51 protein-coding genes and 5 pseudogenes (1 of these 56 running past the window's edge) are annotated in these 57,671 nt (G+C 47.6%); 41 read left to right on the forward strand and 15 right to left on the reverse strand.

Annotated elements, in window-relative coordinates; all coding sequences use genetic code 11:
• The 10 genes and pseudogenes from D791_RS07090 to D791_RS07135 form a co-directional block, all read left to right on the forward strand.
• On the forward strand, positions 1-276 hold a 276-nt coding region (locus D791_RS07090), incomplete at its 5' end, for a transposase domain-containing protein (RefSeq protein ID WP_036509659.1).
• Between the two features lie 230 nt (positions 277-506).
• Positions 507-731 (forward strand): annotated as a pseudogene (locus tag D791_RS07095) (transposase domain-containing protein); the annotation flags it as partial.
• An 858-nt stretch (positions 732-1,589) separates the two neighbouring features.
• Complete coding sequence (locus tag D791_RS07105) at positions 1,590-1,862, forward strand: hypothetical protein (RefSeq protein ID WP_036509665.1); 273 nt, start codon at positions 1,590-1,592, stop codon at positions 1,860-1,862.
• A 385-nt stretch (positions 1,863-2,247) separates the two neighbouring features.
• Positions 2,248-3,588: a porin family protein gene (locus D791_RS07110; protein ID WP_036509667.1), complete on the forward strand. Its 1,341-nt coding sequence runs from the start codon at positions 2,248-2,250 to the stop codon at positions 3,586-3,588.
• Positions 3,589-3,608: 20 nt separating this feature from the next.
• The gene (locus D791_RS07115; RefSeq protein ID WP_036509669.1) at positions 3,609-7,001 is read left to right on the forward strand and encodes a transferrin-binding protein-like solute binding protein; all 3,393 of its coding nucleotides are present in this window, start codon (positions 3,609-3,611) and stop codon (positions 6,999-7,001) included.
• A 215-nt stretch (positions 7,002-7,216) separates the two neighbouring features.
• Positions 7,217-7,363, forward strand: coding sequence for a hypothetical protein (locus tag D791_RS19985; protein WP_157682262.1), 147 nt, complete (start codon positions 7,217-7,219; stop codon positions 7,361-7,363).
• A 211-nt stretch (positions 7,364-7,574) separates the two neighbouring features.
• Positions 7,575-8,771: an enoyl-ACP reductase FabV gene (fabV, locus tag D791_RS07120; RefSeq protein WP_036509671.1), complete on the forward strand. Its 1,197-nt coding sequence runs from the start codon at positions 7,575-7,577 to the stop codon at positions 8,769-8,771.
• Positions 8,772-8,783: 12 nt separating this feature from the next.
• Positions 8,784-9,869 carry a ferrochelatase gene (hemH, locus tag D791_RS07125; RefSeq protein WP_036509673.1) on the forward strand — a complete coding sequence of 362 codons (1,086 nt, stop codon included), beginning with the start codon at positions 8,784-8,786 and terminating at the stop codon, positions 9,867-9,869.
• A gap of 94 nt (positions 9,870-9,963) precedes the next feature.
• Positions 9,964-10,149: a hypothetical protein gene (locus D791_RS07130; protein ID WP_036509864.1), complete on the forward strand. Its 186-nt coding sequence runs from the start codon at positions 9,964-9,966 to the stop codon at positions 10,147-10,149.
• Positions 10,130-10,627 carry a SixA phosphatase family protein gene (locus D791_RS07135; RefSeq protein WP_051514320.1) on the forward strand — a complete coding sequence of 166 codons (498 nt, stop codon included), beginning with the start codon at positions 10,130-10,132 and terminating at the stop codon, positions 10,625-10,627. Before D791_RS07130 ends, D791_RS07135 begins: the two co-directional genes overlap by 20 nt.
• Positions 10,628-10,687: 60 nt before the next feature.
• Here the strand turns inward: D791_RS07135 and D791_RS07140 are convergent, their stop codons facing one another.
• Positions 10,688-12,322: an electron transfer flavoprotein-ubiquinone oxidoreductase gene (locus D791_RS07140; protein ID WP_081763777.1), complete on the reverse strand. Its 1,635-nt coding sequence runs from the start codon at positions 12,320-12,322 to the stop codon at positions 10,688-10,690.
• Between the two features lie 252 nt (positions 12,323-12,574).
• Between D791_RS07140 and D791_RS07145 the strand changes: the two genes are divergently transcribed.
• Positions 12,575-13,324, forward strand: a complete 750-nt coding sequence (locus D791_RS07145) for an electron transfer flavoprotein subunit beta/FixA family protein (protein WP_036509677.1) — start codon at positions 12,575-12,577, stop codon at positions 13,322-13,324.
• Positions 13,324-14,252 (forward strand): annotated as a pseudogene (locus D791_RS07150) (electron transfer flavoprotein subunit alpha/FixB family protein). Before D791_RS07145 ends, D791_RS07150 begins: the two are co-directional and overlap by 1 nt.
• A gap of 66 nt (positions 14,253-14,318) precedes the next feature.
• Here D791_RS07150 and D791_RS07155 read toward each other — a convergent pair.
• Complete coding sequence (locus tag D791_RS07155) at positions 14,319-17,057, reverse strand: cation-transporting P-type ATPase (RefSeq protein WP_036509679.1); 2,739 nt, start codon at positions 17,055-17,057, stop codon at positions 14,319-14,321.
• Positions 17,058-17,210: 153 nt separating this feature from the next.
• On the reverse strand, positions 17,211-17,483 hold the full coding sequence (locus D791_RS07160; RefSeq protein ID WP_036509681.1) for a hypothetical protein: 273 nt from the start codon (positions 17,481-17,483) through the stop codon (positions 17,211-17,213).
• 314 nt (positions 17,484-17,797) lie between these two features.
• Between D791_RS07160 and D791_RS07165 the strand changes: the two genes are divergently transcribed.
• The 10 genes from D791_RS07165 to D791_RS07205 all read left to right on the forward strand — a co-directional run bounded on the left by D791_RS07165 (position 17,798) and on the right by D791_RS07205 (position 28,562).
• A complete protein-coding gene (locus D791_RS07165; RefSeq protein WP_036509683.1) occupies positions 17,798-18,775 on the forward strand; it encodes a dipeptidase in 978 nt (325 codons plus the stop codon).
• Between the two features lie 34 nt (positions 18,776-18,809).
• On the forward strand, positions 18,810-19,367 hold the full coding sequence (locus D791_RS07170; RefSeq protein ID WP_420329338.1) for a DUF5943 domain-containing protein: 558 nt from the start codon (positions 18,810-18,812) through the stop codon (positions 19,365-19,367).
• A gap of 16 nt (positions 19,368-19,383) precedes the next feature.
• The gene (gene dgcA / locus D791_RS07175) at positions 19,384-21,453 is read left to right on the forward strand and encodes a dimethylglycine demethylation protein DgcA (protein ID WP_036509687.1); all 2,070 of its coding nucleotides are present in this window, start codon (positions 19,384-19,386) and stop codon (positions 21,451-21,453) included.
• 15 nt (positions 21,454-21,468) lie between these two features.
• Positions 21,469-23,388, forward strand: coding sequence for a (Fe-S)-binding protein (locus D791_RS07180; protein ID WP_036509689.1), 1,920 nt, complete (start codon positions 21,469-21,471; stop codon positions 23,386-23,388).
• Positions 23,385-24,635, forward strand: coding sequence for an electron transfer flavoprotein subunit alpha/FixB family protein (locus D791_RS07185; RefSeq protein ID WP_036509691.1), 1,251 nt, complete (start codon positions 23,385-23,387; stop codon positions 24,633-24,635). Before D791_RS07180 ends, D791_RS07185 begins: the two co-directional genes overlap by 4 nt.
• Entirely contained in the window at positions 24,625-24,816 is a 192-nt protein-coding gene (locus tag D791_RS21720; RefSeq protein WP_337588613.1) for a hypothetical protein, read from the forward strand. Before D791_RS07185 ends, D791_RS21720 begins: the two co-directional genes overlap by 11 nt.
• Positions 24,817-24,824: 8 nt before the next feature.
• On the forward strand, positions 24,825-25,439 hold the full coding sequence (locus D791_RS07190) for an electron transfer flavoprotein subunit beta (RefSeq protein WP_337588614.1): 615 nt from the start codon (positions 24,825-24,827) through the stop codon (positions 25,437-25,439).
• A 300-nt stretch (positions 25,440-25,739) separates the two neighbouring features.
• Entirely contained in the window at positions 25,740-26,765 is a 1,026-nt protein-coding gene (gene dctP, locus D791_RS07195; RefSeq protein WP_237748547.1) for a TRAP transporter substrate-binding protein DctP, read from the forward strand.
• A complete protein-coding gene (locus tag D791_RS07200) occupies positions 26,765-27,292 on the forward strand; it encodes a TRAP transporter small permease subunit (RefSeq protein WP_036509693.1) in 528 nt (175 codons plus the stop codon). Before dctP ends, D791_RS07200 begins: the two co-directional genes overlap by 1 nt.
• Positions 27,293-27,359: 67 nt before the next feature.
• On the forward strand, positions 27,360-28,562 hold the full coding sequence (locus D791_RS07205) for a TRAP transporter large permease (RefSeq protein ID WP_237748548.1): 1,203 nt from the start codon (positions 27,360-27,362) through the stop codon (positions 28,560-28,562).
• Positions 28,563-28,785: 223 nt separating this feature from the next.
• Here the strand turns inward: D791_RS07205 and D791_RS19580 are convergent.
• A pseudogene (locus D791_RS19580) lies at positions 28,786-29,010 on the reverse strand (transporter substrate-binding domain-containing protein); the annotation flags it as partial.
• A gap of 164 nt (positions 29,011-29,174) precedes the next feature.
• Between D791_RS19580 and D791_RS07210 the strand changes: the two are divergent.
• The 5 genes from D791_RS07210 to D791_RS07225 all read left to right on the forward strand — a co-directional run bounded on the left by D791_RS07210 (position 29,175) and on the right by D791_RS07225 (position 31,721).
• On the forward strand, positions 29,175-29,561 hold the full coding sequence (locus tag D791_RS07210; protein WP_036509695.1) for a DUF6463 family protein: 387 nt from the start codon (positions 29,175-29,177) through the stop codon (positions 29,559-29,561).
• Positions 29,561-30,094, forward strand: a complete 534-nt coding sequence (locus tag D791_RS07215) for a TetR/AcrR family transcriptional regulator (protein ID WP_051514321.1) — start codon at positions 29,561-29,563, stop codon at positions 30,092-30,094. The genes D791_RS07210 and D791_RS07215 overlap by 1 nt, the downstream gene beginning before the upstream one ends.
• 34 nt (positions 30,095-30,128) lie before the next feature.
• Positions 30,129-30,422: a class I SAM-dependent methyltransferase gene (locus D791_RS20780; RefSeq protein ID WP_237748549.1), complete on the forward strand. Its 294-nt coding sequence runs from the start codon at positions 30,129-30,131 to the stop codon at positions 30,420-30,422.
• A gap of 104 nt (positions 30,423-30,526) precedes the next feature.
• On the forward strand, positions 30,527-30,721 hold the full coding sequence (locus tag D791_RS20785; protein WP_237748550.1) for a hypothetical protein: 195 nt from the start codon (positions 30,527-30,529) through the stop codon (positions 30,719-30,721).
• Positions 30,722-30,860: 139 nt separating this feature from the next.
• Positions 30,861-31,721: a DMT family transporter gene (locus D791_RS07225; protein WP_051514322.1), complete on the forward strand. Its 861-nt coding sequence runs from the start codon at positions 30,861-30,863 to the stop codon at positions 31,719-31,721.
• Positions 31,722-31,953: 232 nt separating this feature from the next.
• Here D791_RS07225 and D791_RS19900 read toward each other — a convergent pair whose 3' ends face one another.
• The 4 genes from D791_RS19900 to D791_RS07245 all read right to left on the reverse strand — a co-directional run bounded on the left by D791_RS19900 (position 31,954) and on the right by D791_RS07245 (position 34,311).
• A complete protein-coding gene (locus D791_RS19900) occupies positions 31,954-32,430 on the reverse strand; it encodes a hypothetical protein (protein WP_051514323.1) in 477 nt (158 codons plus the stop codon).
• A gap of 52 nt (positions 32,431-32,482) precedes the next feature.
• Entirely contained in the window at positions 32,483-33,025 is a 543-nt protein-coding gene (locus tag D791_RS07235; RefSeq protein ID WP_036509697.1) for a hypothetical protein, read from the reverse strand.
• Between the two features lie 81 nt (positions 33,026-33,106).
• A complete protein-coding gene (locus D791_RS07240) occupies positions 33,107-33,607 on the reverse strand; it encodes a hypothetical protein (protein WP_036509698.1) in 501 nt (166 codons plus the stop codon).
• Positions 33,577-34,311, reverse strand: coding sequence for an MFS transporter (locus D791_RS07245; protein ID WP_036509700.1), 735 nt, complete (start codon positions 34,309-34,311; stop codon positions 33,577-33,579). The genes D791_RS07240 and D791_RS07245 overlap by 31 nt, the downstream gene beginning before the upstream one ends.
• Positions 34,312-34,441: 130 nt before the next feature.
• Between D791_RS07245 and D791_RS07250 the strand changes: the two genes are divergently transcribed.
• On the forward strand, positions 34,442-35,425 hold the full coding sequence (locus D791_RS07250; protein WP_202806829.1) for a LysR family transcriptional regulator: 984 nt from the start codon (positions 34,442-34,444) through the stop codon (positions 35,423-35,425).
• A 75-nt stretch (positions 35,426-35,500) separates the two neighbouring features.
• Here D791_RS07250 and D791_RS07255 read toward each other — a convergent pair whose 3' ends face one another.
• From D791_RS07255 to D791_RS21990, 3 genes and pseudogenes are all read right to left on the reverse strand, one after another.
• Positions 35,501-35,938, reverse strand: coding sequence for an Hsp20/alpha crystallin family protein (locus tag D791_RS07255; protein ID WP_036509702.1), 438 nt, complete (start codon positions 35,936-35,938; stop codon positions 35,501-35,503).
• A gap of 125 nt (positions 35,939-36,063) precedes the next feature.
• Positions 36,064-37,522 (reverse strand): annotated as a pseudogene (locus tag D791_RS07260) (BCCT family transporter).
• Positions 37,447-37,659, reverse strand: coding sequence for a hypothetical protein (locus D791_RS21990; protein ID WP_420329339.1), 213 nt, complete (start codon positions 37,657-37,659; stop codon positions 37,447-37,449). Before D791_RS21990 ends, D791_RS07260 begins: the two are co-directional and overlap by 76 nt.
• A 349-nt stretch (positions 37,660-38,008) precedes the next feature.
• On the opposite strand from D791_RS21990, the gene D791_RS07265 reads away from it, so the two are divergent.
• The 3 genes from D791_RS07265 to D791_RS07275 are packed head-to-tail and all read left to right on the forward strand — an operon-like array spanning position 38,009 to position 42,740.
• Positions 38,009-39,724, forward strand: a complete 1,716-nt coding sequence (locus tag D791_RS07265) for an NAD(P)H-dependent oxidoreductase subunit E (RefSeq protein ID WP_051514335.1) — start codon at positions 38,009-38,011, stop codon at positions 39,722-39,724.
• Positions 39,725-39,728: 4 nt separating this feature from the next.
• Positions 39,729-42,500: a formate dehydrogenase subunit alpha gene (gene fdhF, locus D791_RS07270; protein ID WP_036509704.1), complete on the forward strand. Its 2,772-nt coding sequence runs from the start codon at positions 39,729-39,731 to the stop codon at positions 42,498-42,500.
• Between the two features lie 12 nt (positions 42,501-42,512).
• Positions 42,513-42,740 carry a hypothetical protein gene (locus tag D791_RS07275; protein ID WP_036509706.1) on the forward strand — a complete coding sequence of 76 codons (228 nt, stop codon included), beginning with the start codon at positions 42,513-42,515 and terminating at the stop codon, positions 42,738-42,740.
• A 30-nt stretch (positions 42,741-42,770) separates the two neighbouring features.
• On the opposite strand, the gene D791_RS07280 is transcribed toward D791_RS07275, so the two are convergent.
• Positions 42,771-43,076 carry a DUF1127 domain-containing protein gene (locus tag D791_RS07280; RefSeq protein ID WP_036509708.1) on the reverse strand — a complete coding sequence of 102 codons (306 nt, stop codon included), beginning with the start codon at positions 43,074-43,076 and terminating at the stop codon, positions 42,771-42,773.
• A 326-nt stretch (positions 43,077-43,402) separates the two neighbouring features.
• The gene (locus D791_RS07285; protein ID WP_036509710.1) at positions 43,403-44,662 is read right to left on the reverse strand and encodes an aromatic ring-hydroxylating oxygenase subunit alpha; all 1,260 of its coding nucleotides are present in this window, start codon (positions 44,660-44,662) and stop codon (positions 43,403-43,405) included.
• 281 nt (positions 44,663-44,943) lie between these two features.
• Here D791_RS07285 and D791_RS07290 point away from each other — a divergent pair, with 281 nt between their 5' ends.
• From D791_RS07290 to D791_RS07325, 8 genes and pseudogenes are all read left to right on the forward strand, one after another.
• A complete protein-coding gene (locus D791_RS07290; RefSeq protein WP_036509712.1) occupies positions 44,944-46,050 on the forward strand; it encodes an FAD-binding oxidoreductase in 1,107 nt (368 codons plus the stop codon).
• Between the two features lie 268 nt (positions 46,051-46,318).
• Positions 46,319-47,614, forward strand: coding sequence for a serine hydroxymethyltransferase (gene glyA / locus D791_RS07295; RefSeq protein WP_036509714.1), 1,296 nt, complete (start codon positions 46,319-46,321; stop codon positions 47,612-47,614).
• A 20-nt stretch (positions 47,615-47,634) separates the two neighbouring features.
• The gene (locus tag D791_RS07300) at positions 47,635-48,885 is read left to right on the forward strand and encodes a sarcosine oxidase subunit beta family protein (RefSeq protein WP_036509716.1); all 1,251 of its coding nucleotides are present in this window, start codon (positions 47,635-47,637) and stop codon (positions 48,883-48,885) included.
• Positions 48,886-48,900: 15 nt separating this feature from the next.
• Positions 48,901-49,209, forward strand: a complete 309-nt coding sequence (locus tag D791_RS07305) for a sarcosine oxidase subunit delta (protein WP_036509718.1) — start codon at positions 48,901-48,903, stop codon at positions 49,207-49,209.
• Positions 49,206-52,223, forward strand: a complete 3,018-nt coding sequence (locus D791_RS07310; protein ID WP_036509720.1) for a sarcosine oxidase subunit alpha family protein — start codon at positions 49,206-49,208, stop codon at positions 52,221-52,223. Before D791_RS07305 ends, D791_RS07310 begins: the two co-directional genes overlap by 4 nt.
• The gene (locus D791_RS07315) at positions 52,216-52,836 is read left to right on the forward strand and encodes a sarcosine oxidase subunit gamma (RefSeq protein ID WP_036509722.1); all 621 of its coding nucleotides are present in this window, start codon (positions 52,216-52,218) and stop codon (positions 52,834-52,836) included. The genes D791_RS07310 and D791_RS07315 overlap by 8 nt, the downstream gene beginning before the upstream one ends.
• A gap of 69 nt (positions 52,837-52,905) precedes the next feature.
• Positions 52,906-53,769, forward strand: coding sequence for a formyltetrahydrofolate deformylase (gene purU / locus D791_RS07320; protein WP_036509724.1), 864 nt, complete (start codon positions 52,906-52,908; stop codon positions 53,767-53,769).
• A gap of 28 nt (positions 53,770-53,797) precedes the next feature.
• Positions 53,798-55,176 (forward strand): annotated as a pseudogene (locus D791_RS07325) (L-serine ammonia-lyase).
• Positions 55,177-55,186: 10 nt separating this feature from the next.
• On the opposite strand, the gene D791_RS07330 reads toward D791_RS07325, so the two are convergent.
• Positions 55,187-56,242 carry a CobW family GTP-binding protein gene (locus tag D791_RS07330; RefSeq protein WP_051514324.1) on the reverse strand — a complete coding sequence of 352 codons (1,056 nt, stop codon included), beginning with the start codon at positions 56,240-56,242 and terminating at the stop codon, positions 55,187-55,189.
• A 228-nt stretch (positions 56,243-56,470) separates the two neighbouring features.
• On the opposite strand from D791_RS07330, the gene D791_RS07335 reads away from it, so the two are divergent.
• Together D791_RS07335 and D791_RS07340 are read left to right on the forward strand one after the other, a co-directional pair.
• Positions 56,471-56,692 carry a TetR/AcrR family transcriptional regulator gene (locus D791_RS07335; RefSeq protein ID WP_036509726.1) on the forward strand — a complete coding sequence of 74 codons (222 nt, stop codon included), beginning with the start codon at positions 56,471-56,473 and terminating at the stop codon, positions 56,690-56,692.
• Entirely contained in the window at positions 56,692-57,072 is a 381-nt protein-coding gene (locus D791_RS07340) for a TetR family transcriptional regulator C-terminal domain-containing protein (RefSeq protein WP_036509728.1), read from the forward strand. The genes D791_RS07335 and D791_RS07340 overlap by 1 nt, the downstream gene beginning before the upstream one ends.
• Positions 57,073-57,130: 58 nt before the next feature.
• Here the strand turns inward: D791_RS07340 and D791_RS07345 are convergent, their stop codons facing one another.
• A protein-coding gene (locus D791_RS07345; RefSeq protein ID WP_036509730.1) for a BCCT family transporter crosses the window boundary here: on the reverse strand, positions 57,131-57,671 show its 3' portion. Its footprint extends 608 nt past the window's final position; only the last 541 of its 1,149 coding nucleotides appear in the window; its start codon lies off the right edge, out of view — the gene reads right to left on this strand; the stop codon is at positions 57,131-57,133.

A 57,671-nucleotide genomic window follows, 5' to 3' on the forward strand; every position in this document is an offset into this window, starting at 1 on the left:
CTGGAGCGAACTCTGCGTCCAATCCCGATGGGTCGAAAGGCGTGGCTATTCTGCTGGACTGAACTGGGTGCTGAACATGTGGGTATTATCCAGAGCCTGATCAGTACCTGTAAACTGCATGATATCGATCCTTATACCTATCTGACAGACGTGCTGTTGCGGGTTAATGAGCATCCGGCGAGCCGAGTGTTGGAGTTAACGCCAAGAGTTTGGAAAGAGCAGTTTGCAGATCAGCCGTTGCGGTCGGATCTTTATCGAGAGATGAAGCCCCAGTAAGGTTGATGGTTCCGCTGCATCCCTGCAGCACTCGTCCTATCCTGAAGGAAGACAGAGGCTCTCGCCTTGAGAGTTGCGGCTATCCATTGCCCCTCTGTCTGATATAACTTTATCGCCTAGTGACTTGAGTGTATATAGGAAAAAGTCCTAAATATTGAGCTGGCTGGTGATGTTAGGCATTGCTCGGGACTATTATTGTTATGTCAATGACGTCTTAGAATGATCGCTTACCCTTCACTGTGGGCCGCAAAAAGAACTGGCTATTTGCCAACAGCCAGGCGGGCGCCAAAGCCAGTGCTAACCTGTACAGTTTAATCGAGACAGCCAAGGCCAATGGTCTGAACCCGTATGAGTATTTAAAAGTGGTCTTCAAAGAACTGCCCAACGCGCAGAGTGTGGATGCTATCGAGAAACTGTTGCCTTGGAACGCTAGCTTAAATCCTGAGTTGATGTAACTGGGTGGTTGGATTGGCGCTTACTATTAAGTGATGGGTATTTATCACCTTGCCAACACTCGTAAAGAGTCTGTCGACTGATGCCTGCAAGCCAGCAAATCTCTGCTAACGATTGATTTAATTGCTTGCTGCGTTCACGAATGTATGTTTCAAGTTTTAAATTCATATGAATGGCGCAAATATTTTAGGGTTGTCTTGAAATTCTGACAGATATCATAGTCGTATGTAATAAGATTAAAGTAGATATCTAATTTGTTTATCCAAAGCGCAGCGCATAAGTATGAGTTAAAGGTATGAAAAAGAAACGACTACTGACTATAGTTCTTATGGCTTTTCTTAGCGCAACAGCGGTTAACGCTGATAGTTTTTTTGATAAGCCACTCCCCATTTGCTCGAACATCCAAAGTTATTTAGCGTATGAGATTTCCTTAGCTGTTAAGTCACGCTGCGATAATGTAGGCGTTTCAATGACGATAAAAGATCTTCATCAGACATTCAATTCTATGTTGACTAGTGATGATGTATCACCGGAAGAATGCAATCAGGGGTGTCTTCTGCTTGGAGCCACGAAGGGTATGAGCATGAGTGATTGTGTCAAGAATGTTCACGTTGCACCTTTTGTGCAAGGCATGATGGATAGTGGTGTATATAGCCAGGATAACTGTAATCATATGCGATCACGTCTTAACTAACTCATGCGATAACAGTGTTGTCTTTTAAATGGCTTTTGGTAGTGATTATTTTGTTATCGGCGTGTGCTAGCTACCCGCTTGATGAGTGAAATTGAGTGGTAGAGCTTATAGTCTGAACAGCAGTTGCAAGCGCGGCAGCAACAGGCTTAGCGGGATAAAGCTGCTGATGTGCGCTGGTCAGCAAGAGGCCCCTGAACGGCTGGCAGAATCGGCCAGGCAAACGGCTGAAATGGTAGTAAAGCGTAGTAATGCAGCTTATTGTGAGCGTTTGCAGTGTGTTCTTCAGCCTGCTGAGGCTTGGTTGAATCACAAGTGGCGGGCAATTGAGCCTCAGGCACTCGATCTGGTTTCAGGTATAGAACTGCTTTTAGTGCTCAGGCTGTCGAGCCAAGGCGGGGTTCGTTATAGCAGCAAAGCCTATGTTCGCTTCAATGGTTAGGAGCTGACTCTGTCTAATATTCCGAGTCACAATATGCCACAGGGCGTTGTGCTCACATACTCGGCAATTTTGTAGATTACCGCCGTGGTATTCAGCAGAACTTTCAGGTTGATCAGGTCTTGAGGGGGCATTTGCGATGCGAGCTTGTTTTATCTAGAAGAAACGAGAGTCACGTGCGACTGGCCTGAATTAACATTCTTTGAAACAAGTAAAAGTTCTTACTCTTTTCAATGAAAACGTATTTGTGCTGATTCCACCTTGTATATAGAGCGCCTAATGTAAAAGGATACACCATGAAAAAATCACAACATGAGTTGGGTTTGTTCTAATGGACAATCTCGGATAAGGTGCCATTTGTGTACCCATGTTCAAAAGGGAGTCAAAAATGAAAGTATGGGTTTCTTCGGAAAAAGCCAATGCAAAATATAGGTGGCGGAACGTCAGTTCGATCGCATTTGGAACGTTCTTGCTAGCTTCGATTCAATCCGCTTTGGCCGCTGAAACGACGGCTACGGCACAACGCTTGCTGTCTGAGGGCGATCACCAGGCAGCCATCGAAGCTTTGATGTCGGCCTATCAGTCGGGTCAGATCGACAATCAGTCGCTGTTCCTGTTGGGCATGGCGCACAAGTCGGCACAACGCTACCAAGAGTCGGCCAGGTATTTCTCCGAACTGCTTGAAAAAGACCCCGGCGCAACGCGGGTGAAGCTGGAACTGGCCGAGGTTCATTACCGCATGGGCCAGTTGTCGCGGGCAAAGCAGTTGCTGAATGAAGCGAAGGCGAGCAATCCGCCTGCGAGAGTGGGTGAAAACATTGATGTCTTTCTGGCCTTTATCGAAAGTGGAACCCCCAGGTTATGGTCAGGCTATGCCATGGTCGGATTGCTGCACGATACCAACGTCAATCAAGGCCCTCGTATTGATAACGTGTTGATGTATGATTTACCGTTTACGCTAGACAAGGATGCAAGGGAAAATACAGACTGGGCGAGCGTCTTGAAAGCTGGCGTGAATTTCAATCGTGCCATCAACGACAGTCTGGCGCTCCAAGCGGGCCTGAACCTGCATTACACCGACTACCAGAAACTCAACCGCTTCGATGCGCTCAGTCTGTCGTTCAGCGCCGGCCCAAGCTGGAAGGTAAGTGGCTGGTCGTTTTCGCTGCCCTATGTTTTCAACGTGGTCAAAATCGGCCATGACGACGATTGGTACTCGATCAGCAACGGTCTTGCTCCCCAGTTCGGCTACCAGGTCAGCCCCCAGCTATTCGTTCAAGGCAGCCTCGCCTGGCAAGATAAACGCTACAAGGGCAATAGCCCGCGTAATGGCGATACGCTCACCTTCAGCCCGAGCCTGCGCTATTCAATTGACAACAGCAGTTACGTCAATTTCGGCGGATATGTCGGGAAAGAAGACTCAGGCATCGTAACGAGCCGCAATGATTCACATGGATTGAATATCGGTTATTACAAGGCATTCAATAAGCAATGGAGCCTTTATGCCTCACCCGCCTGGAGTCGTACTGATTACAAAGGGATTGAAGCCGCATACGGTAAAAGCAGAAAAGACGAACGTCTCGATTTCACTACAAACCTGAACTATCTGATTGAGCCGTGGAAAGCGAATTTGACGCTGTCGCACACCTATACCGACAATCGGTCGAGTATTGAGATGTATCGGAATAAGCGGCATCAAGTAATGCTTTCTGTTTCCAAGAATTTCTAACAATCAAAGGGAATTAGACTATGAAATCCGTTCGCAATTTCAAGAAAAAAACAATTGTATTGTCTATTATGCTCGGTATTGCGTTTTGTGGTAACGCATATGGTGGTAGTGGTGTTGAGGCTGGGATCAATGTTGCATTAAACGGCATTAAAGGCTATCAACAGTATGGCGATGAAGAAAAATTAAAATCAGCCATTTCGGGAGTCGCTTCTATCGCAAGTTCGATTGAACTTAGCGCCAACTTTGTCACTGTTTCAGCCGAGAAAATTAAGACATTGACTGAGAGTTTGGCGGGTGGTACCCAGCTTAATCTTTTTGAACATACTCGCCATGGAGCTACGTTAGAGTTGGCTGATAAAGTGGGGCGTTATGCGAATGCCTTGTCTGTTGCGACTAGTGCTGCTAGCGCTAGTGTTGATATTCACGACTTTGCAAAGTCAGAAAAGACTCTTGTTGATTCAATGACTCTATTCAAAAATCTATCTGTCACAGCTACTTCACATGTGCCGCTGTTAGGTACTGGGGTTGTGATTGTGGATATGTCAACGGATGCTTTGGTTGCTCAAATTAATTCTTTATTCGATGCCGGAAGAGAGGCGAGCGTATCGGAAGCGAATTACTATCGAACCTTGCATGAACTTGCTTATGCAAAAATTGATGCCGCAATCATCCAAAGTATTAGCAATGGAATAGATGTTGATAATGATAAGATAGTCGAAATTCAAAAAATGGTTGGCAATGAAATAGCAAATATTCTAGATGGCATTAAACCTAAAAATAGATTTTTCGATGGTGATGTTGCTGTTAATAACTATAATAGGTTGAGGGAGTTGAGTGATAGATTAATAAGAGCTGAGTTCTCCGATGGTTTTTTAAATGGAAGGGTTAAGCGATTCACGGCAACGATCAATGAAATAAGAATCGCCGAGAAAGAATTTGTTGCTGCCATGAACAGTTTGATGTCAGATATTGACTTAATTGCCGAGTTGGATCAACCATTGCAGTCCTTAAGAAATTCCCTGCATGAAAGAGAAAAACTGCACTCAATTGATCATAGTAAATTCAGTGAAAAAGCCATCAGTGACGCCATCAGCAACAAGACGGTTGATGTAACAAGAACCATCGAAACCACCCGAAAACTCGAACTGGATCGCCAGCTGGCCCGTTTCGATGTGGACATCTTCTTCCTTGCTGACAACACAGGCAGCATGGGGGGGTTGGTTGGTAGCGCCAAAACAAATGCACAGGCTATTCTGGATGCCTTGCGCACCGATGCGCGGTTTTCCAAGGTCAACGCGCAGTTTGGGGTCGGCATGTTCTTGGGCGATCCAAGTGAATGGGGCGAAACTGCAACGTCCGCCTACCAGCTGCTACAGCCGATTACCAACAACGATGCCCAGATTACGACGGCAATCAATCAGTGGTATGCATCTGGTGGTGGAGATTGGGAAGAGGCCAATTTCTACGCGATTCATCAGGTCATCACCCAGGGCGCGGCTGTGCCACGCGACGCTACGTTGAAAAGTAATCAAGTAACTGGCTGGCGCCCTGGGGCCGCCAAAGTGATCGTTGTGTTTGGTGATGCCCCCTCGTGGCAGAATAGCGTCAACGAGAAAGAGCTGAAAGACTTGGTCCGTACAACTGGCGCGCGCATTGTGTTTATCGATACCAGCCAGATCAATGTCGGTCAGCAGTCGAACGTATTCGCAGCATCCAGCGGTAGGCAAATGCAGGATGCCGCTCTGGAAATTGCTGATGCATCTGGTGGCTCATACATGCATCTTTCAGATGTCTCCAAGATCAAGGAGGCTGTGCTTGACTCGGTATATGACGCGATTGCAGATAATAATTGGGGCGGTGGCATGCTGGCACGAATTGATGCCGGAACAACCTGGCGCTCTCGTACGCCAAGCAGCGTAACGGCGGAAAGCACCGATGGTGGAAAGACCTTGGTCTTTACCTTGCGTTACCCAAATCAGCCGAATGCAACCTTCTCGGTAGACACTTCGGTTGCTGGCAAGGTTTATGGACATGAGTACTATCAGGGCGCGATCACCGGTGCCACCAACATTTTCAGCAAGAACATGAATACCGATTCGGTGTTTCATATCAATGCGGCACAAGACTTTTTCCGTTTTGTTTTGCGAGGTGAATCTGGGGTTGTCGAAGGCTATTTCGGCGAACGCCTCAGTGCGACAACCAAACTGCCGACCTCTGGCGTTTCTACTTACGATCTGCGGCATCGTGTCATTTCTCCCTATGACAATAATGCTTACGCTGCCGGAGGTATGAAACTTTTCGTAAACTGGACGTCTGGAAAGGTGTATGGCTTTGAAAGTAACGCCTCCCTGGCTGGCGGCACAGGCACCGCGCTGTTTATTGGTGATATTGACAGAAGTGGTCTTGAGATCGATGGGCAGTACGTATTCAAGACCCGTCGCCTGACGACAGCCGAAAACAGCAGCATTCCCCGCTACATCCGCGATGCCATGCGCGAAACCACTTCGCTTCAGTTCTACGGCAGCGCCTATCCCAACGGGCTTGGCGGGACTTTTGGTTCGACGTTTTATAACGAGGCCGGCTCCCCCACGCTGAGTTCGATGTTGATGAGCGGCTACGTCAACGAGAAAACCGTGACAAAACCCTATTCCCCGGCAAACAACGAGGTATGGAGTGGCTATGCCGTTGGTTTGGTGGCCAATCGCAGCACGGGTGCGGTTGCTGTCGCTTACAACACGAATCCCAATGATGTGCAGATGACCTTGCGACCTGTCTCAGCAACTGCCAAGGCAGACATCACGGTGCGCGATGGTGGGACGGCGTACAACTTCGGTAGCGATTGGTCGGATACCAGCGTTTATATCAACAAGGATGCGTTTGCTGCGATCAAGGAAATTAATGGCGTTCCCTCCTACGCCGCCACGACCATGACCGAGGACGATGGCTACAACTACCTGTCTTGGGGCGTGTGGAGCACCGAGCTGGTTGCCACACCCAATACGTCGGTCATGGATGGCTCGCACTGGATTGCAGGCACCTTGACGCCAACAACTTCCATGCCGGTAACAGGCTCCGCGACCTATACGGGTCAGATTCGTGGTACCGCACATGAGGGCGGTGCATTGCATGCGCTCAATGGAAGCACCAACCTGACCGCGAACTTCGGTACCGGCAATATTTCTGGACAACTGAATGTTCAATATGCCAATACGGGAGCCGCATATGCCACCTCCAATCTGAGCGGCGTGACGATCAGCGGAAACCAGTTCGGCGGAAGCTTGAGCGGATCGAATAACGCTGGGGCAATTCAGGGTGGATTCTTTGGGCCTGCTGCTCAGGAGGTTGGGGGTAACTGGGCGATAGAGAAGACTTCAGGTTCGAAAGCTGCGGGGGTGTTTTCTGGCAAGAGATAAGCTAAACCCAATGCTAAAAAAGTAATTCTACGGGCACTTGTTCGGCTGGCTACCCATTTTTAACACTTTTATGCAATATGCAGGAAAGGTGATTTGTTCACTTTCTGGGTATGCCGAAATCTCCGACTTAGAGACCCTTAAGAGTAAGACGCCGCTGATCGACTCAGCGGCGTCAGGTTAGTCAGCCGAACACATCGTGATGTTCAGGTTCTTTTTTGCTCTACTCGCAAACCTTTGCCATCAAGCTGGCTGAAGGCAACTACCATATTCAAGTTATCAAACCGATCGATGACAATTATGAATTTCGTGGCGAACAGGCTGGGGTGTCTGTGTATGATTTTACTGAACCTGTGCTCGCGTAGAGCAGTCATTACAGGGGTGAACAAGTGCGCCACACAGATAGCAGATGTTTATATAGCGGCTTGATCCATCAGAGGACGCTCACGCATTTGATATGTATAAAGCTCTAAGCCAATTTGCGCCCGATTCACCCCCCTATTTTTTGTCTAGATCACCAAAATACGGTATTGTTAGCAAACTTATATCAACGGACTCAAGATAGTAACTATTGTTATGATTATCACTCCAAAAATTCGCGGATTCATCTGTACAACAACGCATCCAGTTGGTTGTGAAGCCAACGTAAAAGAGCAAATTGCCTACACTCTAGCGAAGGGAAAAATCGATGGCCCCAAGCGTGTTTTAGTGCTTGGCGCCTCTAGCGGCTATGGCCTTTCCTCACGTATCGCCGCAGCCTTTGGTAGTGATGCGGCGACGATCGGTGTCTTCTTCGAAAAGCCTGCAACTGAAAAAAAACCGGGCACAGCCGGTTGGCACAATGCTGCCGCATTCGAGCGTTTGGCACATGAAGCTGGTCTGTATGCCAAGAGTATCAATGGCGACGCCTTCTCCAATGAAGCAAGAGCAAAAGTCATTGAACTGATCAAAGCGGATTTAGGGCAAATCGATCTAGTAGTGTACTCCCTGGCATCGCCTGTGCGTAAACTACCGGATACTGGTGAAGTGATACGCTCAGTATTAAAGCCTATCGGTGAGCCGTATCGTTCGACAGCCATTGATACCAACAAAGACATCATCACTGAAGCCGAGATAGGGCCAGCGACTCAGGAAGAAGTCGATGCGACGGTTAAAGTGATGGGGGGAGAAGATTGGGCACTTTGGATCGATGCTCTGTCTGCAGCGGGTGTTCTTGCACCTGAATGCAAAACCGTCGCCTACAGCTACATAGGCACAGACATCACTTGGCCAATCTACTGGCACGGTGCGTTAGGGAAGGCCAAACAACATTTAGACGACACAGCAAAACGTCTGAACGCGCAGTTATCCGCGACAGGTGGTCAGGCCAATGTAGCGGTTTTGAAATCGGTCGTGACCCAAGCAAGCTCCGCTATCCCCGTCATGCCATTGTATTTATCCATGGTATTTAAAGTGATGAAAGAGCAAGGTTTACACGAAGGTTGCATGGAGCAGGTGTATCGTTTGTTCAGTACCGGACTTTATAGTGACCAAGCAGAGATCGACTCCGAGGGTCGTTACCGTATGGATGATTGGGAATTGCGCGACGACGTGCAAGAGGCCTGCCGCAAACTCTGGCCACAAGTGACGAGCGAAAACCTGTTCGAACTGACCGACTATGCTTACTACAAAACAGAGTTCCTGAAGCTGTTTGGTTTCGGCATTGATGGAGTGGACTACGAGCAGGATGTGAATCCTTTGGAAGAGTTTGATGTGATTTCATTAGACGCATAAGGATTAACTTCGATGACCTATCAGGGTGTAAAAAATTTCAGTCACGCACAAGCGGATAAAATCGGTGTGCTGATCACCAATCTTGGCACACCGGATGAACCGACCACACCGGCGTTACGTCGCTATTTGAAAGAGTTTCTCTCTGATCCACGGGTTGTTGAAGTCCCTCGCCCCATTTGGTGGTTTATTCTGAATGGGGTTATCCTTAATATTCGTCCAAAGCGCTCGGCTGCCGCCTATCGTGAGGTTTGGACGGATGAAGGTTCACCTTTGCTAACCCATACGCAAGCTCAAACACAGGCTCTGCGTGCGGCTATCCAGAAAGAGTATGGTGATCGTGTCGTGGTTGAGTTTGCGATGCGCTACGGGAATCCCTCCATTGCGTCTGTTTTAGAAAAACTCCAAGCCGCTGGGGTTAGGCAACTCATTGTTTTGCCGCTGTATCCTCAATATTCAGGGGCGACCAGCGCTTCTACCTTTGATGCGATTTCGGCTGATTTCCGAAAGCGTCGCTGGTTGCCTGATCTGCATTTTATCAGTCACTACCCTGACTTTGGGCCTTATATTCATGCCGTTGCTGAGAAGATACGGGCTTTCCAATCGGAAAAGGGTATTCCTGATAAACTTATTTTCTCGTACCACGGTATTCCAAAGCGTTATTTGCTACAGGGCGATCCATACCACTGCGAGTGCTATAAAACATCACGTTTAATCGCAGAGTATCTAGGATTAACTAAGGATCAGTATTTGACAACCTTCCAGTCGCGATTTGGACGTGAAGAGTGGTTAAAACCCTATACAGATGAAACGCTTAAGGCCTTGCCTTCACAAGGTGTCAAGTCAATACAAGTGGTGTGTCCGGGGTTTTCTGCGGACTGCCTAGAGACCATCGAAGAAATAGGTCAAGAAAACCGTGAGTATTTTATGGAAAGTGGCGGTGAAAAATACGATTATATTCCAGCATTGAATGCAGACTCAGATCACATCTCAATGATGCATGCTTTAATTGAGCCTCAGCTTTCTCATTGGTTGAGTCAGCCTGAGCGTAATGCGTCGGCAACTCAAGCCTATGCAAACGCTTTAGGTGCGGATCAATAATTGAATTTGTGGGTCTTAATGAGAGTAGGGCATAATTGCCATACACGCCTACGGGCATAGATTATTTTACCCAAGCGATGCCGGGGAGGTCATGATGAGCAAAACAAAACCCCATCCAAAATTTATGGAAGCCATGCGTAAGTTGAAAACCATGTCTGAGGAGGAGCGTTTGTCTGAAGAGAATAAGGAGCTGTTCGAACAGGCAATGAAGTACGCCCCTCTGGATATTCAGCCTGCCCTCATTGCTATCCAGAAAAAATATGAGCAAACCTATCACTAAACTGACTGAAATTACGATTCTGCGCCATGCAACGGCTCAGGATCGTAATTTGCCAATTGACGATAGGCGTCGCGAATTAGTTGATAAAGGCTTTAATCAATTAGAGCGTGTCGTGGCATTTTGTCGACGTAATGACTTAACACCCGCGCGCTTGTTGAGCAGCCCTTATCCTCGCGCTTTTCAAACGGCTTCCTATCTATATCAACATTTACTGCACTGCCCGAAACCACAAATACTCGAATCCCTATCGCTTATGACACCGACTGCAAGTTTACTTGATGATTTGATGGGGATGGATGACAAGGCTGTTTGGCTTGTGGGTCATGAGCCTGACATAGGATTGCTCATTGCTTCGTTAACCCATATCCCCGTCGATCACTTGGACATTAAAAAAGCATCCTTAACACGGTTGTTATGGGACAAACAGCAGGGCACTGCGCAATTGCTCTGGTCCTTGCCCTGTGCTCTGATGAAATAAAAAATGCCCCCAAACGTCGCTGAACGGTTGGGGGCATTTCCTTTGGTGTTCTAACCCATCTTACATGTTGGGATACGAAGGTCCACCACCACCCTCAGGGGTGACCCAAGTAATGTTTTGTGCTGGGTCTTTAATGTCGCACGTCTTGCAATGCACGCAGTTTGAAAAGTTAATTTGAAAGCGAGGTCCATTGCTCTCTTCAATCACTTCATACACACCCGCTGGGCAATAGCGTTGAGCGGGCTCAGCGTATTTGGGCAGGTTTTCCCGAATTGGTAGATCGGGATCAGTCAAGCGCAGATGGCAAGGCTGGTCTTCCTCGTGAATAGCGTTGGATAAAAACACGGATGACAGCTTGTCAAAGGAAAGCTTTCCGTCCGGCTTAGGGTATTCAATTTTTTTGCATTCACTGGCCAGTCGTAACATTTCATGGTCTTTATGCAGATCATGCAGAGTGACGGGGATTTTTCCACCAAAAATGTTCTGATCAATGAAGTTAAACGTGCCACCAAGGAAGGTGCCAAATTTATGCATGGCTGGGCCAAAATTACGTCCGCGATAGAGCTCATCGTATAGCCATGAATCTTTATAGGCTTGCTCAAATGCAGTCAGGTCTTGTCCGCCTTCATCTCCAGCAAACAAGGCTTTGGCGATGGTTTCGGCTGCCAACATGCCGGATTTCATGCCTGTATGTATGCCTTTGATTTTAGAGAAGTTTAAGGTGCCAGCATTGCATCCAAGTACAAATGCACCCGGCAGTGTCATTTTAGGCAAGCAGTTAAAGCCGCCCTTGGTAATTGCACGAGCACCGTACGAAACGCGTTTGCCACCTTCCAAATATTGTTTTAGAACGGGGTGGTGCTTCATCCGTTGAAACTCATCGAAGGGGCTGAGCCAAGGGTTGGAATAGTTGAGGTCGACAATCAAGCCAACTTCGACTTGGTTGTTTTCATCGTGATATAGGAAGAAACCACCGCTGGCACCATCGCTAAGCGGCCAACCAGAGCCATGCACGACCAATCCGGGCTTGCTTTTCGCAGGATCAATGTCCCAAAGTTCTTTGATGCCAATGGCATAATGTTGGGGGTCTTTACCTTCGTCAAGCTTGAATTTTGCTAGAAGTTGCTTGCCAAGATGTCCGCGAACGCCTTCGGTAAATAGGGTGTATTTTGCATGCAGTTCCATACCGGGCGTGTAGCTGTCTTTGGGTTCACCATTGGAGCCTACACCCATATCTCCTGTTGCTATCCCTTTAACACTGCCATTTTCATGGTACAGAATTTCGGATGCAGGGAAGCCAGGGAAAACCTCAACACCGAGAGCTTCAGCTTGTTCTGCGAGCCAGCGTGTGACATTGGCCAAACTGACAATATAATTGCCTTCATTGTGCATGGGTTTTGGAACCGCAAAGCCAGGTAATTTTACACCTTGAGTTTCACTGGTGAGTAAATACACTTGGTCTTCTGTTGCTGCGGTAACCAGTGGGGCACCACGCTCTTTCCAATCCGGAAAAAGTTCGTTCAGGGCACGGGGCTCCATCACGGCCCCAGAAAGGATATGAGCACCCACTTCAGAGCCTTTCTCTACGACGCAAACGGTCAGCTCTTGCTCCTTTGCTTGAGCCTCTTGCATTAAGCGACAGGCGGCGGAAAGTCCGGTGACGCCTGCTCCGACGATGACGACGTCAAACTCCATCGATTCACGTTCCACAGTTCAGCTCCTCAGTAATAAATTCATCGACTTGTTATTGTAAACACACAGAGTGTTAAAAAAAGAGAACACTTTCAACAAATCTTATCGATTCTGTGCGTTTTTTTGTCACCCATAGTATAAGTGAAAACCCTAATTTGGTAAATTATAGTATACACAGATCTCAGGCTGGTCATAAAACACCATTCTGTTATGATTCGATAAGATTCCGACCTACGTAACTGAAGGAAGACATACATGAAAGTACTGGTAACGGTCAAGCGAGTGATCGATTACAACGTTAAAGTCAGAGTGAATGCTGATCAGACTGACGTTGATTTGAAGAATGTAAAAATGGCAGTCAATCCTTTCTGTGAGATTGCGGTTGAGCAGGCGGTTCGCTTGAAAGAAGCAGGCAAAGCATCGGAAATCATCGTGGTATCAATGGGGCCAAAGGCCGCTCAAGAACAGCTGCGTACAGCACTGGCGATGGGCGCTGATCGTGCCATTCATATCGAATCAGATGATGCCCTAGAGTCACTGACTGTCGCAAAAATTCTTGCAAAAATAGTCGCTGACGAAGCACCGGGCTTGGTATTGATGGGCAAACAATCAATCGATACTGACAACAATCAAACTGGCCAAATGTTGGCTGCGTTAACCGGATTGGCACAGGGTACGTTCGTATCGGGTGTCGAAGTGGGCGAAAACGAAGTTCAAGTGGTGCGCGAAATCGACGGTGGTCTTCAGACCTTGGCCTTGAAACTACCAGCTGTGTTGACGGTCGATCTGCGTTTGAACGAGCCACGCTATGCCTCTTTGCCAAACATCATGAAAGCTAAGAAAAAACCTTTGGATGTGAAAACACCGGCTGATTACGGTGTTGAAGTCAAGGCAAATACTCGCCTATTAAAAGTGACGCCTCCACCTGAGCGCCAAGCCGGTATTAAAGTCGCAAGTGTGGCAGAGTTAGTTGATAAATTGAAAAATGAAGCGAAGGTGATCTAATGGCGATTTTATTGATAGCAGAGCATGATAATTCAGTCTTAAAGCCTGCCACGTTGCATGCCTTAACGGCCGCTCAAGAAATCGGCGGTGAAATCGATCTATTAGTTGTAGGTGCAGGCTGTGCAGCGGCTGCGGATCACGCATCAAAGGTTGCGGGTATCCGTAAAGTTCTACTGGCGGATCACTCAGTATACGATCATGAAATTGCTGAGAATGTCGCCTCATTGGTGGTTGATGTGGCGCATGAATACGATTATCTGATTGCTCCTGCCGTCAGCAATGCGAAGAACTTTATGCCACGTGTGGCGGCGTTGTTAGATGTAGGGCAAATTTCGGATGTCATTAAGGTGGAGTCCGCCGATACATTCCAGCGTCCAATATACGCAGGCAATGCAATCGCCACTGTTCAATCGTTAGATCCGGTCAAGGTATTGACGATTCGTGCAACAGGTTTTGATGCAGCACCGGCAGACGGTGGCAGTGCGAGCATTCAAATTCTGAGTCAGCTTATGGATTCAGGTGTTAGCCGCTTGGTGTCTGAGGAAATGGCCGTTTCTGATCGTCCCGAATTGACCTCTGCTCGAGTGATCATCTCTGGTGGTCGTGGAATGGGCGATAAAGCACATTTCGATATGCTCGATAAAGTTGCAGATAAGTTGGGCGCAGCGTGGGCGCAACGCGTGCGGCGGTTGATGCTGGCTTTGTCCCGAACGATATGCAAATCGGACAAACGGGTAAAATCGTAGCACCTGAGTTGTACATTGGTGTGGGCTTGTCTGGGGCAATTCAGCATTTGGCCGGTATGAAGGACTCTAAGGTCATTGTTGCAATCAACAAAGACGAAGACGCTCCAATTTTCCAAGTGGCTGATTATGGATTGGTGGCTGATTTGTTTGAAGCCGTTCCTGAGTTAGAAAAAGCGCTCTAATCTTTATTTAGCGCTAATGCAGATCATGCCTCAAATTAAAGAGGCATGATCCAGTACTCCTACCTGTTATTTAACGCACTCACTAGATGTTTTCAGTGTTCTTTTGCGCCAAAACGCCTTTTCGACCTCTACTAAACACAGTACACATGCGCCATAGGCTAGCATGAGTAGCCACTGGTTGAGGCTTAATGGAGCACTTTGGAATAGGGTGTTCATGAGTGGAGTGTAGATGAACAGCAATTGCGAGATGAGCATGGCGCTGATCCCGCCCCAAATCCAGAGATTTGACGACATGGGGGTTGTGAAAATACTCTGTGTCATAGAGCGACAATTCAGAAGGAAGAAGCTCTGCACGATGACAAAGAGCGTCACGGCCAAGGTTCTAGACTCCTCGATTGATGCTCCCATGGACTGTGACCATTTGAATAAACCAAACGCACCAATTAACAACAGGGTGCTGACCGAGAATATTCGATAGATAATTTCGATGGACAAAAGAGGCGCATCTGGAGAGCGTGGTATGCGCTGCATAATGCCCGGTTCTTTCGGTTCAAAGGCCAGCATTAAGCCTAAAAAAACGGCGGTTGTCATGTTCAGCCAAAGGGCTTGAACGGGAAGAACCGGAAGGGTCACACCAAATAGAATGGCGACCATGATCACCAAGCCTTGGCCAAGATTGGTGGGTAAAATCCAGGTAATAAATTTCAATAGGTTGTCAAAGACGTTGCGACCTTCTTCGACGGCAGCTTCAATTGATGAAAAGTTATCATCCGTCAGCACCATATCGGACGCTTCTTTTGACACCTCAGTGCCACTGATTCCCATGGCTATCCCAATGTCGGCCTGCTTAAGCGCAGGGGCGTCATTCACACCATCGCCGGTCATGGCGACAACATGCCCCTTCGCTTGCAAAGCGGTGACCAGTTTGAGTTTTTGCTCAGGTGCAACACGTGCAAAAACAGAAACCGTTTCAGCGCATTCGAGCAATTTGTGATCGCTCATTTCGGATAATTCTTTTCCTGTCAGTACCACCTGTCCATTGGAATTTGAATCACGAATGATCCCAATTTTGGTCGCAATGGCTTTGGCCGTCAGGGCATGATCGCCTGTGATCATTTTGACGTTAATGCCAGCTTTGTGACACGTGGCGACGGCATGAATGGCCTCTTGTCGTGGAGGATCGATCATGGCTTGGAGACCCAGAAATATCAACGCTTGATTGGGCTCACGTTGATTGAACGCATCTAAAGAGGTTTCATCCTTAGGCAGCTCTTCCATGGCAAATGCCAGGACTCTCAACCCTGCTGCAGCAAAGGAGTTGATATGGTCAGTGATGATTTCCGTATTTAAGGGCTGTAATTGCCCATCGGCATCCATCATGGTCTTACAGCGAGCCATCACCTGTTCAACCGAACCTTTTAAGTAGAGGCGATTGCATTCTTGATCTTCATGCAGGGTGGCCATGTATTGCCGATCGGACTCAAAGGGAATGGTGTCAATTCTAGGAAAGGCGTTTTCACAGGTCTTTAGATCCAAGCCTGCTTTGAATGCACAGGCAATCAGAGATCCTTCAGTAGGGTCGCCTTGAACGGTCCAGCGTTTCTCCTTTTCAATCAATTTCGAGTCGTTACTGACTAAGCCTGCTCTGAGGCAGTGGGTGAGAGCAAGGTTATCACTGAGCTGAAAAGCGGTCCCGTCCAGAGTGGATAGCTCGCCTTGAGGTTGGTAGCCCGTTCCGCTAACAGTGTAATCACCACCGCCACTGAAGATCTTTTGAACGGTCATTTGGTTTTCGGTCAAGGTGCCCGTTTTATCGGAGCAAATGACTGTTGTCGAGCCCAGCGTTTCAACGGCAGAAAGAGTACGAATAATGGCATTACGTTTTGCCATGCGTTGCACACCAATCGCCAGTGTGATCGTCACGACTGCGGGTAAGCCTTCAGGGATGGCGGCGACGGCCAAGGCAACAGCCGCCATAAAGGTTTCACTGGCTTCTAGACCATAGAGAAGGCCAACACCAAAGGTTACACCTGCCAGCGCTAGGATGACCCAGAGCAAGAGTTTACTGAACTGATGTATTTTTCGCGTCAAGGGCGTATCGATGCTAGTCGCTTGCGCAATCATATCGGCAATTTTGCCGGTTTCCGTATGGTCTCCCGTTGCTGTGATAACACCTTTACCTCCGCCGTAGGTAACCAGTGTACCTGCGAAAGCCATATTTTCACGGTCAGCTAAAACGGTCTCTTTGCCTAGGGTTGTTCTGGATTTAGTCGCAGAGACGGATTCACCGGTTAACGTGGATTCATCAATTTGCAAATCTCGACAATCAAAAATCCGCATGTCGGCTGGAACCTTGTCTCCCGAAGCTAAAAACACGATATCACCCGGAACAACATCCGAAGCGGGTATCGTCTGTTTTTCTCCGTCGCGTAAAACCGTTGCTGTTGACGATAACATGCCTTTTAAGGAGTTGATCGCTTCTTCTGCTTTTGACTCTTGGACAAAGCCGATGGCCGCATTGATCAAGACCACCCCAAAAATGACACCGGAGTCGACATACTCCCCCAAAAACAAGGTGACGGCTGTCGCAAACAGAAGGATATAGATTAACGGATTGTGGAACTGCAGCAGTAAGCGTTTTAGAGGTGAAATAGACGCTTGCCCTGAAATAGTGTTGGGTCCGAAGAGTCTTAACCTTTCTTGTACTTCGTTGTGTGATAGGCCGCTTAACCTGTCACTATTGATGGTATTAAACACATCCTCTTCGGTTAGGTGATGCCATAGATCGCTTTGTAGGTGTTTCATGTGGTGACTCCCAGAACGCCAGAATTACCCCCAGTCTATCATGGAAAACACCTATAAAAACGTTCAAAAATATCAAAAAAAAGCCACTGCTAAGAAAGCAGTAGCCCTGGCAACGATGAGTTTTGATGATTAAAATAGAAGAGCAAAAAACGTTTATTGTGAAGACCTGCATGCCTCCGGGTGGGTTTGGATGAACTGAACCAGCGTATGTTGTCGAACAACCATTTTTCCAAGATCGCCACATTGCTTGGCAATTTCAATGTCATCCATAATAAAACGTCTGATTTCGGTCTCCTCATGACGCTCAACTAAGTACTGACCTAATGCGACTGCAATCATAGGCTCAATATGCTCATGTTCCGCAATTGCATCGATTTCGTCATCCGTCAAGTCGCTCATGGCTAGACATTCACTGTACGTTAACATGGCTGTGTACCTCCAACATTTTATTTTAATAACGGAAAGCCAATAACCTTCCTTAAGCATAGAAAAAAAATCCTAAAGTGCGAGTGAATTTTCTGGATGTTATTTCAACAAAATTCAGAGAATCTTCCATTTATCTCATGCTGCAGGTGCACATCATTCCTTTGCTCACCAGATAAATCTGCCAAGTCGTAAATAGGTATTCCTTGACGTTTTTAGACTGATGTCCGTCGCTTCCATAGGGTCATCGTAAAGTCCGTAGGGCTATTCTGCATATCAATAAAAGCCTAATAAGCCTGTTAATTCGGAGTAAGCTCATGACAGCGGCAGAACTGCACCAAGATGCTATCGTTATCGATGGATTAATTATCGCCAAGTGGAACCGAGAACTGTTTGAAGACATGCGCAAAGGTGGATTGACTGCTGCAAGTTGTACAGTATCCGTCTGGGAAGGGTTTCAGGCAACAGTCAATAACATTGCTGAAACCAATAAGCTCCTGCGTGAAAATAATGATTTGGTGATTCCCGTCAGAACCACCGCCGATATTCATGCGGCTAAAGCGGCGGGTAAAACGGGAATTATCATGAGTTTTCAAAATGCGCATGCCTTTGAAGACCAATTAGGTTATGTCGAGATCTTCAAAAACCTCGGCGTCGGCATTGTACAAATGTGCTACAACACGCAGAACCTGGTTGGAACAGGGTGTTATGAGCGAGATGGCGGCTTATCGGGTTTTGGTCATGAGGTGGTCGCCGAGATGAATCGCGTGGGCATTATGTGTGATCTGTCTCATGTCGGCTCTAAAACCTCGGAGGAAGTCATTCTTGCTTCTAAAAAGCCTGTTTGCTACTCCCATTGCCTCCCTTCAGGACTCAAAGAGCATCCTCGAAATAAATCAGATGAAGAGCTTAAGTTCATCGCGGATCACGGTGGTTTTGTTGGCGTCACCATGTTCGCACCCTTCCTTAAAAAAGGCATCGATTCAACCATTGATGACTACGCAGAAGCCATTGAGTATGTGATGAACATCGTCGGTGAAGATGCAATTGGAATTGGAACAGATTTCACACAAGGCCATGACCAAACATTTTTTGAATGGCTGACTCACGATAAAGGCTACGCACGTCGCCTCACTCGCTTTGGAAAAATTGTAAATCCTTTGGGTATTCGCACCATTGGTGAGTTTCCTAACCTGACTGAAACCTTGCTTAAGCGCGGAATGACTGAAGCTCAGGTGCGTAAGATCATGGGAGAAAACTGGGTACGAGTCTTAAAGGATGTCTGGGGCGCTTAAGACCCGATCATTAACTCTTTTATAACTATTTTGAATGACAGGTGAAACCGTGGCAAAAGTAGCTCCCGCACTTCCAATTGAAGTTGACTCAGAAACAGGCGTTTGGACAAGTGATGCCTTGCCCATGCTGTACGTTCCTAGACATTTTTTTATTAATAATCATCAGGCCATTGAAGAAGAGCTAGGCCCAGAGCGCTATGCTGAAATTTTGTACAAGGCTGGCTATAAAAGTGCATGGCACTGGTGTGAAAAAGAAGCACAGTTGCATGGCTTACAGGGCGTAGATGTGTTCGAGCATTATATGAAGCGTTTGTCGCAACGAGGCTGGGGCTTGTTTATTACAGAGGAAATGGATCTCGAAGGCGGACGTTGTAAGGTTCGGCTTGAGCATTCTGCTTTTGTTTATCACTACGGGAAAGTGAATCGCAAAATTGAGTATATGTTCACAGGTTGGTTTGCGGGTGCGATGGATCAGATTCTAGCCTCAACGGGCTCCGCTTTGCGGACAGAGGCAGAGCAGACTCAAAGTGCTGCAGAAGACGGCCATGACGTTGGCTATTTTATTACACGTCCGCTTGCACAGTCGGTTTGAAGAGTAGGAGTTAGTGATGTCTCAATTCGATGCAATGTTTCAACCGATTCAGATAGGTAAGCTGACAATACGCAACCGTGTGGTCAGTACAGCGCATGCGGAAGTCTATGCAACCGATGGCGGTATGACAACGGATCGGTATGTTAAGTACTATGAAGAAAAAGCGAAAGGTGGGTGTGGACTTTGTATTTGTGGTGGCTCCTCCGTGGTTTCCATAGATAGCCCTCAAGCTTGGTGGAGTTCGGTAAATCTATCAACCGACCGTATTATTCCGCATTTTCAAAACCTAGCGGATGCCGTGCATAAACACGGTGGCAAAATTATGATCCAAATTACCCATATGGGACGTCGTTCCCGTTGGGATGGTTATCATTGGTCGACCCTTTTATCGCCATCCGGTATTCGAGAGCCTGTGCATCGCTCCACCTGTAAAACAATCGAAGATGAAGAGATTACCCGAATTATTGGCGATTATGCTCAAGCGGCTCGACGTGCTAAAGACGGCGGGTTAGACGGTGTTGAACTCTCCGCCGTTCACCAGCACTTAATCGATCAGTTTTGGAGTCCGCGCGTGAATAAGCGGACGGACCAGTGGGGAGGAAGCTTTGAAAACCGCATGCGTTTTGGTTTAGAAGTTTTAAAAGCGGTGCGTGCCGAAGTGGGTGATGATTTCGTTGTGGGGATGCGAATTTGCGGTGATGAATTTCATCCAGATGGCTTAACGCATGATGACATGAAACAGATCGCCGCCTACTACGATGCAACGGGCATGGTCGATTTTTTTGGTGTGATCGGCTCAGGGTGCGATACACATAACACCCTTGCCAATGTGATTCCTAATATGTCGTACCCTCCTGAGCCATTTTTGCATTTGGCTGCAGGCATTAAAGAGGTTGTGAAGGCGCCAGTTATCCATGCGCAGAACATCAAAGATCCTAACCAAGCGCAACGGATACTTGAGGGCGGTTATGTCGATATGGTGGGCATGACACGCGCGCACATTGCAGACCCTCATATCATTGCAAAAATCAAAATGGGACAAGTCGATCAAATTCGTCAATGTGTTGGTGCTAACTATTGTATTGACCGTCAGTACCAAGGACTTGATGTGCTGTGTATTCAAAATGCGGCGACGTCGCGTGAGTACATGGGCTTGCCACATATTATTGAAAAAACGCAAGGCGCTTTACGTAAAGTCGTGATCGTCGGCGGTGGTCCTGCAGGTATGGAAGCAGCGAGAGTTGCAGCTGAACGCGGTCATCAGGTCATCTTGTTTGAAGCGAAAGATCAGCTGGGTGGTCAAATCAGCACCGCAGCTAAAGCGCCACAGCGTGATCAAATGGCGGGTATCACGCGTTGGTATCAATTGGAATTGGCTCGATTAAACGTCGATGTGCGTTTAGAGACCTACGCCAATGAAGACGCCATCAAAGATCTAAACCCTGATATCGTCGTGTTAGCGGTCGGTGGTCGTCCATTCTTAGAGCAAGTGCCTGAGTGGGGCGCAGACGAAGGATTAGTGGTCAGTAGTTGGGATGTTCTTGATGGCAAGGTAGCACCTGGTAAGAACGTGCTGGTCTACGACACCATTTGTGAGTTCAGTGGAATGTCCGTTGCAGACTATTTGTCTGAAAAAGGCGCCAAGGTTGAGCTTGTTACCGATGATGTTAAGCCAGGAGCCGCCGTGGGAGGCACGACGTTCCCAACCTATTACCGCAGTCTTTATGCAAAAGAAGTGATCATGACATCGGATTTGGCACTGCATAAGGTGTATCGCGAAGGTGATCAGTTGGTGGCCGTTTTAGAAAATGAATACACAGGCCAAATGGAAGAACGTGTAGTCGATCAGGTTGTCGTCGAAAACGGTGTTCGACCCGATGAAGCGCTTTACTATGCACTTAAGCATCAGTCCCTTAACAAAGGTCAGATAGATGTCGATGCGCTGTACGCGATCAAACCTCAGCCTTGCTTAAGCGAGTCAACTCAAGGAGCGGCGTTCATCCTGTTCCGAATTGGTGACTGCACAGCGCCTCGTAATACGCATGCAGCAATATACGATGCGTTGCGTTTATGTAAAGACTTTTAAGTTAGGGGAAGGTCTATGTTGACGAGTCTGATGCCTTGGCTGTTGGCCGTGGCTATTCTTCTGGCTGTAGTAGGTGCTTTGCGGCGTGCACGCCTGTGGTTGAGAGGGCGCGCTTCAAACGTGAACGTTTGGGCTGGCATACGTGCGATGCCCAAACGCTACCTGGTCGATTTGCATCATGTGGTTGAACGTGACCGTTATATTTCCAATACACACGTAGCCACGGCAGGTGGCTTTGTTTTGGCATCGGTATTGGCCATCTTTCTTTATGGTTTTGCCTGGGAAAGTAAACTCTTGGCGTGGCTGCTATTGGCCGCGTCAGGCGCTATGTTGATTGGGGCCGTGCGCGTTGCTAAACGTCGTCAATCACCACCGGAGCGCTTATCAAAAGGTGCATGGATGCGCTTACCGAAAAGCTTAATGGTGTTTGCCGTCAGCTTTTTGATCTTGAGCTTACCCGCGGCAGGCCTTTTACCCGAAGGGTTTGGCGGTGTGGTTTTAGCGGCGCTTTTAACGGCGGGTATTGTCTGGGGGCTTGCTGAAATGTTTATTGGCATGACCTGGGGTGGGCCAATGAAGCATGCTTTTGCTGGCGCATTGCACCTTGCCTTTCATCGTCGCCCTGAACGTTTTGGCGGTGGTCGCTCCACGGGACTGAAAGCGCTAAATTTTGACGATACTCAAGCGCCTTTGGGGGTTGAGAAACCGACTGATTTTACTTGGAATCAGTTGCTTGGATTTGATGCCTGCGTGCAATGTGGTCGTTGCGAAGCCGTGTGCCCAGCTTTTGCAGCTGGACAGCCATTAAACCCTAAAAAACTGATTCAAGATATGGTCGTAGGTCTGGCCGGTGGCAGTGATGCCAGTTACAGCGGTTCTCCTTATCCCGGCAAACCGCTGGGCGAACATAAAGGTGGCCCTTTTCAAGCCATCGTTGCACGAGAAGGAAAAGGATTGCTGGATCCGGAGACGCTCTGGGCCTGTACGACCTGTCGTGCCTGTGTTGAAGAGTGCCCTATGATGATTGAGCATGTGGATGCCATTGTCGATATGCGTCGTCACTTAACACTGGAGCGTGGGCAAACCCCTAACAAGGGGGCTGAAGTTCTGGAGAACTTAATTGCGACAGACAACCCAGGTGGATTTAATCCAGGTAGCCGCATGAATTGGGCCGCCGATCTTAATCTACCGACATTAGCAAATGTTAAGCGGACAGATGTGTTGCTTTGGTTAGGCGACGGTGCATTTGATATGCGCAATCAACGGACGCTTCGAGCCTTTGTTAAGGTTCTTCGGTCGGCAGGTGTGCAGTTTGCGGTGCTGGGCAATGAAGAGCGTGACTCGGGAGATGTTGCTAGACGTTTAGGCGATGAGGCTACCTTTCAACATTTAGCCAAGCAAAACATTCATACATTGCAGAAATACTCATTTCGAAGCATTGTCACCTGTGATCCTCATAGCTTTCATGTATTGAAAAATGAGTACCCCGAACTGGGTGGCGAGTATGTGGTTTATCACCATACAACCTTTATGGAGCGTTTGTATCGAGATAAACAATTGTCTTTAAAAGATTGGGTGGGTGGACGTGTGACCTATCATGACCCCTGTTATCTGGGACGTTACAACGGAGTGTATGATGCGCCTCGTCAGCTATTGGATGCATTAGGCATTGATCGGGTTGAAATGACGCGTTCAGGATTTAGATCACGCTGCTGTGGTGGCGGTGGCGGTGCACCGATTACCGATATTCCAGGTAAACAACGAATTCCTGATATGCGTATGGACGATATTAAAGCATCAGGCGCAAGTGTTGTTGCAGTAGGGTGTCCACAATGTACAGCCATGCTGGAAGGTGTTGTTGAGCCACGACCACAAGTATTGGATATTGCAGAATTAGTCGCCCAATCCTTAATCGAAGAGGAGACGCGTGCATGAACGATATTAAGCGGCGAGATCCTCGAGCTGAGTGGATTCTGAGAAATCGTTTGCATCCTGAACATTCAACCTATGCGCTAACACAGGCTACGGGTAGGCTGAGTGAGTGGATAGGCCCGACGGGTGTCAAACGTAAAAATCCTCACCTGGTTGGTTTCATTGGGCCTGCTGGCGTGCGCCGAATTGATCGAAGTGGAGCACAGTCAAACCAGCAGAACACTGTAAAGGCGAAGGTTGACATCGATGCAAGACGTCTCATCCAGATTGATGGACCTAGCGCGTACATCGTCGTTGTTCCGGAGCTACCGGGAGGACGTTTTTCTGCTCAAGACAAAGACTTGTTTGGCTTGGCGCAACAACTGGCCGCTAAACAGTCTGAAGCCACAGCTGTACTGGGTGTCATTTTGAGCCCGCTCAAAGATACAGAGTTGGGTGACGTGGGTATGGATCGTGTGTATTTTGCAGATGAGTCTCAGTGCAGCGAGTATGATCCAGAAACACACCTGCAGCAATTAACCGCCATTGAACGTGAATTTAATCCACTCTATTGGTTATTCCCGGAACATACCTCAATGAGTGCGGACTTAGGTCGACGTTTGTCTGTCAAATTGAAGGTCAGAGCAACAAGCCATTTATGGCAGTTGGATCTTGATACGTTAATGGCGACTTGTCGAGCATCGGGAGGGGCAAGTGATCTGTATCGCCCCGTGAGTCGAGTGATCATGGCATTGGCCGAGTGTGCTGAACCTGTGTCGGATACTCGTCACGAAGCCAGGGTTATTGACTCATCCATCAATGCAGCTGATGTTATTAAGCGTATTCGTAACCTCGGCGCTGTTTCGGTCGATCCTGCTAAGGTCGCTTTGTCAGAGGCAGAGTTTATTCTGTCTGGAGGCAAGGGGATTACTAATTGGGATGCTTTCCATCAGTTGGCCAGATCTTTAGGTGCAACAGAGGGGGCATCGCGTGTTGCCGTTGATGATGGCCACATGCCGCGTGATCGTCAGGTAGGCGCGACTGGAACTTGGGTGACGGCGAGGGTTTATCTCGCAATAGGAATCTCTGGAGCTATTCAGCATTTACAGGGTATCCAAGCCTGCGACAAAGTGATTGCAATTAACACAGACCCAGGTTGTGACATGATTAAGCGCGCTGATCTTGCGGTGATCCTGGACTCGTCCGAACTTATACAATCCATGCTGGATCAGCTACAGCAGTCTCAAGTGGAGGTGCAACATGTCGCGTAATCTGGCTAAGTTGCCATCAAATGATGAGGTCTCTGTAACCGTATTGGTTTCGGTCGGGCAACACCCCGTGACAGGACGACTTCGACGAGCGGATCAAGACGCACGTGCGTTGGAAATGGCAATGGGGTTGTCGGACGCCGAGCTAGAGTCATCTATGCCGGTCCCCTTAATGATTCAATAGAACCGGCCTTGCGTGGCTATTTAGGGATGGGCGTCTCGGAGCTGAAAGTGTTACGGCAATCGGAACAAAATGACATCGTTCCGGCTCTGTCAGCATTTTTGAATGCCACTCCCTCTTCAGTTATCTTATGTGGTAGTCGTGCTGAGTTGGGCGAAAGCTCTGGGTTGGTGCCGTATCAGTTAGCAGATGCCTTGGGTTATACGCTCGTTGCCAATGTTGCCGTCATTGAAAAGGTGGCGGCATCTCAAGCCGTTGTACTGCAGGCGTTGCCGAGAGGACAGCGTCGACGGATTGAGGTGGCATTGCCGGCGATTTTAGCCGTGGATTCTGCTTCACCTGTGGCGCGTCAATCGGCGTATGCCAAAGCTACGCGTGGCTTTATTAACTGCGTTGTGAGCGATACGGAGGAGAAGGATGCAACGAATGAATGGCATTATGCACCTGCTCGTAAACGTCCTAAGCGTTTGAAAATCATCAAAGCCACATCAGCACGTGACCGTTTCAAAGCAGCTGCGGCAAAAGCTGAAGGGGCAGGAGGTCAAGTACTCACATCTGTCACTGCCGAGGAGGGCGCTGCAGCCATATTAAAAGTACTAAAAGAAGAGGGGGTATTAAAGACTTGAGTTGACAGGAGGTGGGTTGTTTCTTAAGCCTTGACGCTGAATGGAAAGAATCCACTGTCCCTGTGACTTTACGTTTTGGTGTTATGTTGGAATACACGTAGAATTTGCAAAAAAAACCGGAGAATTTGACAAGACCTGGGGAGTGTTAGCAGTCTAAAGTGAAAAGACATAAAAAGAGGCCTGCTTTTAAAACAAGTAAGGCTGGTCTAAACTCAAAATGCTTTTGTTAGTCACAATAACAAAATCAGTGTTATTTCGAATAACGCAGTGCCCCATAACAACAATCACAAGGTAGCAAATATGAGCAAACCCAATATGAATAGACGTAATCTTCTGAAAGCCGCCGCCGCAGGTGCAGTTGCTGCTCCGTTGGCCATGACCTCTACTTCTGCATTAGCGACAACCAACCTGCGCATGCAAACCTACTGGGGTCGTGAGGCATCTGATGTTTTTAGCTCCTTTGGTGAAGATGTTCGCACTGCATCGAAAGGCTCCTTGCGTGTTCGCCATTTTACAGGCAGTTCTTTAGTGCCTGATGCTGAGATGTTTCAAGCGGTAAGCCGTGGCACCATCGACATGTGCCAAGGTTATGCGGGCTACTGGCCAGGCCAGTTGGATATTGCCGGTATTGAATCTGGTTTACCGGGTGCTTGGACGAACCACGATGAGGCCCAGTACGTTTACCGTACCAAAGGTCTGATCGATTTAGTACGTGAAGCCTACGCTGAACACAACGTTCACTACTTAGGGCCTATCATGGGCGGCCCATTCGATCTGTTAACTAAACAACCTGTTAACAGCCTTGATGATCTCAAAAATATGCGTATTCGCGCAACACCTGCAATTGCACGTATCCTTCAGCAGTTTGATATTCCGACCGTTTTCTTGCCAGGTTCAGAGCTTTACGTTGGTTTGAGCACCGGTACTATTGATGGTGTGATCTACGCTGGTACCAATGAATACGTCGGTATGAAGCTGTTTGAAGTTGCCAATCACTACACCTCTATTGGCATGGTGTACCCAGGCTACTGTGATCAGATTCTGGTCAATATGGATGTGTGGAAGAAAATGACCGATGAAGAGCGCAAAGTGATTGAACTGGCGTACGAAAAACATTCGGCTCATATGCACACTTGGATGGTCAGTGGTTCAATTGATGCAGGGGCCACTGGTCACTTTGTTATGAACAGTCTTCCTCCTGAGGACTCAGCACGTCTGCGTAAAGCCGCTGAAGTGATCTGGGAAGATGAAGCCGCTAAATCTGATCGCAATAAGAAGGCGATCGATATTCTTAAAGAAGCTGCGAAAGCAACAGGACGTGCCTGATGCTTTCAGTCTGTCACTTAGTTAGCTGGGTTGATAGACTCTCTGAAATCGTGGGCAAGGCCGTCTCTTGGATGTGCCTTGCTTTGATTTTGGTGCTGCTCTATGAAATTATTGCCCGTTATTTCTTCGTTAGTCCCACTTCATGGGCACATGAACTGAGTACAATGTTGTACGGTACGTTTTGTGTTCTGGCTGGCACCTATACCCATCGTTATCAGGGCCACGTTCGAAGTGAGGCGTTGTACAACCTATTTTCGCGTCGAGGTCGTGCGATTCTGGATGTTATTACAGGTTTGGTGGTTTTATTCGTTTTAGTTGTTTTCTTTTTCGCATCTGTTGATTTTGCCTACGAATCTTGGCAAAACAAAGAATTGTCCTCCAAAAGTACATGGGCTCCACCCATTTATCCATTTAAAACAGTGCTTCCAGTTGCCGTAGGTCTTATTGCTCTGCAGAGCTTGGCACATTTGATTCGTGACATTTGTGTGGCCTTAAATTTACCTTGTAACGCCTGTGTCGAGTCATGAAGTTGAGTGTATTAGCAGAGAAGGGTGTATTACGAACACCCTCTGACAATTTAGAAGGGTACTCTCCGTGTCAGATATAGATCCTTTAATAATAACCCTTGGCATGTTTGGCGCAATGTTCGTCATGCTCATGTTGGGGACGCCCTTGTCTTGGGCATTGCTAACCGTTGGTATGGGGTTTGCGTATTTTCTTTGGGGTGCTGGTGCATTGGATCTGCTCACGATCAGTGCTTTTTCCTCAATGGATAATTTTATTCTCGTCGCTTTACCCATGTTTATTTTCATGGGGCTAATGCTAGAGCGTTCAGGTATTACCGATGACTTATTCGAAATGATGAATAAACTCATGGGGGCTCAGCCAGGTGGGTTGGGTGTCGGGACGATTATACTCTGTGCGCTGATTGCGGCCATGGCGGGTGTTTCCGGCGCTGCGACCGTGAGTCTAGGCGTGATTGCACTACCCGCCATGCTTAAACGCGGCTACAGTAAAAAATTAGCGACGGGCACTATCATGGCCGGGGGCGCACTCGGCTTTTTGATCCCCCCGAGTGTCTTGATGATTCTCTATGCCTTTTTGGCAAAAGAATCGATCGGTAAGCTTTTTGCGGCGGGCTTAATGCCGGGTCTGATGCTGGCGGGTCTTTATATCCTCTATATTTTGATCATTAGTCGGGTCAATCCAAAAATTGCACCGCCGCTTGCTGTTAAAGAACAGGTGGATTGGAAGGGTAAGCTGGTTTCATTAAAAGCGCTGATTCTTCCGGGGTCACTCATTGTCGCTGTTTTACTCTGTATCATCTTGGGGTTAACCTCGCCGACTGAGGCGTCTGCGATCGGTGCTGCCGGCGCCATTATTTGTGCGGCAGTTTACCGTACGCTAACGTGGAAAATGTTAAAAGATGTCTTAATGGATACGACCAAATTAATGGGGATGTTAATTTGGATCACCTTGACAGCGCTCTTCTTCAGTAAGGTTTACATTGGATTAGGTGCTGGTTTCTTGCTGCAAGACTTGATCGACGATTACGAATTAGCACCGATGATGGTTATTTTGGCAATGCTGGCCTGCTATTTTGTGCTGGGCATGTTCTTAGATGACTTTGCCATCGTATTTATCACGGTTCCTTTGTTTGTGCCGATTGTTGAGTTCTTAGGTTTCGATCCTGTGTGGTTTGCAATCCTGTTCATCGTGAGCATGCAAACGGCCTATTTAACGCCTCCCTTTGGTATAATCTATTTTATATGCGATCGGTGGCACCACCATCTGTGACGATTTACGATCTTTACCTTGCGGTTATTCCGTTCATTTTGTTGCAAATGTTAGGCTTGGCATTGATCCTGTACTTCCCACAAATTGCGCTTTGGCTGCCGAATTTAATTTACAGTTAGCTCAATTGACATAGTGTTAACTCAAACGCCCCTTATTGGGGCGTTTTTGTAAGTCACAGTAATGCTTGCTTCGGATGAGTGAAGCTATATTACCGGAACAGAGATTAACATTTAGGGAAGCTTAGATAGGAGGTGGTGAAGTTCAGGTAGGTTTTTCGTTCAGGGGTGGGTGTTACAGCGGTCAACATGTCTAACTCTCTCGACAGCATCATGCTGACGACGTCTGACCATTTTGTATCGACCACTGGCTGAAATGTCACACCGAGACGTTCCTCAAATAGTTTGAAAAAGTCCGCGACGATGCCCTTAAATTCGCCTTGCTGATCGACAAACTCACAAGGTTACCTGTTGGTGGGTAGGTTTGTGTTTGTTCTTCGACGTTTTGGTGATAGCCCTAGCGTTCAGTATAGAGTGTAGATTTCATAAACAGGTTGAATGAAGTGATTAATAAAAATACTATACGGTATGGTATGTTTTAAATAGGAGAGTATTTATGAAATTATATGAAATCAGTGGTTGGCTGTTGGTCGGGATTGGCATGGTGCATAACGCTTTGGGTGTGGTGATGGGGTGGCCATATCTTGTCGAAATAGTTCAGGCGGGTGTTTGGAATTCAATTCAGCCCGATGGTGAGTTGATGTTTTCTCGCAGTACGATGTTGTGGTTCTTATTAGTGGGGTGCTTCTGGTGGCTGCTGGGCGGGTTAATGCAGGCGTGGTTGCAAACAGTGCCAACGTCCCTGCCTCGTTGGCTTGGGTGGGGGTTGATGACCGCTGGATTGGTGGTAGGAATTCTTTTGCCGATATCTGGAGCGTGGTTGTTCATTCCGCTTGGTTTACTTGTTGTCTACGGTGCTCCTTTAGCAAGACAGGATGTGTGATGAAATTAAGTCGCGAAGATTGGTGCCAAGCAGGGTTGGTGGCGCTCGCGGAGAAAGGGCCGGAGGCGCTAAAAATTGATCGTTTGTGTGAGCGACTGGCCGTGACGAAGGGCTCTTTTTATCATTACTTTAAACATCGAGAAGCCTATGTCGATGAGTTGCTGGCCTTTTGGCACACAAACTATACACAAAACCTTGTAGAGGGATTGTCGCCTCAAGACCCTGTCAAACAGCGGATTGCACAATTGTCTGCTGCTGTAGCTGAGGCCGATCATCGAACCGAAGTCGCATTGCGTAGTTGGGCGCTCAGTGAGCCCCGTGTGGCAGAGGCTGTGGCTGTAGTTGATAGCGAAAGGTTAGATTATATCGCGGCTTTGCTGACAGAGCTGGGTTATAACCCAGTCGATACCCATCTTTTGGCAAAGTTATTATACGCGCAAACACTAGGTTGCCAGCAGCTAGGTAAACGGCTTAGCATCGAAGAGTGGAAAGCAATTGATAGTTGGTTCATGCGTTGGTTAAGCCATGAATAAAACGAAAATTGGTCTAATATATTGGGACTAGAGAATGAGTGAGCAAGTGTATTATCAGCGATCCTTAGCGGCAGATGTATATCCTCATCTCAAGATGGCACTTGAATTGATTGATGTCTCTATGCCAAAAGTGGCGGTGGATGTTGGCTGCGGCGCTGGGCGAGATGCTTTATTCCTGGCTGAGAGTGGCTTTAGGTACATGCGTTTGACAAAAGTGATGCGGCTATTTCTCGCGTGGAAGAAGTCTGTTCCAGGCACCTCAATCAAACGCTATTTGCTCAGGTCAGCTGCTTTGATCGATTTGAGTATCCAAAATCGTCTTTGGTAAGTGCGTGTTCCAGCCTGTTCTTTTGTCCGCCGGACCAGTTTGAGCGTGCTTGGCAGAACATTACGGAATCACTTTTATCTGGCGGTGTTTTTTGCGGTCATTTTATGGGGCCGAATGATTCTTGGGCAAAAATGGAACGCGGTGATCTGACCGTTCACACCCGTACTGAGGTGGAAGCGCTTTTTTATCCAAACTTCAAAATCATCGATGTCTATGAGCATGACTCAGAGGGGATGACATTGATTGGCAAGAAAAAACACTGGCACACCTACTCTGTCGTTGCTCAAAAAATAAGATAAGGGTATGGGGTGACTCATCTTAGTGTCATCTGTATGAATCCAGACGCAAAGTGTTTCGGTGTCAGGTTGTCTTTTGATGATGGTGTTAGTTTATGATCGGCTGTGAATGCGTTAATAACGAAATAGTACAAGGATCTCAATGTCGAATACTCGCTTAGTTGTGCTTACTTTACTGGCAATGATTGCGTTCGCAGGAAATTCTCTACTGAATCGTCTTGCTCTAAACGATACCAATATTGATGCCGCTAGCTTTACCACCCTGCGGTTGGTTTCCGGTGCGATGATGCTGTGGCTTGTTGTGCAAATTGTACATCGCAAGCATTCGAACCGTATTGGCAAAGGCAATTGGTTGTCGGCAACCGCCTTAGTGGTTTACGCGGCTGGGTTTTCGTTTGCTTATATCAGTCTTTCGGCCGCGATGGGGGCTCTGATTCTTTTTGGTGCGGTGCAGGCAACGATGATCACTCATGGTCTTTGGCTGGGTGAACGGCTAAGAGGATTACAAGTTATCGGGCTTTTACTTGCGTTGGGTGGCTTAGTGGGTTTGTTTTTACCGGGTATTTCTAAACCGCCTCTATTGGGCTCACTGTTGATGTTACTCGCTGGAGTCGCTTGGGGCGTGTATTCCTTGCGCGGTAAGGGGGAGGGCGATGCGACTCGAGTCACGGCAGGGAATTTTCTGCGTGCGGTTCCTATTGCGTTGGTATTAAATCTGCTGATGTTCCAGCATTTTTCGTTCGATAGTGCTGGGTTTTGGTATGCAGTCGCGTCGGGCGCTTTGGCGTCTGGACTCGGCTATGCCATTTGGTACACAGCCTTGCCTGCCTTGAAATCAACGACGGCAGCCACTGTTCAATTGAGTGTTCCAGTGATTGCAGCCGTAGGGGGGATTCTTTTACTGAATGAGGACTTAAGCCTGCGCTTAGTTGTCGCCTCAGTGGCGATACTTGGTGGTATTGCGCTGGTGATTTTAGAGAAAAAAGCAGCTTCAAGTAAATAAAGAGAAGAGTGTAAGTAAAGGGTAAAATACAAATACCAGTGCAGGCCTATACTGTTGACGCTCAGGGAACTGTGCGAGGGGTCGGGTAACCAGCACTCCTCTCGCGACCGTTGCAATCGACGTTGGCAAAAATTTAGCCCATGATTTAGACGCTAATCACTTATTTTCTTATAAAAATACTTACGACAAGTGCTTTCATCCAAGCGTTTAAGGACAAAGACTAAAATCCCAATCACAGCCACTGTAAATACAATGCGTCCCCAAAAATAGTCATAAAGTCCGCACCAATCAACAGAATCAGTAGCGCGTTTTCAATCAAGCTATGAAGTAGGTTGAGCAACATCATGGCGACGAAAATATCCCGTGGGGAGATGTGTCCTCGTTTTGCTTCATTAATAAGTAAACCACCAATGCGAATTATCAGTGTCATCACAATCCCAACACCTGCTTGTTTAGCAACGGCTACTTCGATGGAAAGTGAATGAGCAAGCAACATCAAAGTGCCAAGAATCGAGACTTGAGCAACGGTTAAATTCGTGTCAATACTCATAAATATCACGAGTCCAGCGTACATATTGGTGACAAGCGTGGTTGCCCACACCAAGCCCATTTCACTAGGCAAGCCGACCAGTGACATGACAGGACTTAGCCATTGGCTCAGTAGCTCGATGCCACCAAGCTTTTCAAGAACCTTGATCACGATGATCATCGGAATCCTGTATTCAGCATTGAAGGTCAGACGTTAGTAGTGGCCACTCACTTTATGATTGCCGCGTCGGTGCCATGGATGACTCATTCACTATAATTTTACTGCAGGCTTTTCCGTATCCCAAGGAGTACTTCAGCGCGGGATAAACCCGCGAGGAGCTGATGGCAAAGCTAAGGGTGATAAGTCCTTTTTGGCCCCATAAAGCCACTATTTCTTCGCGCATATCATCGGCTTCAGGGTTGTGGGCCAGAACCAGCTCTGTAAACTGCACGACCCGCGCGATATCTGGTGGCAGCTTGTTCAGATCTCTATTAATAATGGCGCACACAATATCCGGGCTTAGGTTGGCTTCCAAAGCCATGTTGGTCACCAACTGCGTGCAGGGACCGCAATCATCCCAGATAATCGCCCGTAACCTAGCAGCGAACAGTGGCCCCGGCGGCACATGTCCTGAATGGGATGACAGGATTTGAAACCCCATAAACTTTAAAAATGCCCTTAAATCCGCTTGAAGAATATCCTGCATATAACACACGTCATAGTCATAGCGTTTTTTCATAGACAGCAGCATTTTGTTGAATAGATATCGAATCATGTTAACTCCTCAGAATTTTCCTGAATTCCGTTTAAGAACAACGGTTTTCTATAATTGATGCAATCTTGATAAGTGTCTGGGTCAAGGCTGTGATGACAAGGCGATCTCTTGTGCTTTTGCCTGCTCCTGTGCCTGTGCCTGCGCCTTGACTGGTTTGAACAGGAGCAAGAAGCTCAGCAGAAAGATCATGGAACAGCTGTAAAGCATCCCTGTAAAGCTGCCATCATCCAGAAGACTTGACGCCAGCAGTGGACCTGTCGCCAGGCCGACAAAGGAGACGACGGCTGCAATCGTTGAAAGCCTTCCACTGCTATCCATTTCAGCGGTGACGGCAAACAGGTATGATTGGACGGCTGGCCATGAAAAAAACAATAAGGACATGGCCGCAATATAGGCAGAGGTAATATGTGAAAAGTTGAACAGGATCGCAGCCAGGGTCGACATAACGATACCTGTAATAATCATATAGATGCGACTGACACGTTTACCGCTGATCACCGGGATCATCGCTCCCAGTAACCCTAACATGCCGGTGATAGCGATGTAGGTACTCACATTTTCAGACGTAAGATTGGCGCCCAAACCGATGAGCCTACGTAAGCATAAATGGCACTGGCAGCGGTTAGATAGGACAGGATCGCCAACAGCAACAGCAGTGGTTTGCCAAATAGCTTAGCCAAGGGCATGGATTGGCTGATTGATTTGCTGTCCAGCGGAAGAGCGGGAAGAAAGGGCATCAGAGCTAGGCTAATCAAGATTAAACCTGCCATGACGTAAAACACCGCATATGCGTTCAGCATCTCTTCGAGCGTGGGTAGCCCATACATGACGATAGAGCCAATACTGAACTGTATAAACAGCAAGGTTCCAAATGCACGGTCCGGATTGTTTAATCTGGCCAGTACTGAGAAGCCAGTCCCGACACATAACCCGCCCAGTATTCCAGCCAGAAAGCGCCAGCCAAGCATGATACTGTAGTTCTCAACCCATAAGGTGCTGATATCCGTCAGCGCTAGCAGGGTAAACGAGATAAACATGACGGTTTGCCACTGAATCCGTCGCACCAGAAAAATGGCAACAGTACTGCCCAAGAGGGCACCATACCCATTCAGCGCCACAATTTGCCCAGCTTCGGCTTCATTGAAACCGATACCGCCAGCCAGTGCATTCACAACCCCGGGTAAGAAATTGATATAGGAAAGACCCGCCATTGCAATAAATGCCAGGAAAAGATAGGAGAGGGGATTGCTTACGGGTAGTTTTCTTGAAATAGAGCGATTCAACATACTTCCTCACTTGGATATCTGTGTTCTAAGCTTGGAATCGTATTGCTCTGAAAAATCAAAAAAAATAGGATGATGTCCCTATCAGTCGTGAAGGATATTCATGAATTTCGTGTTGTAGACATTCCCGAGAATGACCGACTATACTCAGCCAATGGATAAACTACGCTCACTGGAAATATTCTTAGCCACTTGTGATAGTGGTAACTTTGCGTCAGCTGCCAGAAGCTGCAATACAGATCCATCTACGGTTAGCAAAGCCATTAGTCGATTGGAAGCCCAGTTGGGATTGACTCTTTTTCAACGCTCCACCCGGCAGTTGCGCATCACCACAGCCGGTAAACGCTATTCCGATAAAGTGCGTAAGCTGCTCCTGGATCTTACTTCCTGCGAAGAAGAGCTGAGGCATTTGAATGATGCGCCTTGCGGTACCCTGCGTATTAATTCTGCTGCCTGCTACGGCCACCTCTATCTGCGCCCGTTACTGCAGGCGTTCTGTCAGCGCTACCCGGAAATCAAGCTCGAAATAGAGATTAATGATCTACACGTGGATGTCATTGAGAACGAAATCGATGTGGCACTGCGAACAGGTTTCGTGAAAGACAGTCGTTTGGTGGCAAGGCGTCTTAGTCCAATGGACTTTCTGACGTGTGTTTCACCTCGATATCTAGAGGTGCACGGGGTACCCCGTTGTGCCGATGATTTTCAGCAACACAGTTGGATTGGTTTTCGAATTAAAGAAACACAACAGCTACAGCCGATTTTTTTGCCCAATGCGAAAGGGGAGTATCTCCCTTATGTGTTAGAACGCACGCATATCACGGATGATGGCGAGGCAATGGCACATATGTGTGTCGATGGTATGGGATTTGCTCAATTACCGCATTTTCTGGCGAAGCTTGGCTTGCAAAGCGGAACATTAGTGTCACTTTTCCCTTATTACCGACCACCGCAACCCGATAATGGCGTGTTTGCTATTTACCCAAAACGAGAGTATTTACCCGCTAAGGTCAGGGTATTTATTGAGTTTATGGCCTCATCATTAGAGGCTGCAGGCGAGGGGACGAATTATACTTGGGCTGAAAACTGGGTGCCTGTGGTCAATTTTCCAGTCTAGTATTGCTACAGTTGTAACTGTTGGTGATTACAAGAGTAAAAACGCCTCCATTTAGGAGGCGTTTTGCAATCTTATTTATTCTTCAGACAATACTTGAATACGTTTAGGCTGCACGGCTTCTCGTTTAGGAATGGTTATTTCCAATACGCCATGTTTGCATTTCGCATTAATAGCATCGCCATTCGCAGAGTCAGGTAAACTGAAGCGCCGATAAAAAGAACCAAAACTACGCTCAACGCGTTTATAGCCTTCCTTTTCGGTTTTGCTTTCGGACTCTTTCTGCCCTTTTACCGTGAGGACACCGGCTTCCATGCTCACCTCAATATCTTCCGGTTTAACGCCGGGTATATCAACAAAAATCAGGAACTTATCGCTTTCTTCTTTAATATCAACAGATGGAGTCCACTCCGCTGTGGCAATGGTACTTTCTTCTGATTTTTCATCTCTGGATAGCTCTAATTCTTTTTGTAACTGTCTTAATAAGCTCCAGGGTTCATAACGTGTGATAGCCATGGTCTGAATCCTCATCATTAAACAAGTTAATAAGGTGTTGTTTACCTATGGGCTATATAAGGTGGTTTTTTTAAATTTCAAGAGGGAAAAATAAACGCGCCTTAAGGCGCGTTTATTAAAAACACTTAGCTTGTTTTTGTTTGCGGACTTAGATCAGCATAAAACGAGGTATACTCCTGTGAAAGCCCTTTAAACAGGCTAAAGCACATGAAAAGCAAAACCACAGTGAACGGAAGTCCCGTTGCGACAGCGCCGGCTTGCAGAGCGCTAAGTGCTGAGGTTCCACCGCCTGCCAAGAGTATGCCTGCAATAATCCCAACCAATGCCGCCCAGAAGACACGTTGTTGCTTGGGTGCATCCGTTTTACCGCCTGCGGTAATTTTATCAATGACCAATGATCCTGAGTCGGACGATGTGATAAAAAACACCAAGACCAGAATAATGGCTAAAGAAGAAGTGATACCGCTTAAAGGTAGATTTTCTAACATTTGGAACATTGCCAGTGAGACATCGCCAATGCCATTGCTTAATTGCCCAATACCCTCGGTTGCTTGGTGCAATGCATTGCCGCCAAAAGCCGTCATCCATACGATTGTGACGCAGGTTGGTACAAGTAAAACGGCGGTTAGAAACTCACGAACGGTGCGTCCTTTGGATACACGTGCGATAAAAATGCCGACGAAAGGTGACCAAGAGATCCACCAAGCCCAATAGAAGACGGTCCAGCCGTGAAACCAGGTTTGGTCATCACGTCCAATCCAGTTCGAAAGAGGGATAATATGACTGACATAGTCAAGTGTGGTTTTAAAGAGGCCATTGATAAAGAGCGTCGTCGAGCCCGCAATTACAACGAATAGCAGTAGGGCTATGGCCATGATCATATTGATGTTGCTGAGCAGTTTTACACCACCATCAATGCCTCTCCATACAGAAATTAAAGCAATAATGGTTACAACAATAATGATTGCGATTTGGGTGCCGATAGAATTGGGGACACCAAAGAGGTAGTGTAATCCTCCCGCTGCTTGTGAAGCGCCTAAGCCAAGCGATGTGGCTAAGCCGAAAATCGTTGCCAAAACGGCAACAATATCAATTGTATGTCCAATCCATCCACGCGTGTGTCGTCCTAAAATAGGGAAGAAAGCCGCACGTAAGGTCATAGGAAGGTTGCGGTTGTATGCAAAAAAAGCAATGGCTAACCCGACTACCCCCATAAATAGCCCAAGGGTGTAAGCCCCAGTGAAACATTGTTGCACCCATGGCTGCAGAGGCACCGCTTTCTGTGTTCGCTGCTGCATTGAGTGGTGTACCGTACCAGTCGGTATAATAGGCGACGGGTTCTGCAACGCTCCAAAACATTAACCCTATGCCCATACCAGCGGCAAAGAGCATCGCAAACCATGAGTGTAATGAATATTCTGGTTTTGCATTTTTTCCACCCAAACGGATTTTACCCAGAGGCAGGAATATCAGCACTAAGCAGAACAATACGAAAAGATTACCAGCAATCATAAAGAGCCAGTCAAAATGATTGATGGACCAACACGAGCGGCAACCAGAGAGGTACTGGCTGACTCGGGAAATACGAGTGCGTACACAATAAACGCAATAATTAATATCGCCGACAATGGGAATACGGGATTATGGAAATCCAGCCCCATCAGTTGAGCGTTATCCTGTCCAACTTTGTAGTCGGTGTCTTGATCTTGAATTCGGGCCATATGAGGTTCCCCTGAATAAATTTAACTGGCAGTCTTGTTGTTATTGAGCCAATCCATCACTAGCCATTCTCTGTCGAGTTGACTAATCCTTAGGGCGTATCGATTTTTATGCATTTGACGAATCATTTAAGTCTGAGGGCGACCTAGCTCCTTAGTAATTGCGACATGGGCAATTTCAGGTCGTTTTTGCTATTGACGTCGCAGATGTGTCACCTTTGTTAGTGAATATCTGTATGCGACACTCATGTCTCTATTACAGACATGATTTGCTTTGTGAGGGGTTACGAGATTGCGAGAAGCAAGGTCAGATGCGATCATGAACGAAAATGATAAACACGAGAGACCGCCAATGAATCCGACACAGACCCAAGCAGGTCAGCCACCTTTGCGCAAAACGCGTTCGCAGCCGCGAGGGCGTCTATTGGATGTAAATGCCTTAGAGACGGTAAACCAGTTGTTAGGGGATGCCTCAAATGCTCGCGATAGGTTGATTGAAAATCTTCATACCTTGCAAGACCATTTTGGCTACTTGTCGATGCCGCACTTGCGAGCCTTGTCTGAGCGGATGAATTTACCTATGGCGGCAGTGTATGAAACAGCCAGTTTTTATGCGCATTTCGATTTGATTGACGAAGGCCAAACACCCCCACCAGACATCACGATACGCGTCTGTGATTCATTGTCTTGCCAGTTAGCGGGTTCTGAACAAATGCACAAAGCCCTTGAGATGGGGGTGAACCCGGATCAAGTACGCGTTATTCGAGCGCCTTGCATGGGACGCTGTGATAAAGCGCCGATCGCGGAGGTGAAGCATCGCCATGTTGAGCACGCCACGTTTGAGAGCGTTTTACAAGCGATCCGTCAGCAAGACTTTTCACCAGCGGTTGTTGATTGGCAGGCATTTAAGGCTTACCAAGCGGAAGGTGGGTACCGTTTATTGAATGGGTGTCGTCAAGGCGAGGTTAGTGTTGAGTCGCTTTTGACCCTGCTTGAAGAGTCGGGCCTTAGAGGGCTGGGAGGGGCGGGTTTTCCTACCTTTAGGAAGTGGCAGTTTGTAAGAGCGGAGGCCGGGCCTCGCTACTGTGTGGTGAATGCCGATGAAGGGGAGCCCGGTACGTTTAAAGATCGTTATTACCTAGAAAGACGTCCGCATCAGTTCTTGGAAGGGGCGCTAATCAGTGCTTGGGCCGTCGACGCAAAAGCCATCTATATCTATCTGAGAGATGAATACCCAAGCATACGTCAGTTGTTGCGCGAAGCGATTTCTGAGCTGGAGTCCGAAGGCTGGATTGAACCCGGTTATATTCAGTTACGACGGGGTGCAGGTGCCTATATCTGTGGTGAAGAGTCTGCATTGATTGAGTCTCTGGAAGGTAAACCCGGCAAGCCAAGGCATCGTCCACCCTTTGTGGCGCAAAAAGGCTTATTTGGACAGCCGACCTTGGTTAACAATGTCGAAACACTGTATTGGATACCGCATATTCATGAAAAGGGAGCCGAATGGTTTGCCAGCCAAGGCCGCCATGGTCGCAAAGGTTTGCGTTCCTTTTCGGTGTCTGGCCGTGTTCAAACGCCGGGCGTTCATCTTGCACCTGCGGGGATTACGCTCACTGAGCTGATTGATGAATACTGCGGTGGTTTGCTGCCAGGCCACCAATTATTAGGCTATCTTCCCGGTGGGGCATCGGGTGGAATCTTACCCGCCAGTAAAGCCGATATTCCTTTGGATTTTGATACCTTACAGAGTGAAGGATGTTTTATTGGCTCTGCAGCCATCATTGTGTTGTCCGATCAAGATGACTTAAAAGAAGTGGCCAAAAATCTACTGGCCTTTTTTGCGGATGAATCCTGCGGTCAGTGCACACCTTGTAGAGTGGGTACTGAGAAAATGTTGAGCTTATTGGGTCATCCAACATGGGATGAGCCGACACTTGAATCTTTGGCACAGGTCATGATGGATGCGTCGATTTGTGGTTTAGGTCAAGCCGCACCCAACCCCGTGACGAGCTTATTTAGGCACTTTCGTGATGAACTGATTCAAGCCAAGATTATTGTTAAGGGGTAAGGTGATGAGCACAATTGAATTAACCTTTGATGGTATGACGGTGACGGCATCACCGGGAGAAACCTTGTGGCAAGTTGCAAAGCGCATGGGAGAGGTCATTCCTCATCTCTGCTTTAAAGACGCGGCAGGTTATCGTTCGGATGGAAATTGCCGTGCCTGCATGGTTGAGATTGAAGGTGAGCGGGTGTTAGCCGCCAGTTGCTTGCGTTTAGCGGAAGCGGGAATGGTGGTTAAAAGCCAGGCCTCCACCCGTGCTCAAAATGCGCGAACGGCTGTGCTGGAAATGCTAGTGGCCGATCAGCCTGAGCGTGAAACGAGCCCTGACTCATCCAGCCATTTCTGGAAAATGGCAGATGCCTTAGCGATTGATGTCGGCAAAGTGAGAGCCACCCTGCCCGAGCGTGTCCAACCCCATCTTGCCCCTGATCGTTCTCATAAAGCGATGGCAGTGAATTTGAATGCCTGCATCAGTTGTAATTTATGCGTTCGAGCCTGCCGTGAAGTGCAGGTCAATGATGTTATTGGATTGGCGAATCGTGGGTCAAACTCTAAAATTGTATTTGATTTTGATGATCCCATGGGCAGCAGCACCTGTGTCGCGTGTGGTGAGTGTGTGCAGGCCTGTCCAACGGGAGCTTTAATGCCCTCAACGCTGGTGGATGAGAAGGGCGCAGGGGATTCGGCGGCATTTGATTCAGAGGTTGACTCTATTTGTCCGTACTGTGGAGTGGGTTGTCAATTGACCTATCAGGTTAAAGATAACCGCATCATTAATGTGAAAGGACGGGAAGGACCATCTAACTTAGGACGCTTATGTGTCAAAGGTCGTTTTGGTTTTGACTATCCAAGGCACCCAGCACGCCTAACCAAGCCGCTTATGAGAAAGCCCGGGGTGCCGAAAGGAGTGGACCCTGATTTTGATCCTGCGAACCCGTTAACGCATTTCTATGAAGTGGAGTGGGACGAAGCCTTGGATTTTGCGGCAAGAGGACTGTCGCATTTGCGAGCTGAATATGGGCGTGACGTGCTGGCAGGGTTTGGCAGCGCTAAATGTTCAAATGAGGAGGCTTGGCTGTTTCAGAAGCTCGTGCGGACGGGATTTGGATCAAATCATGTCGATCATTGCACGCGTTTATGTCATGCCAGTTCGGTGGCCGCATTGATTGAATGCATTGGTACCGGTGCCGTTACTGCGTCATTTATGCAAGCGGAGCAGGCTGATGTCGTGATCTTGACGGGCTGTAATCCGGCGGTCAATCATCCTGTTGCCGCGACCTTCTTCAAGCAGGCCGCAAAGAAAGGCACCAAAATTCTGATTCTTGATCCACGCGGTCAAGCGTTAAATGCCTATGCTCATAAAGTGGTTCGCTTTGCACCAGGAACCGATGTGTTTTTATTCAATGCTATGCTACATGTCATTGTGACTGAGCACTTGTATGATGAGGCCTACATTTCTCAACATACCGATGGGTTTGAAGCGCTTAAACAGCATGTTATGCCGTTTTCGCCAGAAGCCATGGCACCTGAGTGTGGTGTAGAAGCCGATGAGATCCGAACGGTTGCACGGCTCTATGCCAATGCTGATAAGGCGATGATTTTCTGGGGTATGGGTATCTCTCAGCATACCCATGGTACGGATAATGCTCGTTGTTTAATTTCCTTGGCCTTAGCTTGTGGCCAAACTGGAAGGCCTGGAACGGGCTTGCACCCCTTACGTGGCCAGAATAACGTACAGGGAGCATCCGATGCAGGCTTAATCCCAATGGTATTTCCAGACTACCAGCCTGTCACTGAAGCTCAAGTTCAATCCGCCTTTGAAGAGCTTTGGGGAACCCCCTTGAGCGATAAACCGGGATTGACTGTTGTAGAGATTATGCATGCGATTGATAAAGGGACTGTCCGAGGCATGTATATTCTGGGTGAGAATCCTGCAATGTCCGATCCAGATTTAAACCATGCCCGCTCTGCGTTAGCCAAGCTTGAGCATTTAGTGGTACAGGATTTGTTTGTCACAGAAACAGCCCAGTTTGCGGATGTCATTCTGCCAGCTGCGGCATGGGCGGAGAAAGATGGAACCGTAACCAACACCAATCGTCAAGTTCAAATGGGACGTGCTGCCATCGCTCCTCCGGGCGAAGCCAAGCCAGATTGGTGGATTATTCAGGCGCTGGCCAATCGGATGGGCTTAAACTGGCACTACACGCATCCGCGTGACGTCTTTGCTGAGATGAAGCAGGGTATGAACTCGCTCAATCACATCACTTGGGACCGATTGGAGCAAGAGGAGTCAGTGACCTATCCTTGTGCGGGTGATAATGAACCCGGGCAGGATATTGTGTACAGCGATGCCTTCCCGACACTGACTGGGCGTGCCAAGTTCTCGACTGCAAGTCCGTTACCGCCCGATGAAACCCTGGATGAAGAGTATCCTGTGGTGCTAACAACGGGTCGACAGTTGGAGCATTGGCATACGGGTTCTATGACGCGTCGAGCAAACGTCTTAGATACACTAGAGCCAGAAGCGGTAGCCAGTCTATCACCAACAGAGTTGCAGAAGCACGGGCTGCAACCGGGGGATGATCTGGTCATTACCACTCGTCGTGGTCAGATCACCTTGAAAGCTCGGGTTGATCCGCTCATGGCAGATGGAATGGTTTTTGTACCCTTCTGTTATGTTGAAGCTGCTGCCAATATTTTAACGAATGCAGCGTTGGATCCGTATGGTAAAATACCTGAGTTCAAGTATGCTGCTTGCCGTTTAAGTGGCAATCAATAAGGTATTAAAACGATGATGTTGGCTGATTTGTTTGACGAAGATGACTTTCGAGACAGCTTAATAAAAATGGGCGTTGGCGTGTCATCAAATATGAGTGTAGAAGAATGCGTTGCATTTATTAACGAAAATGCAGATGCAGAGGTGCGTTTAGTGCTGAAGGTTTGGGCACAGGAACGCTTAATGGAAGCAGGACTATTGCAACCCGAAGTTAAAGAGGCATTAGAGATATTGTGTGAATAATCGCACAATATCTCCTGTCATGAATCTGTATTAACAAGGATGTTTTTCTCCATTTGTCGGTATCGCATTTTGTGGTGCCGCATTTTTTGTTTGGCGGCTTAAAACCTCGGCTTCTTCAGCGGATGTGTTTAGTTGTTCAATAAATTCGTCTGGTACTTTTAGTTGATCCAATGAAACGATGGCACGGATTGCACCTTCTGAGCGTGTCAGACCGATATCATTGAGCAATCGCTCATCCAAATGTGACAGGCTTTGCTCTGTCGCTGAAAGGGTAAATCCCCGTGATAGACTGCTTAATAGGCTGTGTAACCGTGTACTTAATTCATCGAAAAACATATCCTAACTCCTTTGGTTAAAAAGGCTGGGATATCTTCGGGGGAGTTTAGAGACGAATTTTGAATCTAGAAGCCGCGAAGATATCGCGGCCAGATAATATTAGATCATAGCACGCGAATAAGCAGGAATGGGCATCGGCCGTTTATTGGCGACGCTAATTCGAGCTGTATTTCGCGTATTAATCAGTTTCATGGTGTGCTCTAAATAAATGGGTTGAGCGTTAAGAGTTCTATTTATTACATGCGGTTGATGTTAAGTCAACCTTATTTTTGATTTTTATTGAAGTCCCTCGTAAAAAACGATGGACTTCAAATTAAATCAATACGTTATGATTTTCTCGTATTTTCAATAATGCGTTCTGAGTACCAATTGACGAAATCAATTACGCCAAACTCAAAGGTTTCAGAATAAGGACCGGGTTGGTAGGCAATTGAGTTAATGCCTCTTTGATTCTCTTCAGCCAATACTTTGTCTTGGTAGTTGGTTGCATCCCACACTTTACGCATATTCTCAGGATCATAATCAACGCCTTCAACGGCATCTTTGTGAACCAGCCATTTGGTTGTTACCAATGTTTTTTGCGGGCCTAGGGGCAATACACGGAATACGATGGTGTGATCACCTTGCCAGTGATTCCAAGAGTTTGGCAAATGTAAAATACGCAGTGAGCCCATGTCAGGACTGGTGATGCGTCCCATCAATTTAGAACATGCAGGCTTTCCATCCATGGTCATAGAAACGACACCGTCTAATAGGGGAGTGCGTGTCATACGATTGCGCTTACCAAAGTATTTCAGAGTATAGGGGACCCTCATATCATCCCAATCTTTTTGCTTTCGAGCGACCAGATCCTTGTATTCAGGGGTGGCCAGCGGATCATCTGTATCATCAAATTGCTGCAAGGAGTTGAGCAGCTCAGGATGTGAACCATTGCAGTGGTAGCATTCGCGATTGTTTTCAATCACTAGCTTCCAGTTGCAGTCTTCGACGATGTCTGATTGAACCGCCACTTTTAGGTTTTCAGTATCATAAGGCTCTAAATAATGTTCAAGTGATTGAGTGAACTCCTCAATATCCGGTGGAGTCTCCGCTAGGCAAACAAAAATATAGCCTCCGGCCACCTTTACGTTGACCGGTTTAAGGCTGTGGGCGTTCAGGTCGAACGATTCGCCCATGTCAGAACCTGCAAAGATCAAACGACCATCTAATTCATACGTCCATTTGTGGTACGGGCAAACAAGTTTTGCAACCTTACCTTTTTCTGTAACACACAAACGCGATCCCCGATGACGACAGACGTTAAAGAAACCGTGGACCTTGTCCTCCGCACCTCGTACGAGCACAATTGGATTGTCGCCAATATTCAATGTAATGAAATTACCTTTTTTGGGTATCTCGCAGGTCATCCCTGCAAAAATCCATTCTTTTTCAAAAATTTCGCGAATATCGAGTTTAAAAATACGCTCATCATTGTAAAAAGGCTGCTCAAGCGAGTAGTTGGGTTTACGGTTCGCGAGCATGCTGGCTGCCTTCTCACTTACACCCGACAGTGGATCTTCTAACATTGGCGTCAGGACTTGGTTCATTGCGTTCATACCTTTAACAGTGCGTTGATAAATTTGGCGAGAGGGTCTCGACAGTTTCCTTGAAGATAGTGTGGATTAAGGTCAATTCCGGCAATTATCCACTGACGACATTTCAAGATAACAAAGCGACTTGTAAGGTTAAAAAAAACGGTGGGTTAGGGTGTTTTTAGACGATAAATGTCGCTCATAGATAAGTGGTCGTCTTTGTGCATGTGGAAAATGCATGTTATGAACAGTACAGGTTTGTACTCCATTTGAAGACACTAAGCGGAAATAGGGTTATGACAGCAAATTTTATGAATACCATTACTACTCAGACCTGGTCCAATGGTCGCCATTTGGTGCGCTGTGTCAAGGTGATACAAGAAACTTGGGATGTTCGAACCTTTTGTTTTATGGCAGAGCAGCCGTTGCTCTTTTTCTTTAAACCTGGGCAATTTGTCACACTGGAACTGGAAATCGACGCTCAGACAGTCATGCGTTCTTACACTATTTCTAGCTCTCCATCTGTTCCCTATAGCTTTTCAATTACGGTAAAGCGTGTGCCAGGCGGTAAGGTGTCTAACTGGCTGCATGATAATTTGAAGCAGGGAGATGAGCTGGCCGTTCATGGTCCTGTAGGTGTTTTTAACTGTATAGATTACCCGACGGATAAGGCTTTGTTTTTATCCGGTGGTGTTGGAATTACCCCTCTAATGTCGATGGCGCGTTGGTTTTTTGATACGAATGCAGCCATAGATATTGAATTTGTGCACAGTGCTCGCTCTCCAAAAGACATTATTTATCACCGAGAATTGGAGCATATTTTCTCTCGAATCCCTGAGTTTAAATTGCATATTGTTTGTGAGCGCAGTGATGAACTGGGCCAGTCATGGTATGGGTTGCGCGGGTATCTTGATCAAAAAATGTTGGAGCTGATCGTTCCTGATTATCTGAATCGTGAAATCTTTTGCTGCGGCCCGACACCTTATATGAAGGCCGTTAAAGAGATTTTACAGCGCAACGGCTTTGATATGCGTCGTTACCATGAAGAGTCATTTGGGGCGACACCGCCGGAGATCAAAGAAGATGTTCTTGAGCTGGCAGAGCTGGCTGAGCAGGCGGCTGAAGATATTGATATGGCCGAAATGCTGCAGGTAGAGTTTGCTGGGATTGGTAAGAGTGTGCGTGTTTTGCCAACAGAAACGATTCACACGGCAGCGGCTAAGCTGGGTGTGCATATACCGAAAGCCTGTGGCATGGGGATTTGCGGAACCTGCCGAGTTGAGCTTAAATCAGGTCAGGTTGAAATGGATCACAATGGAGGAATCACGGATGAGGATGAAGCAGACGGGTATATTTTATCCTGCTGTAGTCGTCCTGTTTCAGATGTTGTAATTGAGTTTTAGCAGCGACTCTCTTAACGACCCGTATGAGGTTGAGTGTCTTGGGTTGAGAAAAGCAGTTAGGTGATACCACCTAGCTGCTTTTTTATTTAGCGGTATTAAGCCTGTTTTGTCGCAAATTGATTGCCATGTCGCAAATGAATCGAGCGTTGACGGTGCGAGGCATCTGAATAATACGGGGCAAGGATACCATCAGCTGAAAATAGCATGCTTGCCGGATTCTCCAGGGGCTGCTTTCCATAATTTGCTTTGTCCATAACAGGAGCGACCAATGATTCATCGTGATGGGTTTTCCCGCCAAGATTCTATTGAAACATACGATAACGATTTAGCCCAAATGCTGAATGAAGAACAGGCTCGCCAAGAAGCACATGTCGAGTTGATCGCATCTGAAAACTACACGAGTGTTCGTGTCATGCAGGCGCAGGGTGGACAGTTGACGAACAAGTACGCAGAAGGCTATCCCGGAAAACGCTACTATGGTGGTTGCGAAGCGGTTGATAAGGTGGAGGCCTTAGCCATCGAGCGTGCTTGCAAGCTTTTCGGTGCTTGTTATGCAAACGTACAGCCCCATTCCGGCGCACAAGCGAATGCGGCGGTGTTTATGGCGATGGTTCAACCCGGCGATACAATTTTGGGTATGAGCTTGGCGCATGGTGGCCACTTAACTCACGGTGCGGCGCCGAACTTCTCAGGTAAATATTACAATGCCGTCCAATATGGCTTAAACCCAGAAACTGGCGAAATCGATTACGATGAGGTCGACCGTTTAGCGCGTGAACATCGTCCTAAAATGATTATTGCAGGTTTCTCCGCCTATTCGTTAATCGTTGATTGGGCGCGTTTCCGTCGTATTGCGGATGAAGTGGGTGCCATTTTCTTTGTCGATATGGCGCACATCGCAGGTTTAGTCGCAACAGGTTTATACCCAAGTCCTCTTCCCTTTGCCGATGTGGTGACAACCACTACACACAAAACATTGCGTGGACCTCGTGGCGGCTTAATTCTGTCGGCTAAAGAGGATGAGACGTTGCATAAACGCCTTAACGGTGCGGTGTTCCCAGGTCAGCAAGGTGGGCCGCTGATGCACGTGATTGCCGCGAAAGCCGTTGCGTTTAAAGAAGCAATGGAGCCTGAGTTTGCGACTTATCAGCAACAGGTGCTCGACAATGCTAAAGCCATGGCTTCGGTATTCATCGAGCGTGGTTATGATGTCGTATCCGGTGGTACAGAGGACCATTTGTTTTTAGTGTCCTTGATTCGACAAGGCTTGACTGGCAAAGACGCGGATGCTGCTCTCGGGCGTGCACACATTACCGTTAACAAAAATTCAGTTCCCAACGATCCACAGAGTCCCTTTGTAACATCAGGCCTTCGTATTGGAACCCCAGCTGTCACATCGAGAGGATTTGGTGTCAGTGAGTGCCGCGAATTATCCGGTTGGATATGCGATATTCTGGACGCCATGGCGGCAGGTAATGCATCCGAAGATGTAGAGGCAGACGTTCGAGATAAAGTTTCGTCACTCTGTTCACGCTTCCCCGTTTACACACAGACCCAAGGCTAGGCCTGGATCAGGAGAAAGTTATGCAGCGTTATTCAGGTTTTGGGCTGGCTAAACATGCTCTAACACACAATGAGAATTGGCAAAGACTATGGCGTAACCCAACGCCCAAGAAAAAATACGATGTCATCATTGTTGGGGCTGGCGGACATGGTTTGGCTACAGCGTATTATTTGGCGAAAGAACATGGCATTACCAATGTCGCAGTGATTGAAAAAGGTTGGCTTGGGGGCGGCAATACGGCCCGTAATACAACGATTGTACGCTCAAACTACTTATGGGATGAGGCAGCTGCATTGTATGAGCATGCCATGAAACTCTGGGAGGGTTTGTCGCAAGATCTGAATTATAACGTGATGTTCTCGCAACGCGGTGTTCTAAATCTTGGTCACACTTTACAGGACATGCGCGATATTCAGCGACGCGTAAATGCCAATCGCCTGAATGGAATCGATGGTGAGGTACTGGATACTCAACAGGTTCAAGAAATTTGTCCGATTTTGAATTGCTCAGCGGACGCTCGATTCCCCGTATTGGGAGCATCTTGGCAACCAAGAGCGGGGGTTGCACGCCACGATGCGGTGGCCTGGGGATTTGCTCGCGGGGCGGATGCACTGGGTGTCGATCTGATTCAGCAAACAGAAGTGATTGGCATGCGTATCGAAGACGGCCAGATTGTGGGTGTAGAAACCAATCGCGGTTTCATTGGTGCGGAGACCGTGGGATGTGTGGCTGCGGGTAACTCCAGCGTGTTGGCGAAAATGGCCGGTATCAAGTTGCCACTTGAATCTCATCCTCTGCAAGCATTGGTCTCTGAGCCAATTAAGCCGATTTTAGACACGGTCGTGATGTCTAACCATGTGCATGGCTATGCCAGTCAGTCGGATAAAGGGGATCTGGTCATCGGGGCCGGGATTGACGGGTACAACGGCTATGGCCAACGTGGCAGCTATCCCACCATCGAGCATACCTTGCAGGCGATTGTGGAGATGTTCCCGGTATTCTCCCGTGTGCGCATGAACCGCCAGTGGGGCGGCATCGTGGATACCTGCCCAGATGCGTGTCCGATCCTATCGGCGACTCCTGTTAAAGGTTTGTTTTTCAATTGCGGTTGGGGAACGGGAGGTTTTAAAGCCACACCTGGGTCTGGCAATGTTTTTGCGTGGACACTTGCTAAAGGCTATGCGCATCCATTGGCCGCACCGTTTAGTATTGATCGGTTTGTGAGTGGTAAGTTGATTGACGAGCACGGCGCTGCCGGTGTTGCCCATTAATTCGAGGGATTTAACATGTTACATATTTTCTGTCCCTACTGTGGGGAACATCGTGAAGAAGCTGAGTTTAGACCTAAAGGCCAAGCCCATATCGCTAGACCTCTGTCACCAGAGCAATGCAGCGATGAGGAGTGGGCAGATTATTTATTCTTCCGTGATAATCCGCGTGGGATTCATCATGAGCTATGGGTGCATGCAACGGGTTGCCGCAAGTTTTTTAATGTTACCCGCCATACGGTCAGTTATGAAATTTTAGAAACCTATAAGATGGGCGAGAAACCCAAGGTAACGGCTGAAAGTCTCGCTAAAGGAGGTCGCTCATGAGCCAAGTAAATCGTCTTGGGTCGGGTGGTTATATTGATCGCACTCAAACACTGACCTTCACCTTTAATGGCAATCAGTACACAGGGTACAAAGGGGATACGCTTGCGTCGGCACTCTTGGCAAACGGCGTAGGTATTGTTAATCGCAGTTTTAAGTATTCTCGTCCCAGAGGCATCGTTGCAGCGGGTGCTGAAGAACCCAATGCGATTATGCAGTTGGGTGCCACTGAAGCGGCACAAGTTCCGAATATTCGAGCGACTCAACAAGCACTTTATTCGGGCTTAACTGCGCGCAGTACCAATGGTTGGCCAAACGTTGAAAACGATGCCATGGGGCTGATTGGTAAGCTGGGTGGGCCGATGATGGGGCCTGGTTTTTACTACAAAACCTTTATGGCACCCGCATCTATGTGGATGACCTATGAAAAGTTCATTCGTAAGGCTGCTGGTTTAGGGCGTTCACCCAAAGAAAAAGATCCTGATCAGTACGATCATTACCATCGTCATTGTGATGTGCTGGTCATCGGTGCTGGACCTGCGGGCTTGACAGCGGCTTTGGCAGCAGGTCGCTCCGGTGCGCGCGTGATACTCTGTGACGAACAAGAGCAGATGGGCGGGCATCTTTTAGATACGCGCGATCAGCTCAATGGTAAAGACGCAAGTCTTTGGGTGTCACAGGTGTTGGCTGAACTAGCCACAATGCCTGAAGTGTTGCTTTTACCGCGCACCACGGCCAATGGTTTGCATGACCATAACTTTGCAACCTTACATGAACGCCGTACCGAACATCTGGCAGACACAGCTCCTGATGCGAATCAAGTCCGTTCGCGTATGCATCATGTCAGAGCACACCAGGTCATTTTAGCCAGCGGTGCTCACGAAAGACCCTTGGTGTATGCGAACAATGATGTTCCGGGCAATATGCTGTGCGGTGCTGTTTCGACCTATATTCGCCGTTATGCGGTTGTTCCGGGTCAACGCTTAGTGGTTACGACAACGAATGATGATGGCTATCGCGCGGCCTTGGACTGGGCTGAAGCAGGTCGTGAAGTGGTTGCGATTGTTGACGCTAGACCCAGTCCTGAAGGCGATTGTGTCAAAGAGGCACGTAAAAAGGGCATTCGCATTATCACAGGAAGCGCTGTGTTTGAGGCGAAAGGCTCTAAGCGGGTCACGGGTGCTCGGGTGTCGGGTGTTGATCCTGCAACCTTTACCCTCACGGGTGTTAAAGATGATTTAGCCTGTGACACGATTGCAAGTTCGGGTGGCTTTAGTCCAGTGGTGCATTTGTCTGCGCATACTGGGACACGTCCGATTTGGCGTGATGACATTATTGGTTTTGTACCTGGGAAAGTGAAAGGTTTAACCTCTGTAGGTGCTGTAAATGGCGTCTATGCGTTGGATCGGATCTTGGCCGATGCGGCTGAGGCAGGCACAAATGCGGCGTTGGCCAGTGGCTTTAATGTGGCAGGTGTGGAATTGCCCAGCGTCACTAAGCAGTTGGAGTCGAAGCCTATAGCTTTGTTCCAGGTGCCACATGAAAAACCGACGATGCGTGCGCCTAAACAGTTTGTCGATTTGCAAAATGACGTGACAGCCGCGGGTATCGAGCTGGCGACACGTGAAGGCTTTGAGTCAATTGAACATGTTAAGCGTTACACAGCCCTTGGTTTTGGAACGGATCAAGGAAAACTGGGTAATATTAACGGTATGGCCATTGCCGCTCGTCTTTTGAATCAGACGATCCCTGAAACGGGTACAACCGTCTTCCGTCCTAACTACACGGGCATTACCTTTGGTGCGATTGCGGGTCGTCATTGCCGTGATTTGTTTGATCCAGAGCGTTACACCGCACTTCATGCTTGGCATTTACAACGTGGTGCTAAGTTTGAAGATGTCGGGCAGTGGAAGCGTCCTTGGTACTTCCCTGTGGGTAATGAAACGATGCACGATGCCGTGCAACGTGAGTGTCGTGCCGTGCGTGAAAAAGTCGGTATTCTCGATGCGTCGACGTTGGGCAAAATTGATATTCAGGGTAAGGACGCACGTGAGTTTATTGGCCGGGTTTACACCAATAAATGGGCACAATTGGGCGTTGATAAATGCCGTTATGGGTTGATGTGTAAAGATGACGGTATGGTGATGGATGATGGTGTCACGACCTGTTTAGGTGACAATCATTTCTTGATGACCACAACAACCGGAGGAGCCGCTGCCATTCTTGAATGGCTGGAACTCTGGCATCAAACAGAATGGCCTGAGCTTGAGGTGTATTTTACGTCAGTGACGGATCATTGGGCCACCATGACCTTGTCTGGACCAAAAGCGCGAGACCTTCTATCTGAAATAACAGATATCGATCTGTCAAAAGACACCTTTAAGTTCATGGAATGTCGTCAAGGTCAGGTAGCGGGTGTGCCTGCACGTGTCTATCGGATTTCGTTCACGGGTGAGCTGACGTATGAGATTAACGTGCAAGCCAACTATGCCATGCATGTTTGGAAGGCCTTGTTTGCTCACGAGCACAAATACGGTTTAACGCCTTATGGCACCGAAACGATGCACGTTCTTCGAGCGGAAAAGGGCTTTATCATTGTTGGGCAAGACACCGATGGTTCAGTGACACCAGAGGATCTTGGTATGCAGTGGTGCGTTGGTTATGACAAGCCCTTTTCATGGATAGGGCAACGTGCATTATCGCGCCCAGATACACGTCGTGAAGATCGTAAACAACTGGTGGGTCTGAGACCTGTCGATCCTAAGGTCGTTTTGCAAGAGGGTGCTCAAATCGTACTGGATCCTAAGCAAAGCATTCCAATGAAAATGGTAGGACATGTAACCTCGAGTTATTTCAGTCCAACGCTCGGTCATGGATTTGCCTTAGCACTCTTAATGGGCGGCTCTAAACGCATGGGTGAAAAAGTGTATATGCCAATGGCCGATGGCACAGTCATCGAAGCTGAGGTGGTCAGTCCAATCTTCTTGGATCCTAAAGGGGTACGTCAAAATGTCTAAGGTTGCTGTATTTAACCAATGTCCTGGATCAGAGGTGAGAGCGGAATCACCCTTGGCGCATCTAGCGTCTATCAAAGGTGGTAGTTCGCTGGTTGTCACTGAGCACGCATTTTTAGGGCACTTGATTCTGCGCGGTCAGGCTGACAACGAGTCATTGAAAGCGGCGGTACAGTCCGTTATTGGTGTTGAGCTGCCGTTGCAACCGCTGACACTGGCGTTGAATGAAACAACCGGTGCCAGCGTGCAGTGGTTATCGCCTGATGAGTGGTTGTTAATCCTTCCTGCAGGACAAGAGTACGACGTCGAGCAAAATTTACGTCAGCAAATTTCAGGTCATTTCTCGATTGTGAATGTAGGCGGTGGGCAAACCCTGTTGCGTTTAACAGGAAGCAAGGTCTTTGACTTATTGAGTAAATCCTGTGTCTACGATGTGCATGAACGCAACTTCCCCGTTGGCAAGGGTGTTTCGACTACCTTTGCTAAGGCAACGGCGATTATTCGACGGCCCAATGAGCAGGAATGGGAGTTGGTGATACGGCGTAGTTTTTCGGATTACTGCTATCGGTGGATCGCGGATGCTGGTCGTGAATTTGATCTGACCTTTACGGTCTAATATTTTGTGACAGAGGATGGAGGGATTTTTCTTCCATCCCTGACCCGTATTGCTCAAGGAGCTATGACGATGACAACACATCACGACAATTGGATCTTGGCTGCACAGTGTCCTAGTAAAATCGGCACAGTGGATGTTGTGACACGATTCTTGAGAGAGGAAAACTGTTACATTACTGAGCTTAACTCCTTTGATGATAGAGAAGGTCAGGGCTTCGTGATTCGTGTCGAGTTTCGGCCCGAAGGGGCGTTTGATTCCGCCTCGTTTATCAGTCGTTTTGACGATCGCGCTCAACCCTTTGACATGGCGTTTGAGTTAACGGCACCGGGAACGCGTATGCCTGTCGTTATTATGGTGTCTAAGTCTGATCATTGTTTAAATGACCTGCTATATCGTTACCGTATCGGCCAGTTACCCATCGATATTAAAGCCATTGTCTCCAATCATCCGGACCTGGAGCCTCTGGCCGCTTGGCATAAGCTTCCTTACTATCACCTACCTATCACGCCGACAACAAAAGCGGAACAGGAAGCTGAAGTATGGAGCATTATCCAACAAACGGGCGCTGAGTTGGTTATTTTAGCGCGCTATATGCAGGTGTTGTCTGCCGATATGTGCAGCAAGTTATCGGGGCGTGCAATCAACATACATCACTCCTTGTTGCCTGGCTTCAAAGGCGCAAAACCTTATCATCAAGCCTATGATAAAGGTGTCAAGCTTGTGGGAGCGACAGCGCACTATATTAACAACGATTTGGATGAGGGACCGATTATTGCTCAGGGGGTAGAATCGGTAGATCATAGCCATTATCCAGAAGATTTAGTGGCAAAAGGTCGGGATATAGAGTGTTTAACACTGGCACGTGCGGTAAGCTATCACATCGAGCGTCGAGTGTTTATGCAGGGCAGCAAGACGGTCGTTTTTGCCAATTAACAAAACAATAAGTCTTTGAGGAAGCGCGATGTCAATCAGCGTTTTTGACCTTTTTAAAATAGGGGTGGGGCCTTCCAGTTCACATACGGTCGGTCCAATGTGTGCGGCGAATGATTTCGTCAATGAATTAGTAAAAATGGATGTGTTGACGCAGGTCACACGTATTGAAGTGTTATTGTATGGCTCTTTGTCCGCAACGGGTAAAGGCCATGCCACTGATCGTGCAATTTTAATGGGGTTGATGGGAGAGCGCCCCGACAGTATTGATCCAAGCGTGATCGATTCGTCGATTGAGACATTGCGGTCTACACAAACACTAACGCTTAACCGGATACAGGATATCGTGTTTGTAGAGACGCGCGATATGGTGTTTCTTGATGAGTCGCTTCCGCACCATCCGAATGCGATGCGCATTCGTGCCTATGCCGATCAGGTTGAGCTGTATGAGAATACATATTATTCAATTGGTGGCGGTTTTGTGGTCACAGAAGCTGAAGCGTCTAAGGATAAACTTGTTCTCCATTCATCGCGTTTGCCTTACGAGTTTGACACAGCGGTTGAACTGTTGGAGTTGTGTAAGACGCACCAAATGAGTATCAGTGAGCTGATGCTGGAAAATGAAAAGGTGTGGCGTTCCGAAGCCGATATCCGCGCTGGCTTAAATAAAATTTGGCAGGTGATGTTGGAGTGTGTTGAAAATGGGTTAAAGCATCAAGGCATGTTACCCGGTGGTTTAAATGTTAAACGTCGGGCATCTGCGTTTCATGATCGCTTAAAATCCGTTCAGCAGAACAAAAATGTGATTGCGACAAATTTTTCAGTGATGGATTGGGTCAATGTGTACGCGTTGGCCGTCAATGAAGAAAATGCGGCGGGTGGGCGTATGGTAACCGCACCGACGAATGGCGCTGCGGGGATTATTCCGGCCGTTCTTTGTTATTACATGAAGTTTGAGCCTACCGCGAGTGAAAAGCAGGTTGTAGATTTTCTATTGGCGGCAGGCGCCGTAGGGATATTGTGCAAGAAAAATGCATCGATTTCGGGGGCAGAGGTTGGATGCAAGGTGAAGTTGGATCGGCCTGTGCGATGGCGGCCGCTGGTCTGTGTGAAGTCTTAGGCGGAACGCCAGAACAGGTTGAGAATGCGGCTGAAATTGGTTTGGAGCATAATCTAGGATTAACCTGTGATCCGGTTGGTGGCCTTGTGCAGGTGCCATGCATTGAGCGCAATGCCATCGCATCAGTGAAAGCCATCAATGCCGCACAAATGGCACTCAGAGGGGATGGCGAGCATTTTATTTCTTTAGATAAAGTCATTCGCACAATGCGGGACACTGGGCGTGATATGCAAGATAAATACAAAGAGACCTCTAAAGGAGGCCTCGCTGTAAACGCAATCGAGTGTTAGTACCGTCTTATTAGAGGCCTCGATAAGGAGAGTTGAGGCCGATTTGAGTTAAGGCAACGAGCTCTGTTTCTATCGCATCCCAATCAAGTGGTTCTGACGAAATGATTTCCATTCTGGAGTCGCGTCGATAGGCGATCGCATCGTAATGAATTTCATCACCGACCCGATTAAAAAACACCCAAGGTGCGCCTAAACGAAAGGCGCCTTTTAGCCGATCAACGCCCTGGATTGATTGGATCAAGGCTTCAAGCTCATCAAACGGAAAAATATCGTCTGGATGAAAAATCCATCCACAACTGTGCTTTCCTAACCCAGAACTGGTTTTTCGAATAGGTGCACACGGTTGAGGTGAGGCGGCATGTTCATGGTTGTGCTTATGATCATGCGGATGGTGTTTATGATTATGTTCGTGGTCATGCTTGTGAGCGTGACTTGAGTGAGCTGCGGTCGCGCTGACAATGCCTTCTTGGATGGCATCAAGCCATTCAATTTTCAACTGACCAAACTGAGTGATATGTGTACTTAATTTTGGTGGAAATAGAGAGGTGGCAAAGGATTTGAAACGTTCGATTTGATCAACGTCGAGCAAGTCGGACTTGTTGCCAACAAGGATATCCGCTAGGTTGATTTGATCCCGAAAAGTTTCATTAAAGCCAAGCATGGGATCGTCTAATTGCCGAGGATCTAAGATGCAAAGTGTGGCTCTTAGATCCAAACGTTCACTAAAGTGAGGTTTGCGTAGCGTATCCAGTATGCCTGCAGGATGTCCCATGCCCGTTGGTTCAATGAGCAGTCGGTCAAAGTGGTCAGCCTCTAGCAGTTGCGACAAACTTTTGTGAAGCTCCCCACTGAGCTGACAACAGACACAGCCGCCTGACAAGGGAGCAAGTGTAATGTCGCCTTGGCTTTCATAAGCCATTTCATCCACACCGACTTGACCAAACTCATTTACGATTACAACCCATTTTTCATGGGAGGGTTTTAAACCAATTAAATGTTTAATGGCCGTTGTTTTACCCGAACCTAAGAAACCTGTGATTAGGTTAGTGGGAATCCGATTTTGCATAGGATATCTCGTTTAGTTTCAAAGAAAAGAATAATACACGATTTACATCGATGGACTCATATACATAACCGACAAAATTGAGTAGTCTGTTTGGCCGATATTTGTGGCTAGGGCACGTGTTTAGTCTGTGGGGCTGAGCACCTTGTTGAGAGGCAGTTGTGTCGCGAGGCCAAAGTACAATCTGTGTCAATTTGAATATGAGCTGTGTCTCAAGTCAAGGAACATAACGTGAAAACCTCTATTGGACAAATTCGTCGCGCCGATCTTACTAAAGCCGCCTATTATGTCATGTTGGAACATGGGCTTGAAGGTACGACTGTTGCGCGCGTAGGTGAAAAAGCAGGTATGTCGCATGGCATCGTCAATTACCATTTTAAAAATAAAATGGAATTGATTCATGCTGTGGTTAAATATGCCAATCGACTCATTGGTGATAAGGTCACGGGCTGATGAGGGAAGCAAAAACACCTAGGACAAAGTTGACGGCGGTGTTGAAAGGGAATTTTGATCCTTCTATTTTTACACGAGAAAATGCAAAAGCCTGGTTGATGCTATACGGTCAGACATCACCAAGTGAACCTTTTTTGAGGTTACAAAAGCTAATCTATAGCCGCTTACAAAGTAATTTGCTATACAACCTTAAAGCACTTATGCCTAAAGAAAGTGCGCTCGTGGCTAGCCAAGGATTAGCCGTGATGATGGATGGGTTTTGGTTGCAAAAAGCCATGGAGGATCGAGAGATTACGAGCGAGGTTGCGATTCATCTGTGTGATTTGTATATTAACGCTATGTTGGCACAATCGCCCTTGGTTGAACAGCCACAAAACTAAATGTAGAAAGGGAGGTTCTTTCCTCCCTTTCTACAGTTTATTGCATTAGATTGGCGCTTCAGTGGTTGTGTTTAACATAGTGAATTTGTGTTTTTACATTTTGCCTTTGGTTAAGCAATAGGCAATAAATGCCAACATACAGTGCGATAACCACTAGCCCGACCCATTGGATTTCAAAGGGTGTGAACTGGTAAAGCAGAATAATCCCATACATCAGTGTCCAGTTTCCGAATATGTAAGCGCTCTTCCCAAGACGATCAACCGTTAGGCCTAAGTTTTCGGTGTAGAGTCTGATCAGTGAGTCCAATGAGTTTACCACGAAAATGATACCCACTATGACCATTGCCATTCGAAGAGACCCGAGCACGACCTGATCATTGATAAAGTGGAAATATAAAACACTAAACCAAATCGCTAGAGGAATGGAAGGGAATACCAATAAGGCGATTAGTAGGTGCCAAGCTTTTAGCCCTCCGACAAAACGAGCAACGAATTGACCAATCATGATGCTCCAGGCAAACCACCAGAATAAATAGAACTCATGGTAGTCTGTAATGGGGGTGACAAAACGGTGCAAGTTGCTAAAGTACCCGCCAAGT

It is taken from the genome of Nitrincola nitratireducens, from assembly GCF_000585235.1.
Taxonomy (GTDB): Bacteria; Pseudomonadota; Gammaproteobacteria; order Pseudomonadales; family Balneatricaceae; genus Nitrincola; species Nitrincola alkalisediminis.

Excerpts from the sequence above, each read along its gene's own strand:
- D791_RS07105 (WP_036509665.1), top strand. The coding sequence starts at position 1,590 with ATGTGCGCTGGTCAGCAAGAGGCCCCTGAACGGCTGGCAGAATCGGCC.
- D791_RS07110 (WP_036509667.1), top strand. The coding sequence starts at position 2,248 with ATGAAAGTATGGGTTTCTTCGGAAAAAGCCAATGCAAAATATAGGTGG.
- D791_RS07115 (WP_036509669.1), top strand. The coding sequence starts at position 3,609 with ATGAAATCCGTTCGCAATTTCAAGAAAAAAACAATTGTATTGTCTATT.
- fabV (WP_036509671.1), top strand. The coding sequence starts at position 7,575 with ATGATTATCACTCCAAAAATTCGCGGATTCATCTGTACAACAACGCAT.
- hemH (WP_036509673.1), top strand. The coding sequence starts at position 8,784 with ATGACCTATCAGGGTGTAAAAAATTTCAGTCACGCACAAGCGGATAAA.
- D791_RS07130 (WP_036509864.1), top strand. The coding sequence starts at position 9,964 with ATGAGCAAAACAAAACCCCATCCAAAATTTATGGAAGCCATGCGTAAG.
- D791_RS07135 (WP_051514320.1), top strand. The coding sequence starts at position 10,130 with ATGAGCAAACCTATCACTAAACTGACTGAAATTACGATTCTGCGCCAT.
- D791_RS07140 (WP_081763777.1), bottom strand. The coding sequence starts at position 12,322 with ATGGAGTTTGACGTCGTCATCGTCGGAGCAGGCGTCACCGGACTTTCC.
- D791_RS07145 (WP_036509677.1), top strand. The coding sequence starts at position 12,575 with ATGAAAGTACTGGTAACGGTCAAGCGAGTGATCGATTACAACGTTAAA.
- D791_RS07155 (WP_036509679.1), bottom strand. The coding sequence starts at position 17,057 with ATGAAACACCTACAAAGCGATCTATGGCATCACCTAACCGAAGAGGAT.
- D791_RS07160 (WP_036509681.1), bottom strand. The coding sequence starts at position 17,483 with ATGTTAACGTACAGTGAATGTCTAGCCATGAGCGACTTGACGGATGAC.
- D791_RS07165 (WP_036509683.1), top strand. The coding sequence starts at position 17,798 with ATGACAGCGGCAGAACTGCACCAAGATGCTATCGTTATCGATGGATTA.
- D791_RS07170 (WP_420329338.1), top strand. The coding sequence starts at position 18,810 with ATGACAGGTGAAACCGTGGCAAAAGTAGCTCCCGCACTTCCAATTGAA.
- dgcA (WP_036509687.1), top strand. The coding sequence starts at position 19,384 with ATGTCTCAATTCGATGCAATGTTTCAACCGATTCAGATAGGTAAGCTG.
- D791_RS07180 (WP_036509689.1), top strand. The coding sequence starts at position 21,469 with ATGTTGACGAGTCTGATGCCTTGGCTGTTGGCCGTGGCTATTCTTCTG.
- D791_RS07185 (WP_036509691.1), top strand. The coding sequence starts at position 23,385 with ATGAACGATATTAAGCGGCGAGATCCTCGAGCTGAGTGGATTCTGAGA.
- D791_RS21720 (WP_337588613.1), top strand. The coding sequence starts at position 24,625 with ATGTCGCGTAATCTGGCTAAGTTGCCATCAAATGATGAGGTCTCTGTA.
- dctP (WP_237748547.1), top strand. The coding sequence starts at position 25,740 with ATGAGCAAACCCAATATGAATAGACGTAATCTTCTGAAAGCCGCCGCC.
- D791_RS07200 (WP_036509693.1), top strand. The coding sequence starts at position 26,765 with ATGCTTTCAGTCTGTCACTTAGTTAGCTGGGTTGATAGACTCTCTGAA.
- D791_RS07210 (WP_036509695.1), top strand. The coding sequence starts at position 29,175 with ATGAAATTATATGAAATCAGTGGTTGGCTGTTGGTCGGGATTGGCATG.
- D791_RS07215 (WP_051514321.1), top strand. The coding sequence starts at position 29,561 with ATGAAATTAAGTCGCGAAGATTGGTGCCAAGCAGGGTTGGTGGCGCTC.
- D791_RS20780 (WP_237748549.1), top strand. The coding sequence starts at position 30,129 with ATGAGTGAGCAAGTGTATTATCAGCGATCCTTAGCGGCAGATGTATAT.
- D791_RS20785 (WP_237748550.1), top strand. The coding sequence starts at position 30,527 with ATGGGGCCGAATGATTCTTGGGCAAAAATGGAACGCGGTGATCTGACC.
- D791_RS07225 (WP_051514322.1), top strand. The coding sequence starts at position 30,861 with ATGTCGAATACTCGCTTAGTTGTGCTTACTTTACTGGCAATGATTGCG.
- D791_RS19900 (WP_051514323.1), bottom strand. The coding sequence starts at position 32,430 with ATGATCATCGTGATCAAGGTTCTTGAAAAGCTTGGTGGCATCGAGCTA.
- D791_RS07235 (WP_036509697.1), bottom strand. The coding sequence starts at position 33,025 with ATGATTCGATATCTATTCAACAAAATGCTGCTGTCTATGAAAAAACGC.
- D791_RS07245 (WP_036509700.1), bottom strand. The coding sequence starts at position 34,311 with ATGTTGAATCGCTCTATTTCAAGAAAACTACCCGTAAGCAATCCCCTC.
- D791_RS07250 (WP_202806829.1), top strand. The coding sequence starts at position 34,442 with ATGACCGACTATACTCAGCCAATGGATAAACTACGCTCACTGGAAATA.
- D791_RS07255 (WP_036509702.1), bottom strand. The coding sequence starts at position 35,938 with ATGGCTATCACACGTTATGAACCCTGGAGCTTATTAAGACAGTTACAA.
- D791_RS21990 (WP_420329339.1), bottom strand. The coding sequence starts at position 37,659 with ATGGCCCGAATTCAAGATCAAGACACCGACTACAAAGTTGGACAGGAT.
- D791_RS07265 (WP_051514335.1), top strand. The coding sequence starts at position 38,009 with ATGAATCCGACACAGACCCAAGCAGGTCAGCCACCTTTGCGCAAAACG.
- fdhF (WP_036509704.1), top strand. The coding sequence starts at position 39,729 with ATGAGCACAATTGAATTAACCTTTGATGGTATGACGGTGACGGCATCA.
- D791_RS07275 (WP_036509706.1), top strand. The coding sequence starts at position 42,513 with ATGATGTTGGCTGATTTGTTTGACGAAGATGACTTTCGAGACAGCTTA.
- D791_RS07280 (WP_036509708.1), bottom strand. The coding sequence starts at position 43,076 with ATGTTTTTCGATGAATTAAGTACACGGTTACACAGCCTATTAAGCAGT.
- D791_RS07285 (WP_036509710.1), bottom strand. The coding sequence starts at position 44,662 with ATGAACCAAGTCCTGACGCCAATGTTAGAAGATCCACTGTCGGGTGTA.
- D791_RS07290 (WP_036509712.1), top strand. The coding sequence starts at position 44,944 with ATGACAGCAAATTTTATGAATACCATTACTACTCAGACCTGGTCCAAT.
- glyA (WP_036509714.1), top strand. The coding sequence starts at position 46,319 with ATGATTCATCGTGATGGGTTTTCCCGCCAAGATTCTATTGAAACATAC.
- D791_RS07300 (WP_036509716.1), top strand. The coding sequence starts at position 47,635 with ATGCAGCGTTATTCAGGTTTTGGGCTGGCTAAACATGCTCTAACACAC.
- D791_RS07305 (WP_036509718.1), top strand. The coding sequence starts at position 48,901 with ATGTTACATATTTTCTGTCCCTACTGTGGGGAACATCGTGAAGAAGCT.
- D791_RS07310 (WP_036509720.1), top strand. The coding sequence starts at position 49,206 with ATGAGCCAAGTAAATCGTCTTGGGTCGGGTGGTTATATTGATCGCACT.
- D791_RS07315 (WP_036509722.1), top strand. The coding sequence starts at position 52,216 with ATGTCTAAGGTTGCTGTATTTAACCAATGTCCTGGATCAGAGGTGAGA.
- purU (WP_036509724.1), top strand. The coding sequence starts at position 52,906 with ATGACAACACATCACGACAATTGGATCTTGGCTGCACAGTGTCCTAGT.
- D791_RS07330 (WP_051514324.1), bottom strand. The coding sequence starts at position 56,242 with ATGCAAAATCGGATTCCCACTAACCTAATCACAGGTTTCTTAGGTTCG.
- D791_RS07340 (WP_036509728.1), top strand. The coding sequence starts at position 56,692 with ATGAGGGAAGCAAAAACACCTAGGACAAAGTTGACGGCGGTGTTGAAA.